Source organism: Faecalibacterium intestinale, from assembly GCF_040096575.1.
GTDB classification, from domain to species: domain Bacteria; phylum Bacillota; class Clostridia; order Oscillospirales; family Ruminococcaceae; genus Faecalibacterium; species Faecalibacterium intestinale.
In genome coordinates this window covers 1-50,479 of sequence record NZ_JBBMEN010000019.1, presented here as the reverse complement: position 1 = coordinate 50,479, position 50,479 = coordinate 1, and the positions used below count along the sequence as shown (strand labels likewise).

Genomic DNA, 50,479 nt, shown 5'->3' with positions numbered 1-50,479 from the left:
TAGTCTGTTACCCAAACTAATGTCTGGCGCGATTGATATCGCAAGTATCCAGCTCTAAGCTGCTAAATTATCGTTTATAAAAGATATGAAGGGATAATATGGAAGATTTTGATAATGCTAAGACAAGAAATCCGAGGGAATGCGTTGTTACAAACCTTAATAGCTACCTGACCTACATTTCTGATATAAAGGAAACCATAAAGAAAGAGGAAGGCGCGGAAGTAAGCGCAAAGCATTATTTCTTCCGTGGACAGGCCAGCAACGAATGGAACGTCATGCCGGGAGTGTTCCGTGGTGGGATGCTGCCACATGAAGCAGAATTGATAAATGCGGCTTACACACGAAATCCCGATGACTTCCGGCAACTGACAACAGATTTTGAAAAACTCGCAAAATTGCAGCACTACGGGTTGCCGACAAGACTGTTGGACGTGACGGAGAATCCGCTAGTAGCACTGTATTTTGCTTGCCAAAAAAATCAAGAGAAAAAGATAACTGACGGGAAAACTACATTATTGCCGCCGACCGATGGAAAAATCTATTATAAGCGTGATTACGGAAAAAGTTATAGCGACATAGAGATCAAAGTGCTGACATATTTAGCAAGCTATGAAATTTCGGGCGATTATACATTAGAAAAGCTGCTTTCGGATTTGAACAAGTACGGGATTTATACGGATAAAGAAGCAGAAGAGTGTAGGGCAAGTGAATATAAAAGCTTGCTTTCAATTATTCAAAGAAATTATTTTGTGATTTCCAACTTAAATAATGAAAGACTGGTACGGCAAAGTGGCTCTTTTCTGATCTGTGGAAAATATAATGTTCAACTCAAAGAAAAAATTGGACAGAGCATCGTTAAACGGGCATATAGTGATGTTCAAGATGAGTTTGAACTTCAAAGTTTCAGAATACCAGCGGGAAGAAAAAGTGCAATTTTAGAAGAACTAAGTTTTTATAATATCAATGAAGGAACACTTTTCCCGGAACTTGAGCACCAGATGGCATATATTAAAAGCAATTATGCGAATATACAAAAGCCTATGGCCGACAAGTTTGTGAAAATAGAAGTTCCGGTAACAAATATTAGAGAAGTATGCGATTCGGATATTTCAGACGATAAAGTGGATGAGATTATTCAGAGGGTACTGCGGGATGAAATAAATCCAGCATTTTTTGATGAGTGCTATATTGCAATTCGGGAAAATCTGATGCCGGATTGGTATCGTAAGGAAATTGGACTCAGTAAAGTTCGATTAGCACTGACGGACACATTGGATAATGGTACGCCGATAGGACGTGCGATGGCAAAAAGAGCGGCACAGTCTATCGTCACAAATATTATAAATGCTATTGCACAAGAATCGGATACAGCAACTTCGGATAATAGTTGAGGAGAAAAAATCATGCTTTCATTTACCGAAGATACCTTTGAACAAGCGGTCATAGAGCTATTTGAAAATATGGGTTACACCCACATTTATGCTCCTGATATGAACCGAACAGATTACAGCCGCCCTCTGCTGGACGATGTTTTGCGGGATTGTCTGGTGCGGCTGAATCGCAGCCTTCCGGCTGTGGCAATTGATGAAGCCATCCTGAAACTGAATGATTTTGATGCAGGAAGCCTGTTGCAGAAGAATATTGTCTTTATGGACTATCTGCAAAACGGTATCACGGTCAAATACGCAGTCAAGGGTGAAGAACGGTCTTCGGTAGTAAAGCTGATTGATTATGCAGATGCAGACAAAAATGATTTCTATGTGGTAAACCAATATACCTTCGTGGAAAATGGAAACAACCGCCGTCCGGATATTATTTTGTTTATCAATGGTTTGCCGTTGGTTTTGATGGAACTGAAAAGTCCTTCTAAGGACGAAGTGGGTGCAGAAAACGCATACAACCAGATTCGGAACTATATGAAGGATATTCCTTCGATGTTCTACTATAATGCAATCTGCGTAATCAGCGACCTTTCGACCAACAAGGCAGGAACAATCACTTCTGGACTTGACCGTTTTATGGAATGGAAAACAAAAGACGGTGATTATGAAAACACCGCGTATGCGCAGTTTGATACCTTCTATGAGGGGATGTTCCAGAAAGCACGGCTACTGGACATTTTGAAAAATTTTATCCTGTTTTCCGGTGATGGGCAGAAGCCGATTAAAATTTTGGCTGGGTACCACCAGTATTTCGCTGTACGAAAAGCCATCGAAAAGGCCAAAATTGCCACCAAAACAGACGGCAAGGGTGGTGTGTTCTGGCATACGCAGGGCAGCGGAAAATCTCTGTCGATGGTATTCTATGCCCATTTGCTGCAAGACGCTCTGGACAGCCCCACCATCGTTGTGATGACGGACCGCATCGACCTCGACGATCAGCTCTACACGCAGTTTGCCAGGTGTGCGCCGTTTTTGCGCCAGACACCTGTACAGGCAACCAGCAAGGACAATCTAAGCAAGCTGCTGGATGGCCGAGAAGCAAACGGCATTATTTTCACCACGATGTTCAAGTTTGAGCGTGGCGAGAAGCCACTGTCCGAACGTAGAAATATTGTGGTAATGGCGGATGAAGCCCACCGTGGACAGTATGGTTTTGATGAAAAAATAGTCATTAAAGAAAATGAACAGGGTGAAAAAGAAGCACATACGGTCATTGGTAATGCCCGTATTATCCACGATGCCCTGCCGAACGCAACCTACATAGGCTTTACGGGAACGCCGATTTCGGCAAAAGATAGAAATACGCGTGAAGTTTTTGGTGATTATATCGATATTTACGATATGACGCAGGCTGTAGAAGATGGCGCAACGCGTCCAGTTTACTATGAGAGTCGCGTTATCAAACTCCACCTTGACCAGAATACACTGGCCTTGATAGATGCGACCTACGATGCACTGGAACAGCAATCGGACGTTGCAACGATTGAAAAAAGCAAAAAGATGTTGGGACAGATGGAGAGTGTGCTGGGGGCAGATTCTACCATTCAATCCCTGTGCGAAGATATTGTCAACCATTACGAAAAGTACCGCGCTAATCTTTTGACGGGCAAGGCGATGATCGTGGCGTATTCGCGCCCGATTGCGATGAAGATTTATCGGAAACTTCTGGAGCTGCGCCCGACATGGAATGAAAAAATCGGCGTAGTTATGACGGGTGGCAACAATGACCCGGAGGATTGGAAAGAAATCATCGGCACAAAATCTCACAAAGAAGAACTTGCCCGGAAATTCAAAGACAACGATGACCCGATGAAGATTGCCATTGTTGTGGATATGTGGCTGACAGGTTTTGATGTGCCTTCACTGGCTACGATGTATGTTTACAAGCCAATGCACGGATACAATCTGATGCAGGCCATCGCGCGTGTCAACCGCGTGTTTAAGGACAAAGAGGGCGGCTTGATTGTAGATTACGTTGGCATTGCATCTGCCCTCAAAGCCGCTATGAAGGAGTATACCAAGCGTGACCAGTCCCGATATGGCGATATGGACATTGCCAGAGTTGCTTATCCAAAGTTTCAGGAAAAGCTTCAGGTGTGCAAAGATTTGTTGCACGGCTTTGATTTCAGCGGATTTATTGGCGGTTCTCCGTTGATGATGGCAAAGCTGGTCACTGGCGGCGTAAACTTTGTTCTGGACGCAAAAGCACCCAAGCGCAAAGATCTGTTCCTGCGAGAAGCTCTGTTGCTGAAACAGTCGCATTCGTTGTGTTCCAGCATGACCACGGAGCAGGAGCGACATGAAGCGGCCTACATGGAAGCAGTCCGTTCTACGGTGGTGAAGATCACCTATGGTGGGAGTGACGGCAAGACACTTTCTTTGAAAGAAATCAATGCTCAAATCAATGAACTGCTGAAAGCAAGTATCCAGAGTCAAGGTGTTATCAGTTTGTTTGACAGTAAGAAGGCAGATGAAAATATCAGCCTGTTTGACCCGGCGGTGTTGGATGAAATTTCAAAAATGAAAGAAAAGAACATTGCCGTAGAAATTTTGAAAAAACTTATGGCAGAGCAAGTTTCACTGTATAAACGGACAAATGTTGTGCAGTCTCAGAAGTTTTCAGAAAAGATTACACAGTTGATGAACTCTTACTACAATGGCTTGATTACAAACGAGGAGGTCATCAAGGAACTTCTGAAAACGGCACAGGAGATTACAGAACTGTATAACAATGGTAAAAAGCTGGGCTTGACGCAGGAAGAACTGGCTTTTTACGATGCTCTGACAAAGCCGGAAAACATAAAGGACTTCTATCAAAATAATGAATTGATTGACTTGACCAGAGAACTTACGGAAATGCTGCGCAAAAATCGGACGATAGACTGGCAGAAAAAAGAAACTGCCCGTGCGAGTATGCGTAAGATGGTGAAGCACTTGCTGAAAAAATATAAGTATCCACCGGAAGATTATGATACGGCAATCAGCACGGTCATTAGCCAGTGTGAGATGTGGACTGACAACATGGTAGTATGAATTGTATGAAATGTCGTTGATTTGTGCTTGACAATCGGATTCCTTTTCTGTAAAATGATTTTAGAAAATACTATTATTGAAAATAAGAAAGGCTGTTTTATGGGAAAGATGATCTTAGATGACCTCCGCAAGCGTCTGGAACGTCTGGATGAAGATGCAGACCTGATGATCGACAATAACGACCGCTATCAGATGGTGATTGTAGGCGGCAGTGCGTTCATTTTGTTGGGCAAGCTGACCCGCGCTACTCATGACATTGATGCCTTGAGTGTTCCGAAAGAACTGTACAGTTTGCTTGGCAAGTACGACATCAACACCGATGTGGAAGCCTACATCGACAATTTCCCGTATAACTTCCAAGACCGGCTTCAGCCGCTATCCTTTGGTGGTACAAAGGTGCAGTTCTATACACCCAGTCTGGAGGATTTGGTGATTGCAAAGCTCTGCTCGTTCCGGGATACTGACAAGGCAGACGTAGAGAGCGAAGCTGTGCGGAACTCTTTGGATTGGGACTTGCTGGAACACCTTGCAACGGATGAAGATGAACTGAAAGCCAGCATCTTGAACGATTGGCGGTATCGGGATTTTTATATCCGTTATCAGGAGTATGTGGAGAGGTGGAGACCATGCGAAAGCTGACATTTGAGGGTTTCTTGAAGCAGTATGTGGCAGAGCTTTCCGGGGTGCAGACGGCTAGTATTCATAAGCTGGCAGATTGTCTGAGCGAGAATCCCCGTCTGAAAGAACCGCTGTTTCTCTATGCTTTGGCCTATGATAAAGTAGAACTGCTGCTCCGCTACACCGCGAACAGCACTGTTGCTGCGGAATATGAGCAGCTTTCCAACCACTATTCACTGGCGCAAATGCTGCTGTTTCTGGAAAACCAGTCGCCGGAATTGCCGGAGGGCTACTGGAAAGTCTGGCGCAGTTATTGTTCAGTACGAGATTCTGCTCTTGCAGACAATGACACAAAAGATCTGATCCATCGCCGGGTATTGGAACTTCAACAGAAAAAGAAACTGACGAATTATCGCCTTTACACAGACTTGAAGTTGAATCCGGGCAATGTGAATGCATGGCTCAAACACAACGATTCCAGCAAAATGAGCCTTGACTGTGCACGGCAGATTTACAAGTATGCAAAAAGCTACCCGTCTGTTCGATAAGAAAAAGGAAGTGAGCCTATGACCGCCGTAATTTACGCCCGCTATTCCAGCGATAACCAGCGCGAAGAATCCATCGAAGGACAGATTCGGGAATGCACGGCCTATGCGGAAAAAAACGGTATCACGGTCATCAAACACTACATTGATCGTGCATTCTCCGCCAAAACAGACAATCGCCCGGAGTTCCAGCAGATGATCAAAGACAGCGGCAAGAAGCTGTTTGATGTTGTTCTCGTCTGGAAATTTGACCGCTTTGCCCGGAATCGTTTTGATAGCGCAAATTACAAGATGATCCTGAAAAAGAACGGTGTCCACCTGATCTCCGTTATGGAACCCATTGCCGAGGGCTCACAGGGCATTCTGGTGGAAACGCTGCTGGAAGGCATGGCAGAATACTATTCGGCAGAGTTATCCGAAAAGGTGATTCGTGGTCAGACCGAGAACGCTTTGAAGGGTAAGTGCACTGGCGGTACGGGAACCATTGGCTATAAAATCGACGAGGACAAGTTTTATCATCTTGACCCGCTGACTGCTCCGCTGGTGCTGGAAGCCTTTCAGCGGTATGACAACGGCGATAAAATGGTGGAGATCGTAAACTTCCTCAACGACAAGGGTGTCCGCAATATGCTGGGCGGCAAAATGACCCACAGCAGCGTGAATACCATGCTGAAGAACCGTCGGTACATTGGCGAACTGTCTTTCCGGGATATCGTTGTGCCGGATGCAATTCCGGTTATTGTTCCGAAAGACCTGTTTGACCGGGTGCAGAAGCGTCTGGATAAGAACAAGCGTGCCCCTGCCTGTGGCAAGGCAGATGAGGAATATCTGCTGACCACCAAGCTGTTCTGCGGCAAGTGTGGAGCGCTGATGTTCGGCGAAAGCGGAACCAGTGCTACCGGGCGCACCTACTATTATTATAAATGCGCCAACGTCAAGCGGCGTAAGGGCTGCAACAAAAAGACCGTGCAGAAAGAATGGCTGGAAGAGCTGGTCGTCCGGGAAACCATGAAGCTGATTCAGGACGATGCGGTGATCGACAAGATCGTTTAATTGGTCATGGATGTCCAGAATCAGGAGAACACAACGATCCCGCTGCTGGAAAAGCAACTGCGAGAGGTCAACAAAAAGCTGGACAACCTGATGAAGGCAATCGAGGACGGCTTGTATACCCGGACAACGAAAGAGCGTCTGGAAGCGCTGGAAATCCAGAAAGATGAGCTGACTGCAAAAATTGCAGACGAAAAGTTGAAGAAGCCCAGCTTCAATGAGGATTTCATCCGATTCTGGCTGATGAAATTTAGAAAGTTCGACATTTCGCAGAAAAAACAGCGGAAAGCGCTGATTGAAATTTTTGTAAATGCCATTTTCCTGTACGATGACCGGATGCTGATCACGTTCAACTACAAGGATGGCACCCAAACTGTCCGGTTTGAGGACACTTTGACCGCCGATGGGGTGGAAGGAAAAAGTTCGGATTTGTCCAGCTCTGCTGGACCATAAATCCAACGATTTCACGTTAGAAATCGTTGGATTTTTTTGTTTATAGGCTGGCCTTATTTGGTTTTGACCACAATTTTGACCACAATGCGGGCGATTTTATCTGGTCGATCGCAGGGGCAAGTGGGCTTTTCTGGACGCAACAGCATCTGCTGCGATATGCGAGCCAGCGTTGATGTCAACGCTTTGAAAAGCTGGCTCGCGATAATTCGTGCCGTTCCGTCCAATTTTCAGGCCGAAAATGCCTCGCTGAACAACTGAATCGCACTCTGCTGAATGGATTCCTGAACATGGAGATAATGCTCAGTCATTTCGGTATCGGCATGGCCTACGATGCTCTGGATGGTCTGAATATCCACGCCCAATGCCTGCATATTGCCTCCTTCCTGATGTCAAGTTGTTTCGGGAATAGCTTCTTGATACTTGTTCATAAGGGACGAGTAGGATTCTTCGCCCTGCTCAAAGGACGGGGCAGCGATTTCCTGTGTGTGGTTCTGGTAAGAACGTGCAGCATTGAAAACAGACCAGTCATACTCATACATTGCCTGAATCACTTCAATGCTCATGCCAGCGTCCTCATACTGCTTGCGCATGATAACCCACTGACGGTCAAAGTTTTTCTTTTCCAAACCATAATTAAAGCCCATGTGTAACCTCTAAATTTTCGATAAAACGTGAAAAGTCAAAAACTTGGAGATGCTACGGATATTTCGCCGCTTGGGGCATGGTGGAGATCGTAAACTTTCTCAACGACAAGGGAGTCCGCAATATGCTGGGCGGAAAAATGACCCACAGCAGCGTGAACACCATGCTGAAGAATCGCCGGTACATTGGCGAACTGTCTTTCCGGGATATCGTTGTGCCAGATGCAATTCCGGTTATTGTTCCGAAAGACCTGTTTGACCGGGGGCAGAAGCGTTTGGTGCCGTGCGACCTTATAATTTATATTGCATAAAATTGCTATTGTGAACAAACCCAAAATTGGAGTACAGCTTTATTCCCATATCGGATGCTGTTATTTGGATAACTCCGCATCCGTATTCTTTTGCATCATTTATCACCCGGGAAAGCAATTCTCTTGCGATGCCTTTTCTTCTATAGCTTGGCGCAGTAAACATACTGGACAGTAACCCTATTTTCCCGCTTGGACATCCGAAATAAGGCGGCTTTTCGACAAATGACATCCCGCTTGTGCCGATAATTTTGTCTCCGTCAAATGCAAGCCAGGAAACAAATGTGCCATCAGCCATATGGTGCGTATAGTATTGCAGCAGGGAAGCGGTCAAATCAATTTCTTCCGTTGCGCCTTCTTCGCGCAGCTGCTTTATTCTCATGCTGATAAAAACGTTCAACTCGTTTTCTGTGAGCCTTCTATACTCTATTTTCATATACGTTCCAGCCCCCGTAAATTGCGTGTTATCAATGTAAAAACGCAGCGTTTTCGCCTGAGTTGTTCTCGCTCGAGTTACAGAATATACTCCATCTGCCGCTCCTTGGTTTTCATGCCCATTTTTTCGTAAAAGTGCTCTGCCGAAGTGTTTCCCGCCCAGACGTTCAGGGTCACCTCGTAGCAGCCCAGTGCTTTTGCCTGCTGCTTTACATAGTCAAACAGACTTTCCCCGATGTGCTGTCCGCGCGTCTGCTTGTCAACGCAAAGGTCATCGATGAACAGCGACTTGAAGGGCACCATGTTGGTGGAAAAAGGCTGCTCCTTCAGCTGACAGAAGGCATAGCCCATGCACACATCCTCCTCGTTCACGGCAACGTAGATGGGCTTATCCTCCTGCTTCAAAAGCGCTGCCAGTTCACAGACGGTGTATTTTGTGGTGCCGGGAATAAAAATATCCGGGCGTATCTCTGCGTGGATCTGCAGCACCTGCCCCAGCAGTGCAAGCAGTCTGGGAATGTCTTTTTCCTCGGCTTTACGAATGTTCATTTGTACTTTATCCCTTCCATTTTCTGGTTTTTGCATTTCCAGTATACCACACCGGGCGGCACTAGAAAAGAGAAAATGCACCTCCCGATAGCAAACAAAAACGCGAGCGACCGTTTCGGCCACTCGCGTTTTTGATGTGCTGTATTATCCGTCCAATTTTTCCTGCGCCCGGTACTGCAGCGCTTCCAGCAGGGAGTCCTCGTCCAGCAGGGTCTTACCGGCAAGGTCGGCCACGGTGCGGGCTACCCGCAAAATGCGGTCGTGCGCCCGGGCAGAAAGCCCCAGTGCATCGTAGGAGCTGCGCAGCAGCTGCTCGGCACCGGGGGTCATGCGGCAGATGCGCCGCACCTGCCCGGCGTTCAGCTGGGCGTTGCAGTGCACCCCCTTAAAGCCCGGCGCGGCGTAGCGCTTGGCCTGAATGGCGCGGGCAGCAAGCACCTGTTTGCGCAGCTCCGCGCTGCTCTCGGAGGGTGCGGCGGCGTGCAGCTCGTCAAAGGCGATGGGGTCCATCTCCACGCACAGGTCGATGCGGTCCAAAAGCGGGCCGGACACCCGGCTGCGGTACTGCCGCACCGCGCTGGGCGAGCAGGTGCAGGCGCGGGTGGGGTGGCCGTAATAGCCGCATTTGCAGGGGTTCATGGCGGCTACCAGCTGGAAGCGGCTGGGGTAGGTGGCGCTTCCGGCGGCGCGGCTCACGGTGATCTGCCCATCCTCCAGCGGCTGGCGCAGCACCTCCAAGCTCTCGCGGGAAAACTCCGGCAGTTCGTCCAAAAACAGCACCCCGCAGTTGGCAAGACTGCACTCGCCCGGGCGGAACTGCGCCCCGCCGCCGGCAAGGGCGGCAGCGCTTGCCGAGTGGTGCGGGCTGCGGAAGGGGCGGGCAGAGATCAGTCCGCGCCCCTGCGGCAGCTGCCCGGCGATGGAGTAGATCTTGGTCGTCTCCACTGCTTCCTCCCGGGTCAGGGGCGGCAGGATGCCCGGCAGGCGCTTTGCCAGCATGGATTTGCCGGTGCCGGGTGCGCCCGTCAAAAGCACGTTGTGCCCGCCTGCGGCTGCAATGACCATGGCGCGCCGCGCCAGCGACTGTCCCATCACGTCCGCAAAATCCGGCACCTGCTGCCATGCGTCCTCCGGGTCAAAGGGGATGGCGGCGGCAGGGGAGAGGGGACGGGTGCCCTTCAGCGCTTCCACCACCTCCCGGGCGGTGTGGGCAGGGTAGACGGTCATGGTGTCGGCGCAGGCTTCGGCTGCTTCGGCGGCGTTCTCTGCCGGGACGTACAGCGCCCGGATGCCGTACTCGGCAGCGGCAAGCGCCATGGGCAGCACGCCGGACACCGGACGCAGACTGCCGTCCAGCGCAAGCTCGCCCAGAAAGGCGGCGTCGGCGGGCACTTCTTCCAGCTGTCCGCTGGCGGTCAGCAGCGCCAAAAGCAGCGGCAGATCGTACACCGGGCCGGTCTTGCGCACATCGGCAGGAGCAAGGTTGATGGTGATGCGCCGGTCGGGAAAGCGGAAGCCAAGGTTTTTGATGGCAGCGCGCACCCGGTCGGCGCTTTCCCGCACGGCAGAGTCCGGCAGGCCGACGATGGAAAACGCGGGCAGCCCGCCGGAAACATCGGCTTCCACCGCAACGGCAAAGCCGCGCAGTCCGTTCAGGCCAAAGCTGTTGGTCACAGAATACATGGTGTCCCTCCCTGCATGGCGCATAGTTTGTCAAAAATGCCAAAAGTGGAAAATAATGGATATATCTACTATGCTTCGACAGTTTTTTCTGTTTGAAATCATTATAGTAAAGCACAGGAAAGTTGTCAATGCAGCAGAAAGGAGAACGAGAGATCATGACAAATGGGGAATGTTGCCGGTATATCCGTACCTATTCAGAGCTGGAGGGGCTGCAGCACGCCTGCACGCTGGTGTACTGTGCCGCTTCCACCCCACAGGGGGTGCTGGCACAGCTGCGCCGGGAGCAGGGCGGCAGGGTGCGCAGCAGCACGGTACTTGCTCCGGCAGACAGCTTTGGCCGGATAATGCGGCTGCTGCGCTACCTGTGCGAAAACGGCGTGGGGCCGGAGCAGTGGCTGGAGGTGCTGGAGGATGTGCACCAGCCCTACCAGCTGCTGGATACATCAAAAAACGCAATGAATATGGCAGAAGAACCGGTTTTTTGTGGTATTTGTCGGTTTTAAGGGCACAAACTTCGGCCATTTTACGCAATTGACATAAGCGGAGCAAGAGTTTATAGTATAAGTAGGTTTATACAAACCGTTTCGATCCGGGGAAAAAGATTTTGAACAAAGGTAAGGTGTACAAGATGTATCTGGATGAATATAAGCGCTGGCTGGCAGCGGATCTGGAGGATGCAGACCTGAAGCCGGAGCTGGCAAAGGTCGAAGGCAATGACGATGAGATCAAGGATCGCTTTGCTGTGGCGCTGAAGTTTGGCACCGCAGGTCTGCGCGGCGTGCTGGGTGCCGGTACCAACCGCATGAACATCTACGTTGTCCGTCAGGCAACGCAGGGTCTGGCAAACTGGGTGCTGACCCAGGGCGGTACCCAGACCGTGGCGATCAGCTACGACAGCCGCCTGAAGAGCGATGTCTTTGCCAAGACCGCCGCTGGCGTTCTGGCAGCCAACGGCATCAAGGTGCGCATCTATGATGCCCTGATGCCTGTGCCCGCTTTGAGCTTTGCTACCCGTTACTATAACTGCAACGCCGGTATCATGGTCACTGCTTCCCACAACCCGGCTAAGTACAATGGCTACAAGGCCTACGGCCCGGACGGCTGCCAGATGACCGATGACGCTGCCGCCATCGTCTACGACGAGATCCAAAAGACCGATGTGCTCACCGGCGCAAAATACGTCTCCTTTGCCGAGGGCGTGGAGAACGGCATGATCCGCTTTGTGGGCGATGACTGCAAAAAGGCTCTGTACGATGCCATTGAGGCACGTCAGGTGCGCCCGGGTCTGTGCAAGACTGCCGGCCTGAAGCTGGTGTACAGCCCGCTGAACGGCTCCGGCCTTGTGCCCGTGACCCGTGTGCTCAACGATATGGGCATCACCGATATCACCATCGTGCCCGAGCAGGAGTACCCCAACGGCTACTTTACCACCTGCTCCTACCCCAACCCCGAGATCTTCGAGGCGCTGAAGCTGGGTCTGGAGCTGGCCACCAAGACCGGTGCCGACCTGATGCTGGCTACCGACCCCGACGCCGACCGCGTGGGCATTGCCATGAAGTGCCCGGACGGCAGCTATGAGCTGGTGTCCGGCAACGAGATGGGCGTTCTGCTGCTGGACTACATCTGCGCAGGCCGCATCGAGAAGGGCACTATGCCCAAGAACCCCGTGGCAGTCAAGTCCATCGTGTCCACCCCGCTGGCAGACGCTGTGGCAAAGCACTACGGCGTGGAGATGCGCAATGTGCTGACCGGCTTCAAGTGGATCGGCGACCAGATCGCCAATCTCGAAGCTGCCGGTGAGGTCGACCGCTTCATCTTCGGCTTTGAGGAGAGCTACGGCTATCTGGCAGGCCCCTACGTCCGCGATAAGGACGCCGTCATCGGCTCCATGCTCATCTGCGAGATGGCTGCTTACTACCGCAGCATCGGCTCCTCCATCAAGCAGCGTCTGGAAGAGATCTACGCTCAGTACGGCCGCTACCTGAACAAGGTGGACAGCTTCGAGTTCCCCGGCCTGACCGGCATGGAGAAGATGGCTTCCATCATGCAGAAGCTGCGTGACCAGCCCCCGGTGGAGCTGGCAGGCCATAAGGTGGTCAAGGTGACCGATTACAAGAAGCCGGAAGAGACCGGCCTGCCCGTTGCCAACGTGCTGATCTACACGCTGGAAAACGGCGCTACCGTGGTGGTGCGTCCCTCCGGCACCGAGCCGAAGATCAAGACCTACTTCACCACGCTGGGCAAGGATCTGGCGGAAGCACAGGCACAGAAGGACGCTCTGGCTGCTGCCATCGAGCCCATCCTGAAGTAAAACTATCCCAAAGCATCTGCGGGGCTGTTGCACGTTTTTGTGCAGCAGCCCTTTTTGCGTTTGTCGGAGCGTTGACCGGAGCAAAAAAAACTTCCCCCAAGGGGCTTTGACGTCCTCAAAGACTTTGCACTTTAGCTGGAAACTGTGCCGTTATGCCAAAGGCTCCCTCCCAGAGGGAGCTGTCAAAACCGTCAGGTTTTGACTGAGGGAGTTAAGTCCAAAGGGAGAGAGCGAAAGTGCACACTCTGGGCGACTGCCCTTTCAGGACAGACCGCAGGACTTTATGCAGCACAGATGCACTTTTGCTGTGTAAAATCGGTTGAAGTTTGCGCTGTGATACGCTATAATAAAACATGGTTTATTATAAGCAGCTGTGGGCGCGCAGCGCGGCACAGCAGCAGGGTAGGTGGAAGAGATGGAAAAAACTGTATCGGCAGTATTGGTAGCGGCGGGCTCCTCGACCCGCATGGGCTTTGATAAGCTCAGTTTTGATCTGGGGGGCGAAACGGTGCTGCACCGCAGCATCCGCGCCTTTGCCCAGTGCCCGCAGGTCACCGAGCTTGTGCTGGTGGCGGGCAAAAACCGGGATTTTGTGGCGCAGCAGGCGGCGGACTGCCCAAAGCCTGTGCAGGTCGTAGCGGGCGGGGCTACCCGCGCCGAGAGCGCAAAAAACGGTGTGCTGGCAGCGCACGGAGAACTGGTGGCGGTGCACGATGCCGCCCGCCCTTTTGTGAGCGCGGCGGTCATTACGGCGACGCTGGAAGCCGCTGCCCGGTGCGGCGCAGCAGCCCCGGCGGTGCCGGTGAAGGATACCATCAAGGCCGCTGCCCGGGGCGATGGCAAGACTGTGCCCCCGGACTGCGCGGTGCAGACGACCCCGGACCGCAGCACCCTGTATGCGGTGCAGACCCCCCAGTGCTTTGACCGTGCAGCGTATCTTGCGGCACTGGCGGAGCTGGACGCCACCCGCGCCCGCCTTGTTACCGATGATTGCAGCCTGTTTGAGCTGACCGGACGCCCGGTGCAGCTGACGCAGGGCGACTATGCAAACCTGAAGATCACCACCCGGGAGGATCTGCCCCGCCCGGCACAAAGAAAGGAAACGGAAATGCGTATTGGACACGGCTATGATGTACATCGTTTGGTAGAGCAGCGCAAGCTGATCCTTGGCGGGGTGGAGATCCCCTTTGAAAAGGGTCTGCTGGGCCATTCGGACGCAGACGTGCTGACCCATGCGGTGATGGATGCCGTGCTGGGCGCAGCGGCGCTGGGGGATATCGGCCAGCATTTCCCGGACAATGACCCGGAGTACGCCGGTGCCGACAGCCTGAAGCTGGCCTGCCGCGTGGCACAGATCCTCAAGGAGCACGGCTGGCGCATTGAAAACATCGACGCCACCCTGCTGTGCCAGCGCCCCAAGCTTGCACCCCATATCCCGGCCATGCGCGCCAATCTGGCGGCGGCTTTCGGCCTGCCGGTGGAAGCGGTAAGCGTAAAGGCCACCACGGAGGAGCATCTGGGCTTTACCGGCGAGGGACTGGGCATTGCCGCCCACGCTGTTGCCCTGATCGAAGCAGTGTAAGGGGGCACACACTCTCATGACACTGAATGCGATCATCGCCAATTTTCAGACCTTTAAAATTGTCGATCTGCTGGATATCATCATCATCGCGTTTCTGATCTACCAGCTGCTGGGCATTATCAACCGCACCCGCGCCGGGCAGCTGGCCAAGGGTGCGCTGCTGGTCATGGTCGTGTATCTGGTGGCAAATACCCTGAATATGCGTACCGTTACATGGCTGCTCAACTCGCTGCTGCAGGTCGGTCTGCTCACCCTTGTGGTGCTGTTCCAGCCGGAGATCCGCCGCGCGCTGGAGCGCATGGGTCAGACCGATCAGTGGGCGTCCAAGCTGTTCAACGTAAAAGGGCGCTACAACGACCCCAGCCTGAAGGGCGCGTGGCGCAGCGCCATCATTGCCATCTGCGATGCCGCCGAGCGCTTTTCCGAGACCAAGACCGGCGCACTTATCGTGCTGGAACGCCATACCAACCTTTCCGAGATCGTGCGCACCGGCACCCCGGTGAACAGCGCGGTCAATCTGGAGGTGCTGGGCACCATCTTCTACGAGGGCACCCCGCTGCATGACGGCGCTGCCATCATCGAAAACGGCCGCATCAAGGCGGCGGGCTGTGTGCTGCCCCTTTCCAACAATCTGGATCTGGGCAAGGATATGGGCACCCGCCACCGCGCCTGCCTTGGCATTGCGGAAAACTCCGACGCCATTGCCATCGTGGTCAGCGAGGAGACCGGCATCATCTCCATGGCAAAAAATGGTGTGCTGATCCGTCATTTTGACCGCCAGAGCCTATATACCCGCCTGATCGACGAGATGATCCCCAAGGAGTCCACGGTGGAAAAGAACACCGCCGACAGCTGGGTGGAACAGGCGAAAAAGCTGTGGAACTGGATCAGCCAGAAGGGGGAGGACGAGCAGCAATGAGCAACCAGCCGAACAAGACGAACGGCGCAAAGCCTGCCGTCCGCAAAAAGAAGAATCTTCTGGATGACCGCCGCATCCGGCTGGCACTGTCCGTGCTGGGTGCCATCGTAGCATGGATGGTGGTCACCATCATCGTCCAGCCCGGCACCACCAACACCATCTATAATGTGCCGGTGGACTACACCTACGATTCCGCTGCCTACACCTCCCGGGGCCTGAGCATCGTCAGCGCCGAGGATAAGACCGTGAACCTGAAGCTCTCCGGCGACGGCTACACCATCGGCGGGCTCAGCGCTTCGGATTTTGTGGTCTACCCGGACTGGTCCAGCGTGCGCGACAGCGGCGAAAAGACCCTGCGGCTGCTGGTGCGCGGTGCAAACGGCCTGCTCAACGGCGTGACCGTGACCATGGAGGGCAGCGACAACACGGTGGACGTGGTGTTTGACGTGGTGGAGGAAAAGACCCTGCCCGTTACCGTTACCACCAACTATCTGCGCATTGCGGATGGCTATATCCTTTACAGCACCGAGGTCTCCAAGGAGACCGTTACCCTGTCCGGCCCCAGCAGCGAGCTGAGCAAGGTGGCTACCTGCACCGCCGAAGCGTCTTACAGCAGCGAGCTGACTGAGTCGGTCACGCTGGACACCCCCCTGCGCTTTTACACCAGCGGCGGCAAGGAGATCAAGTTCCAGTACACCACGCTGGAAGAAAGCAGCGTGGACGTGACGCTGCAGGTGTACAAGATGGCGACCCTGCCGGTGAAGGTGAACTTTATCAACGCGCCGCGCGGGTTTGATAACTCGGTGCTGAGCTACGCCCTCAGCTGCAAGCAGCTCAAGGTGGCAGGCCCGGCAGAAAAGATCGATGCGCTGTCCACCTTGTCCATCGGCACCATCGACCTTTCCACCTTCAGCCTGAACAAGGTGTATGAGATGCCCATTGAGCTGCCGACAGATATCTATCTGCTGGACAATATCTCCACCATCACGGTCAGCTTTGACTGCTCCGGGCTGGAGACCAAGACCATGAACCTGCCCGCCAGCTGCGTGCAGGTGATCAACCTGCCCGCTACCTATCAGCTGACGGTGGAGACCGAGCGGCTGATGAACGTGATCCTCTGCGGCCCCAAGGGTGCTATGGAGACTTTGACCCCCGAGCAGGTGGTCATTGAGATCGACGCCGAGGACTTTGCCGTGGCTACCGGCCAGCAGAACATTGCCTGCCGGCTGTATGTGCCCTCCAACGGCAAGATCTTTGCACTGGGCAGCTATGTGCTGCAGTGCCGCATTGAAAGCAACTAAAGTAAAAGGATAACACAACAAATGATTCTGGTTCGCAACATCCGTCTGCCCCTCTCTGCAGGAGAGCCGCAGGCATTTGAAAAGGCGCTGCACACCCTGCGGGTGCCCCGCAGCAAGGTAGAGCACACCGGCGTGGCAAAGCTTTCGGTGGATGCCCGCCACGGCCTGCCCAAGCTGGTGTATACCGTGGCGGTCACCCTCAGGCAGCCCGGGGAGGAAGCCGCCCTTGCGGCGCGCGGCCCGGACGCCGCCCTGCACCGCCGGGCAGACTTTACCCTGCAACCCGGCACCCAGCCGCTTGCGCACCGCCCTGTGGTGTGCGGACTGGGCCCGGCGGGGCTGTTTGCCGCCCTGCTGCTGGCACGGCAGGGCTACCGCCCCATCGTGCTGGAACGCGGCCCCGCGCTGGATGCCCGTGTGCAGGCGGTGGAGCACTTTTCTGCCACCGGTCAGCTGGACCCCAACGCCAACATCCAGTTCGGCGAGGGCGGCGCGGGCACTTTCTCGGATGGCAAGCTGACCACCCGCATCGGGGATGAACTGTGTGATTTTGTCACCGAGGTGTTTTTGCAGCACGGTGCCCCGGCAGAGATCGCGTGGAAGCAAAAGCCCCATGTGGGCACCGACCTGCTGCGCGGCGTCATCACCTCCATCCGCAAGGAGATCGAGTCTCTGGGCGGCGAGGTGCACTTCAACACCGCCCTTACCGGGCTGGAGCGCAAAAACGGCCGGCTTGTGGGCATCACTACTACAAATGGCAGCTTTGCCTGCGAGACACTGGTGTTTGCAGTGGGACACTCGGCACGGGATACCTTCAGTATGCTGATGGACAGCGGCCTTGTGCTGGAGTGCAAGCCTTTCAGCGTGGGTTTCCGCGCCGAGCACCTGCAAACCGAGATCGAAAAAAGCCTGTACCACGAAGCCGCCGGGCATCCGGCGCTGCCCCGGGGCGAATATCAGCTCTCCCAGCACGTTGGCGACCGGTGCGTGTACACCTTCTGTATGTGCCCCGGCGGTCAGGTGGTGGCTTCCGCCAGTGAGGAAGAGCGCGTTGTGACCAACGGCATGAGCTACCATGCCCGCAGCGGCAAAAACGCCAACGCGGCGGTGGTAGTCAGCGTAGGCGGGGCGAATTTTGCCAACGACCCCCGCCGCGCCATCGCTTTTCAGCGGGAGCTGGAAGCAAAGGCCTACGCCGCCGGTCGTGCCGCCGGGGCTTACGCCGCCCCGGCAGAGAACGTGCAAAGCTTTCTGGAAGGGCGCGGGCAGCTGCGCATCGGCAGCGTGCAGCCCACCTACGACCGCGGCGTGACTGCCGCAGACCTGGGCGCACTGCTGCCCGGGGAATTGGCGGACACCCTGCGGGCGGGTCTGCGCGCCTACGAGCGCAAGATCGCGGGCTACACCGCGCCGGACGCCATCCTGACCGGCCTTGAGACCCGCACCAGCAGCCCGGTGCGGCTCAAGCGGGAAGAAGATCTTGTGTGCACCCAGCTGGCAGGGCTTTACCCCTGCGGCGAGGGTGCGGGATATGCGGGCGGCATTATGAGCGCCGCCGTGGATGGCCTGCGGGTGGCACGCGCCATCATCAGCCGGTATGCACCGGCAGAAGGGTGAGAAAATTTTGATGTACGATCGTGAAAACGATAACCGAAATAACGAAGGCCGGCAGGTACAGCAGGAGCTGGAAGATCAGCTGCGCGCCTTTGGCGACACCATGACCGATGCCTTTGCCCACGGCTTTGAGGGTAAGGGTATGGACATCGGCGACCGGGCGTGGGATGTAGGCAAGGCAGCTGTTCATGCAGCCAACTACGGCATCGGGGAGGCCGCAAAGGCCTTCCGGCAGGGGCGCAGAGGTTATCCCTATGGGGACGCAAAGCAGCCCTTCCGCGAAGGTGCTGCGGATGCCGACCCCGCCGGGATGCCCGGCTGGTTCCAGCAGATATTTGCAAAACCGGAGCCTACCCCGGTGGAAAGTATCCGTATCAGCGCCAAAAAACGGTACAGCGCAGGCCGCACCCTGCTGGCGGTGGGCATCACCTTTGCGGTGATCTTCGGGCTGGGGACGCTGGGCTGCCTCATCGGGCTGGGCACTATTTCGCCGGCTGCTTTGGGTGACGTTGTAGTGTCGGCTACTGAGGGCGGCGGCATCCTGATGACGGGCACGGACTACGTTATGAACACCGCCTACAACGTGCTGGGCATCGTCAGCAGCGTGCTGGGCCTTGCCACGGCGGGCTTTGGCTGGATGACGGCCTGTGGTGCAGCCCGGATGAAGGCGGGCAGACAGATGGGCCAGTTTGCTGACTACGCCGACAGCGTGGACTACCATAAGGGCCTGCCTGTTTCGATGCTGGCCGACCTGACCCACCAGAAACCGAAAAAAGTGCACAAGCGGCTGCAAAAATACATCCGTAAAGGCTGGCTGAACGCATGGCTGGACGATGAGACTGAAACGCTCTACCTGACGGCAGAGGACTACCGCGCCGCCAAGGAGAAAGCCGCCACTGCCGCCGTGCCGCCGCAGCCGGAACAGCCAGAGAGCGGCGATACTCCGCTCAATCTCGATACCGCCCGCCGCTTTGCTGCCGTGCTGGAAAAAGAGCAGCAGCTCATGCAGGACGCGCAGGCACGGGAAGAACTGGCCGCCATGCACAAGACCACTACCGCCATCTGCGACTGGCTGGAAGCACACCCGGAAAGCCAGCCCAAGACCCGCCGTTTTGCGGAATATTATATCCCCACCACCCTCAAGCTGCTGCACACCTATAACGATGTGCAGGGGCAGCAGGGCGAAAACGCCGAGACCATCCGCCGGGATATCGCAGGCATCCTGCATACCTTGAATCAGGCGTATGAGAACCTGTACAATAATCTGCTTTCGGACGTAGCCATGGATATTTCTTCCGAGATCGCCGCTTTGCAGGGAATGCTGGCCAACGACGGCCTGACCGGGAGGGAATTTGAATGACCTACCGTGCTTGGGAACAAAAACCGCTGGATCGCACCGCTGTGCGGGAGCTGACCGCCGCCATTGCCGAACAGGCAGCGGCACAGCTGGAAGAGCAGGCCATGGACGAAGCGCCGTGGTCAGACGAAAAATATAAGGCCGTGCTGGCTGCCCAGCAGAAGGAAAATGCCCTGCTGGCGGGCATCCTTGCCGCCCGTGGCATTACCGACCCTGCCGAAGCGCTGACCTTGCTGGCAGGGGAGGAGGAGCTTTCCGACCCCGCCCTGCTGACCGACATGGACGCCGCTTGTCAGCGCATCTGGCAGGCCATTGACAACGGCGAAACCATCGCGGTTTTTGGCGATTACGATGTGGACGGTGTGACCGCCACCGCCCTGCTGTACCAGCATCTCAAGGGCATGGGTGCGACCGTCAAGTGTATGCTGCCCAGCCGCGAGGGGGACGGCTACGGCCTGTCCAAAAACGCCATCCAGTCCATGCACAACAAAGGCTGCACCCTCATTGTGACGGTGGATAACGGCATCTCTGCCGTGGAAGAGGCCGACTTTGCGGCTTCGCTGGGCATGGATTTGATCATCACTGACCACCATCTGCCGCCGGAGACTTTGCCCAAGGCTGTGGCGGTGGTGGATCCCCGCCGGGAGGACGACCACAGCCCCTTCAAGGGTCTGTGCGGCGCAGGCGTAGCCTTCAAGCTCTGCGCTGCGCTGGACGGCTGTCCGCCGGAGGAGATGCTGGATTACTGCGGCGACCTTGCCGCTGTGGGCACTGTGGCGGATGTGATGCCGCTGGTGGGGGAGAACCGCACCCTTGTCAAGGCCGGGTTGCGGCAGCTGCAACAGACCGACCGCCCCGGCTTTGGGGCACTTTTAGAGGAAGTCGGCCTTGCGGGCAAGCCCATCACCGCCGAGAATATCAGCTACGCCATCGCGCCCCGCATCAACGCGGCAGGCCGCATGGATAACGCCGTCACCGCTTTGCAGCTGGTGCTCTGCGAGGACCCGGACAGAGCCGAGGAGCTGGCGCACAGGCTCAACGAGATCAACGCCCACCGGCAGGAGACCGAGCAGCAGATCTTCAAAGCCGCTGAGGAATTGCTGGAACAGCAGCCCGAGCGTCTGGATGACCGCATCATGCTGCTGTGGGGACGGGACTGGCATCCCGGTGTCATTGGCATCGTAGCCTCCCGGCTGGTGGAGCGCACCGGCCGCCCGGTCATCGTGGTCACCATTGATGAACATGGCGAGGGCAAGGGCAGCGGACGCAGCGTGCAGGGCTTTAACCTGCACGCCTGCATCGGCTCCTGTGCCGACCTTCTGGTGCGCTACGGCGGCCACGCCATGGCGGCGGGACTTTCCGTCCGGGAAGAAAACCTGCCCGAACTGCGCCGCCGCCTGAACGACTGGGCTGCCCGGGAGTGCCCGGTGCTGCACACCCCGCCGCTTACCTGTGATGTGACCATCCATCTGGATCGTATCACGGTGGAATGCGTGCGGCATCTGGATCAGCTGGCACCCTACGGGGCGGAGAACCCCACCCCGGTGTTCCTGCTGCAAAGCGCCGTGGTGGACGGCGTATACCCGGTATCGGAGGGGCGGCACAGCCGCCTGCGGCTGCGGCAGGGCAATAGCTGCCTGTACGCCGTCTGGTTCGGGATGCCCGCCGAGCAGCTGCCCTACGCGCTGGGCGATGTGGTGGACGCAGCGCTGAACCTTTCGGTCTACGAGTCCGCCCGGGGCGCGCAGCTTTCCGGCCGCATCATCGACCTGCACCCGGCAGGGCTGGGCGCAGAGCTGGCACGGCAGGCTGCACTGGTGCAGGCACTGCGCCGGGGCACCCCCCTGACCGATGAACAAAAGAAACAGATCGCCCCCGCACGCACGGATATCATTGCCGTGTACCGGGAATTGCAGTCCCGCCGCTGGCACGCCGAGGATCTGCAGCCCCTGTGCGCAAAGCTGGGCGAGGAGCAGACCGGCAAAACGCTGGTGGCAGTTGCCGCCTTGGAACAGGTGGGGCTGATCACCGCAGCGGAAAAAGGCGGGGCAAAGTTCTGGGAGCTGGTGCCGACAGCAGGCAAAAAGAACCTTGGCGATGCCCCCATCCTGAAATGTCTGGAGGAACTATAAATGCCTGAGGGAAAGAAAAATACTGCCCCGGTCCCGGCTCCGGTACGGGACGAGGACGGCTACTCTGCCAAGACCCATCTGCACCAGCCGGTGCAGGAGACCGCCACCGTAGCTGCTACGGCGCTGCTGGCAGACGCACCGGAGGGGGCGCTGCCCTCTGAGGTGCGCCCGGAGATCGTAACATGGGAAAAGCTGTGCGAGGCCATTCAGGCCAGCGGCAAGGCTTACAATATGGAGATGATCCAAAAGGCCTACGAGCTGGCCAATAACGCCCATAACGGCGTGTGCCGCCGCAGCGGCGAGCCCTATATCTGCCACCCGCTGGCAGTCGCCCGGCTGGTGCTGGATCTGGGCATGGACTCCGAGAGCATTGCCGCCGCCCTGCTGCATGACGTAGTGGAGGATACCCCCACCACGCTGGACGACCTGAAAGCCGCCTTTGGCGAGGAAGTGGCGCTGCTGGTGGACGGCGTGACCAAGCTGACCAAGATCCAGTTCTCCAATATTGAAGAATTGCAGGCCGAGAACCTGCGCAAGATGCTGCTGGCTATGAGCCGGGACGTGCGTGTGATGATCATCAAGCTGTGCGACCGGCTGCACAATATGCGCACCGGCGATGCATGGCCGGAGCAGAAGCGCCGCGATAAGGCTCGCGAAACCATGGAGGTGTACGCCCCCATCGCCAACCGCCTTGGCATTTTGAACGTCAAGGAGGAGCTGGAGGACCGCAGCCTGCATTATCTGGACCCTGTGGGCTATTCCGAGATCAGCCGGATGCTCAGCGAGCGCTCCGGCGAGGAGTTTTTGATCAAGGTGTCCGGCGTCATCGAGCGCCGTCTGGTGGAAAGCGGCATCGAGGGCGCCACCATCAAGCGCCGGGTCAAGAGCATCTACGGCATCTACCGCAAGACCATCATGCAGAACAAGTCCTTTGACGAGATCTACGATATCTACGCGGTACGAGTCATTCTGGATTCTCTGGCTGAGTGCTACAGCACCCTTGGTCTCATCCACGATATGTACCACCCGCTGCCCAACCGCTTTAAAGATTATATCTCCACCCCCAAGCCCAACGGCTACCAGAGCCTGCACACTACCGTCATCGGGCACGAGGGCATCCCCTTTGAGGTGCAGATCCGCACCCGCAAAATGGACGAGCAGGCCGAGTACGGCGTTGCCGCCCACTGGAAGTACAAGGAAGGCCGCGAAGGCCACGATAAGCTGGACGACCGTCTGGCATGGGTCAGCCAGCTGCTGGAGAACCAGCGCCTGAGCGAGGATTCCGGCAATCTGCTCCATGACCTGAAGAGCGACCTTCTGCCGGAGGAGGTGTTCGCCTTTACCCCCAAGGGCGATGTCATCAACCTGCCCACCGGCGCTACCTGCATCGACTTTGCCTACGCCATCCATTCGGCGGTGGGCAACCGCATGGTGGGCTGCAAGGTGAACAACCGCATGGTGCCCATCGACCATGTGGTGGCTACCGGCGAGATCATTGAGGTGCTGCTGGGCCCGGCAGATAAAGGCCCCAGCCGCGACTGGCTCAAGATCGTGCGCACCAGCGAAGCCAAGAGCAAGATCCGCAACTGGTTCAAGAAGATGCGCCGGGAAGAGAATATCCAGCAGGGACGGGACGCCTTGTCCAAGGAACTGCGCAGGGAGATGATCCTCATCCCGGACGACCAGCTGGATGCCTTTATCGACGGCTGCTCCCGCCGGATGCGCCAGAACAACGCCGAGGAGCTGTACGCCGCCATCGGCTACGGCGGCATGACCATTGCCAACTGCCTGCCCAAGCTCAAGGAAGAGTGGCAGAAGCTCAAGGCAGCCGAAGCCGAGGAGAATAAGTCGGTGGAGGATCTGCCCAAGGTAGACCTGAGCCGCGTGCACGCCACCGACGGCGTGGTGGTGGAGGGCTTTGATAACACCCCCATCAAGTTTGCCAAGTGCTGCAGCCCGCTGCCCGGCGACCCCATCGTGGGCTTTATCACCCGTGGCTTTGGTGTTTCCATCCACAAGCAGACCTGTGCCAACGCCGTTGCCAGCATGAAGGATCCATCCAACGCCCCCCGCTGGGTCAAGGCCTACTGGGCAGACAGCGTCAAGGACAGCTACAAGGCCGGGCTGGAGATCATTGCCCTGAACCGCAACGAACTGCTGCAGGACGTGCTCAGCGCACTGGCGGATATCCGGGTGCCCATCTATGCCATGAACGCCCGTCAGGTAGAAAACAACTGCGCCGTGGTCAGCCTGACCATCGGCATCAACAATACCGAGCACCTCAACCGTGTGGTGGCGCGCCTTTCCAAGGTGCGGGACGTGCTCAAGGTGACAAGGAGTTAACGCAATGCGAGCAGTCATTCAGGCCGTATCCTCCGCCAGTGTGCGGGTGGAAGGCGGCGAGCCCCGCGCCATCGGGCCGGGCATCATGATCCTGCTGGGGGTCAGGGACACCGACACGCTGGACATCGTGCCCAAACTTGCCGATAAATGCGCGGGTCTGCGCATTTTCCCGGATGCCGAGGGCAAGCTGAACCTGAGCGCCCGGGATCTGGGCTATTCCGCGCTGGTGGTCAGCCAGTTCACCCTTTACGGCGATACCAGAAAGGGCTACCGTCCCAGCTTTATCAAGGCTGCAAAGCCGCCGCTCTCGGTGGATGCCTACGAGCTGTTCCTTGCCGAGATGGCGAAGCACGGCCTGAAGGACGTGCAGCACGGCGAGTTCGGTGCCCATATGCAGGTGTCGCTGGTGAACGAAGGCCCCTGCACCATCATCATTGATACCGACGAGTGGAAAAAGAAGGAGTAACCATGCAAGGTTTTCACATTCCTGCGGCACCGCCGCTGTATACCAACACCTTTCTGCTCATCTCCGATGCAGGCCATGCCGTGGTCATCGACCCGGCGGCAGAGGTGCACAGCTACGACGAAATTTTAAAGCAGCACAACGCCACCCTTACCACCATCCTGTGCACCCACGGCCACTACGACCATGTGGGCAGCGCCGCCGCCCTGAAAGCAGAGTGGAACGCCGCCCTCTACTGTGAAAAAGCAGACCTTGCCGGAGACAGGATGTACCCGCTTTCCGCTGCGGACTGCGGCTACACGGAAGGGGAGCAGATCGCGGTGGACGAGCTGCGCTTTACCGCGTGGCACACCCCCGGCCACACCCCCGGCAGCGTGGTGCTGCTGTGCGGCGAGCATCTGTTCTGCGGTGATACGCTGTTTGCGGGCAGCATCGGCCGCACCGACCTTGAGGGCGGCAGCAGCGCACAGATGGCAGACAGCCTGCGCAAGCTGGCACAGCTGCCCATCCCCCGCGAAACACAGGTGCTGCCCGGCCACGGCGAGTTTTCCACCTTTGGCGCGGAGCTGGACGACAACTACTATATCCGCAGCGCCCTGCGCGGCGGCAACGACATTTTTTAAAGAGAGAACGACATGAAGATCTATATCACTGGGCTGCCCTCCGGGTACGAGGTGGAACACCTTGCCCGCCTGTTTTACCCCATGGCACCCCTGACCCTGACCCCGCCGGAGCCTGCCGAGGACTGTCTGTGGGCTGAAAAGACCGATACCGGTCTGCGGGTGCTGGTGCGGCAGGGAGAAAAGAGCAAAACGCTGGAAGCCCCGCTGCCGCTGCCGGTGGAGCAGGGCGGCGAAACGCCGGAGTTTGCCCTTGCCAGCCTGACCTATGACCTGCTGCGCCAGTGGACGGGCATCCGCCCGCCTTGGGGCAAGATGACCGGTGTGCGCCCGGTGCGGCTTATCCACGACAAGCGCGCCGCCGGGTGGAGCGCAGAACAGATCGACCGCTTCTTTTTGCAGCGGTTCGATTGCTCGGAGCAAAAATACGAAATGGCGAAGGAAATTGCCGACCTGCAGGAGCCGATCCTGCGGCTGGGCAACGCCCCCAAGACCTACAGCCTGTATATCGGCATCCCGTTCTGCCCCTCCCGGTGCAGCTATTGCAGCTTTGTCAGCTGCAATCTGGACCGCGACCGCAAGCTGGTGCAGCCCTATGTGGACTGCCTGTGCAAAGAGGTTGCAGAGATCCGGGTGCAGGCCGAGCGTGCCGGGCTGACCTTGTGCAGCATCTACATCGGCGGCGGCACGCCCACCAGCCTTTCTGCCGCCCAGCTGCGGCAGCTCATGGGCACCGTGCGGGAGAATTTTGACCTGACCAAGGTCGTAGAATATACTGTGGAAGCCGGCCGCCCGGACTGCACCGACGCCGAAAAGCTGGCGGTCATCAAGGAATACGGCGCTACCCGCATCTCCATCAACCCCCAGACCTTCTCGGACGCGGTGCTGGCAAACATCGGCCGTAAGCACTCGGCACAGGATATTCTGGATTGCTACGCCGATGCCCGCCGCGCCGGGCACGAGGACATCAACATGGACCTCATCGCCGGTCTGCCCGGGGATACGGTGGAGGGCTTTGAGCACAGCCTGCGGCAGGCGATTGCCCTGCAGCCGGAGAACATCACCGTCCACACCCTTACCCTCAAGCGGGCGTCCCGCATCGTCATCGAGGATCAGAAGGAGAACGACTACGCGGACGTAGCCGCCATGCTGGAAAAATGCCATCTGCTGGCAGAAGCGGGCTACCGCCCCTATTACCTCTACCGGCAGAAGAATACGCTGCAGAATCTGGAAAACGTGGGCTGGTGCAAGCCGGGTCACGAAGGTTACTATAATATCTATATCATGGAGGAAGTCCAGACCATCCTCTCGGCGGGTGCAGGCGGCAGCACCAAACTGGTGGCCGATGGGGGCAAACGGATGCAGCGCATCTTCAATTTTAAGTATCCGAACGAGTATATCCAGCGCTTTGCGGAGGTACTGGACCGGAAAAAAGGAGTGGCTGAGTTTTATGATCACGATCTGGGTACCGAAACGACTGGTTGAAGTAGACCTCTATAACGTAGCAGCCCGCAGCCCGCAGGCGCTGGCACAGCTGAGCGAGAACAGCTACGCCCGGCGGGTGCAGTATGCCGCCCAGAAGGTGCGCGGCTCCGGGGCAAAGATCGTTATGCTGACCGGCCCTTCGGCCAGCGGCAAGACCACCAGCGCCCACTGTCTGGCAAAGGCGCTGGTGCAGCAGGGTACCCCGGCACAGGTGGTCAGTCTGGACAACTTTTTTAAAGGTGCTGCCTACTACCCCAAAATGCCGGACGGCACGCTGGACTACGAAAACCTTGAAACGCTGGATCTGCCCCTCATCAAGCAGTGCCTGCGCCAGCTCAGCGAGACCGGCAAGACCGAGCTGCCTATCTACGATTTTGCCACCGAGCAGCGCTCTGCCGAGGTGGAGCCCATCGACCTGCAGGGCGGTGTGTGCATCGTGGAGGGCATCCATGCCCTGAACCCGGAGCTGACTGGGCTTGTGCCGGACGACCAGATCTACCGCATCTACGCCGGTCTGCGGGAGGAATACTGCATCGACGGGCGCCGGGTCATCAATACGCAGGATATCCGCCTGTGCCGCCGCACCCTGCGGGACGCCGCAGCCCGCGGCCGCAGCCCCGCCAAGACCCTTTCCATGTGGGACAGGGTGCTGGACGGCGAAACGCGGTATATCAAGGGCTTCAAGACCACCGCAGACTTTTTGCTGGACACCTCCTTTACCTACGAGCTGGGACTGATCTCCCGGCTGCTGGGCGAGGTGCGCCGTCAGTTCACGCTGGAAGGCCACAACGCCGAGCTATGGGACGAGACCGCCCGCCGCTTTGAGCAGGTAGACCCGCTGCCGCTGGAGCTGCTGCCCGCCGACAGTATGCTGCGCGAGTTCTACGGCAGCCGCACCTAACCGGTGAAAAATGCGTAAAATTTGTTTCCAAACCAGCACCAAACTGTAAAAATTGCGGTGCATTCGTTGCAATTGCCATAACGCTGCGCTATAATGAGGATACGACTCCGGTATGGCGCAGGATGCGCCGCCATCTGCAGAGAATATACTGCCAGAATAAGAGAGGTGTCTATTATGGATTTTAACAAGATCAAAGCAATGGGTTTGGAATATGCCGAAAAGGGCAAGAACGCCGCCATGGATCTGGCTGAAAAGGGCAAGACGCAGGCGCTGCTGGTCAACGAACAGGGCAAGCTGCTCAAGGCACAGCGTCAGCTGGGCGCACTGGTGTACAGCCTTGCCAAGGGCAAGGAAGAAAACCAGCCGCTGGTGGATAAATACATCGAGATGATCGATACCATCGAGCAGGAGATCACCCGCCTGAAGGCTACCCTGACCCCGGCAGAAGCCGCCGAGGTGGACTACGAAGCCCCCGTGGAGGAGGAAGAAGCTGCCCCGGAACAGCCCGCCCAGCCTGCCCGCAAGACCTGCCCGCAGTGCGGCGCGCCCGTCTCGGACGATGCGCTGTTCTGCAATAAGTGCGGCGCACAGCTGTAAGCTGAAAACAGGAAAAAACTGCAACAGGGCGGTATCCCCCGCAGGATGCCGTCCTGTTTTTGTGAAAAGCGCAGAAAACCATGAAAAATGCTGGAAAATTGCGGTTTTTTGCTTGAAAAACCGCAGCAGCTGCGGTACAATTTACAGTATCTTTTCAAAAGGAGATGGAACGTGTGCTGGACTGGACCCCACAGCCGCCCTATACAGCGGAGCAGCTGCTGCAGGTGATCCGCATCCTGCGGGACCCGGAAAACGGCTGTCCGTGGGATAAGGTGCAGACCCATGCTTCCATCCGCAAAAATTTTCTGGAAGAGACCTGCGAAGCGCTGGAAGCCATTGATGCAGACGACGCCGTGCTGCTCCGGGAGGAGCTGGGAGACGTGCTGATGCAGGTGGTGTTCCACGCCGCCATAGAGGAAGAGCGGGGACGCTTTACCTTTGAGGATGTGTGCGGCAATGTCTGCGAAAAGCTGGTGTTCCGGCACCCCAACATCTTTGCATCCTCCGCAGCGGAAAACGCCGGTATAAATGGCTGGGATGCGCTCAAAAATAAGGAAAAGGGGCGCACCACCCTTGCCGACGAGCTGGCCACCGTGCCCGCTACGCTGCCCGCGCTCATGCGGGCGCAAAAGCTGCAAAAGCGTGCCGCCGGGCATGGCCTTGGGCAGCAGGATGCAGCCGCAGCACAGCACCGGCTGGAAGCCGCCGTGCAGGACTTTGCCACGGCAGACGCCGCCGCAAAGCAGGAAGCCGCAGGCCGGCTGCTGTTTGCAGCGGTAAACGCCGCCCGGCTTGCGGGAGTGGATGCAGAGGAAGCGCTGACTTTTGCATCCAAGCGCTTTGCACAGCAGTGTCTGGAACAGGAACAACGCGGTACTCAGGTCGAATGACCTGCTCCGATAGAACGAGAGAATTCAAGACAAAATCAGATGGAGGCAAATAATATGACCAAGACCGACTTGATCGCACAGGTTGCGGCAAACACCGAAATGAGCAAGAAGAGCGCTGAGCAGGCTGTCAACGCCGTTTTTGAAGCACTGGGCAAGGCAATGACCGAGGGCGAAAAGATCAGCATCTCCGGCTTCGGCACCTTTGAGGTGCGCGAGCGCGCCGAGCGTCAGGGCATCAACCCCCGTACCCGCGAGCCCATCACCATCGCTGCTTCCCGCAGCATCGTGTTCAAGCCCGGCAAGTCCCTGAAGGACACCCTGTAATCGGTTCTGTCACGCCGCCGCTGCCTGCACAAGGTGCGGCGGCTTTTTTGCTGAAAAGAAAGGAATAACGCCAATGCGTCTGGATAAATATCTCAAGGTCTCCCGCCTCATCAAGCGCCGCACCGTGGCAAACGAGGTGGCGGATGCAGGCCGCATCCTCATCAACGGCAAGGTGGCCAAGGCCAGTCAGGCCGTCAACGCCGGGGACATCATCGAGGTCACCTTCGGCAACCGTCCCATCAAGGTGCGGGTGCTCTCGGATGAAGAGCCCCGCACCAAGGACGTTGCCCGCGAGATGTACGAGGTGATCGCGGAATAACCGCCCGCCCTGCCCGCATACAATGCTGGCAGAGGGGGACTGCCTATGGAAAAAGCTGCCGCAAAGCCGCCGCTGCCCCATGACCTGATCTTAGAAAGCCGCAGCAGGCTGACTGTTACCGGGGTGCAGCGGGTGCTGCATTGCAGCGCCGAAAGCGCCGCGCTGGAGACCGGCAAGGGCATTCTGCACCTGTCCGGTGCGCAGATCAGTATGCAGACACTGGACTTGGAAGCCGGGGAAGCAAAGCTGACCGGGCGGTTCGATGGGCTGGAGTATACCGCCGCCCGCGCAGCCGGGGGCTTCTGGCACCGGCTGCTGCGCTGATGGTGCAGGTGCTGCTGCCCGCCCGGCTTTTGCAGGAAGCTGCCGCCTGTGCCGTGCTGGGCGCTGCCCTTGGCGCGGCGCGGGCGTTTTTGCCGGTGCGGGGCAGGGCGGCTTTTGCGCCGGACGTGCTGCTTTCCGGTGCGGTGCTGCTGGCGTGCCAGAGCTACGCCGCCGGGTACAGCGCCGCCGGGGGGCTGCGGTGGTACATGGCGGCGGCAGCCTTTGCCGCTGCCCTTTGCGCTGCCGGGGTGCTGGGCGTCCCGCTGCGGGCGCTGGGGCGGGGGATCGGGGCTGTTTTGCGCCGTTTTGCGGTGCAGCCTGTGCGCCGCCGCCGCGCTGCGGCGAAAACTGCCCGCAAATTACGCCGGAACGCGGAAAGAACCGCAAAAAAATCCAAAAAGAACTTGCCAAACCAGCGGGCATTGTTGTATAATTCAAACGTATCAAAGTAAGAGAACAGACGCGGAAGGTCTGCTGTTCAGACAGGAGCGTAAGGCAATGACGAATACGGGACGCAAAAAGCGCAGAAAGAATGCAGTGGTCACCATGGCGTTCCGCCTGTTTTTCGTGCTGCTTTTGCTGAGTATGCTGGCGGCTTATATCTCCAATCAGGTCACCATCAGCTCCAAGCGGGCAGAACTGGAAACACTGAACGAACAGGTGGCGCAGCAACAGACGGAAAATCAGGAACTGCAGCGCGTACTGAGCGGCGATGCCGACCAGATCACTGAATGGGTCGCACGCGACTCTTACAACTACGCCGCACCCAACGAGCGCATCTTTGTGGATGTGACCGGCAACTGACCGCGCGGCAGGTCAAGAGTTTTGGAAAACAAGGAGTATTGAGTTTTGGCAATTGAGGTAGGGAACGTATTCGAAGGCCGCGTGACCGGTGTAAAGCCCTTTGGCGCATTTGTAGCGCTGCCGGAGGGGCGTGTCGGCATGGTCCACATTTCCGAGGTATCCAACGAGTTCGTGCAGGATATCAACACTGTGCTGCACGATGGCGATGAAGTTAAGGTGCAGGTCATCAACATTGCACCGGACGGCAAGATCGCGCTGTCCATCAAGCGGCTGCTGCCCCCGGCGCCGCGTCAGCCCCGGGAAGGCCGCCCCGCAGGCCCCCGTCCGGGCGGTTTCCGCAATGGGCAGGAGGGCGGACGCTCCGGCGGTCGCGGTGCAGGCCGTGCCCCCCGTGAAGGCGGCAGAGGCCCTGCCCGGGAGGCGGCTCCCCGCGTGTGGCAGCCCAAGACACCCGTCCGCTCCGACAACCTGAGCTTTGAGGACATGATGAGCCGCTTCAAGAGCCAGAGCGAGGAGAAAATGGCGGATCTCGACCACGAGACCAACAACCGCCGGGGCGGCGGTTATGCCCCCCGCAGCCGCCGCGGCCGCTGAGCCATCGCATCGGCTGGGATCACAAGGAACACAGGCAGGCCTGTCCCCGGTCGGACAGGTCTGTTTTTTCGGGACTGAACAGAAAGGAACTACCATGCCCGCAAAATTTGAACTGATCGCGCCCTGCTTTTTCGGGTGCGAATCCACCGCTAAATTTGAGCTGACCCGCATCGGCGCAGAGAACATCCGGGTGGAGGATGGCCGTCTGAGCTTCTGCGGCGGGGCAGAGATGATCGCTGCCGCAAACCTCAACCTGCGCACCGTGGAGCGCGTGATGCTGCTGCTGGCACGCTACAAGGCCGCCACCTTCGACGAGCTGTTCGACGGCGTGTATTCCATCCCGTGGGAGGAGTTTCTGCCTGCGGATGCCGCCTTCCCGGTCACCGGCTCTTCCCTGAACAGCCAGCTGACCAGCATCCCCGCCTGCCAGAGCGTCATCAAAAAGGCGGTGGTCAAGCGCCTGATGAAGGGTCACCGCACCACCGTGCTGCCCGAGAGCGGCGTGGAGTACAAGGTGCGCTTTATGCTGCGCAAAAATGTGTGCGAGATCATGCTGGACACCACCGGCGAGGGCTTGCACAAGCGCGGCTACCGCCGCAACGCCATGGAAGCCCCTCTGCGCGAGACGCTGGCGGCGACCATCGCCGACCTTGGCCGTGTGCGCCGCGACAGCCTGGTGGAGGACCCCTTCTGCGGCAGCGGCACCCTGCTGATCGAAGCCGCGCAGAAGGCCATGAACATTGCCCCGGGTCTGAAACGCCGCTTTGCCGCCGAGCGCTACAGCTTTGTGCCCGCTGCCCTGTGGGCAGAGCAGCGCCAGAAGGCACTGGCAGAGTCCAAGCTGGATGTGGGCTTTGAAGCTTACGGCTACGATATCGACCCCGCCGCTGTGGCACAGGCCAACGCCAACGCCAAGCTGGCGGGTGTGGAGAACCGCTGCCACTTTGAGGTGACGGATGTTGCCACCTTTGCCGCAAAGCCGGAGGCCATCGTGCTGACGAACCCTCCCTACGGCGAGCGTCTGGGCACCATTGAGGGCGCTGCCAAGCTGGCGCGCACGCTGGGACAGCAGATGGAAGCCAGCCCCTGCGCCGGGCTGTACGCCATTACCGCCGATATGGACTTTGAACTGCACTACGGCAAGCGCGCCAACAAGCGCCGTAAGATGTACAACGGCATGATCCCCTGCCAGCTGTATATGTACTATAACGCCCCCAAGACCGAAAAGATGGCAAAGCCCATGCCCAAATCCGGCTTTGACGGCAAGCGCACCCATTTTGAAAAGAAGTAAGGTCATTTGACTGCCCGCCCGGCAGACATTGCACTGAAAAAGTGTGTCTTTTTCCGGGAAAATCCGGCACAAACACCCGCAGATCATCTTTTGCTGAAAAGAGACGGTCTGCGGGTATTTTTAATAGAAAAATAGATTTCACAAAATTCGGCATAATGACAAATTACGGCAGTTTTTGCATCCGGCAGTTGCGTTGCCGAACAAAAAGGATTATACTAACCTTATTGACCGCAGGATACAAAAACTGTACAGAAAGGATGGCTGGCTTATATGAAGGGACGGATGCGGCCCTATCTGCCGGAACTGACGATCCGGGATTACAACACCTATATGCGTTATCTCCGCGGGGTGCGGCGGCAGATGTATAAGTCCTACGGCTTCTACGCCTGCCATCTGCTGCGCACCAACGGGGTGCTGTTTGCCATCCTGTCCGACAGTCTGGCGGGGCGTATGCCCACCTGCAAACGGCAGCGGATGCCCGGCACGCCGTTCCGGCGCAGCATGATGTGCCAGACGCTGGGCATCCGGCAGGCGGCGCAGACGGAGATCCTGATGGGCTGGCATAATCTGCAGGACCGCAAGTACAGCGAGCTGCGCCCGGTCAAGCGTTTGCGCCGCGCAGCGGACAAGCTGCTGCTGCGCCGCGCCTACGAGAAAGCGCGGCAGGAGAACCCGGCACTGGAGCGGCTGTTTGCGCAGGAGCGGGAGCAGGCGGTGGTGCAGATGAACCTGAGCGCCAAAAACTACGCCCTTGCGGCTGAACCTATGAGCAACGTCTACGGCGCTTTGTACTCCACGCTGGCTACGGATGACCCCAACCAGCGCAAGAGTATGCGGTATATCGGCAGCTGCATCGGCCGCATCTTCTATCTGCTGGATAAGGCCGAGCGCTTTGAAGCCGACCGCCGCAACGGCCAGTACAACGTGTTCGTGGTCAACGAGCTCAACGGGCAGGCTGCTGCCATAGAGAACGCCCGGCGGCAGGCACTGGCTGCGGTCAACGACCTGATGCGGGCGTACAAGATGCTGGATCTCAAGCTGAATGACACCCTGCTGAACAATATCATGATCTTAGGTCTGCAACACGCGGTCTACCCGCTGGAGCAGGATGTAGATACCGAAAAGTGGGAGATCCCATGAAGAAGCGAAGAAGCAAAAGCTGGGCCATGGCGTACTGCGGCATGGCAGCGGCACTGTGCGTGGCACTGATGCTGCTGGGCACCATCATCCCTATTGCCATGTTCATTGCACCGGCGGTGGCAAGCTTTCTCATTGCAACGGTGTGCATGGAGTGCGGCATCACCATGGCGTGGACGGCGTACGCCGCCGTCAGCCTGCTGGGGCTGCTCTTTGTGCCGGATAAGGAGATCGCCCTGATCTTCACCGTGCTGCTGGGCTATTACCCGCTTGTCAAGCCCAAATTTGACCGCATCCGCCCCCGGGCATTGCAGCTGGTGTGCAAGCTACTGCTGTGCAACGGGGCGGTGCTGGCGATGTACGGCCTGCTGCTGGTGCTGGTGCCGGCGGGCAGCATTTCGCAGGAGCTGCGCACCACCGCACTGGCAATGACTCTGCTCACACTGGGTATGGGCAACGTGGCGTTTGCCCTTTACGACCGCGCCCTGTGCAATCTGCTGCTGCTGTACAAGCTGAAGTGGCAGCCCAAACTGCATAAAATGCTGGGGATGCACTGAGCCCCAAACAACTTTGAAAGAAGGAATGTGTACCGCAAGCTGACGCAAAGCGCCGGGCCACACGGGTGACAGCCGTGAGGGTGACGAGGAGAGGGATCATCGAAAGATTCGGCGGATGTTTCTCCGGCTGAGGGCTATACCAGCCGCAGAACAGGGCAAAAACCGGCAGCAATACCGGAACAGAACCCTGCAAAGAAAGCCATACAAGAACATAGACTTTGATAGAGGAAACTGACTGTGCAGCAGCGCATTTCGGCGCGCCGCAGTCGGTCTGGAGGTATTTTGTATGTGTGGCATTGTAGGTTATGTCGGGATGCGCAGCGCCCAGCAGGTGCTGCTGGACGGTTTGGAAAAGCTGGAGTACCGCGGGTACGATTCTGCCGGTGTGGCGCTTACCCAGCGGGACGGCATCCGCGTGGTCAAAAGCAAGGGGCGGCTCTCCACCCTGCGCAGCAAACTGGAAGAGCTGGCGCTGCCCCAGAGCGGCTGCGGCATCGGTCATACCCGCTGGGCGACCCACGGCGAGCCCAGCGATGTGAACAGCCACCCGCACTCCACGCCCCGGGTCAGCATCGTGCACAACGGCATTATTGAAAACTACGGCGCTTTGAAGGAGCGCCTGATCGCCAAAGGCTACACCTTTACCAGCGAGACCGACACCGAGGTGCTGGTAAAGCTCATCGACAGCTGCTATCAGGGCGAGCCGCTGCAGGCTTTGCAGGCTGCGCTTGCCAAGGTGCGGGGCAGCTACGCGCTGGCGGTGCTGTTCAAGGACTACCCGGACACCATCTTTGCGGTCAAGCGGGAAAGCCCGCTCATCGTGGGCTGGGGCGAGGGCGAAAACTTTGTGGCATCGGATATCCCGGCGCTGCTCAAGTACACCCGCAGCTACAGCGTGCTGGAAGAAGGGGACATGGCGGTGTGCACGGCACAGGGCATCCGCTTCTATAACGAGTTCGGCGAGGCGGTGGAGCGCGAAAAGCTGACCGCAGACTGGGACATGGAAGCAGCCGAAAAGGGCGGCTACCCCCACTTTATGCTCAAGGAGATCAACGAGGAGCCCGCCGCCATCACGGCAACGGTCAGCCCCCGGGTGGAGAACAGTCTGCCGGAGCTGCGCATCCCGGAACTGACGGACGAAAAGCTGCGCAGCATCGGCACAGTGCATCTGGTGGGCTGCGGCACAGCCATGCACGCCGGTATGGTGGGCAAGACCGCCATCGAAGCGCTGGCGCGGGTGCCTGCAGAGGTGGATATCGCCAGCGAGTTCCGCTACCGCGACCCCATCCTGAAGCCGGAGGATCTGGTCATCATCATCAGCCAGTCCGGCGAGACCAGCGATACGCTTGCCGCCCTCAAGCTGGCTAAGAGCCGGGGCGTGCCGGTGCTTGCCATCGTGAACGTGGTGGGCAGCAGCATCGCCCGGGCGGCGGATTACGTCATGTACACCTACGCCGGGCCCGAGATCGCGGTGGCGTCCACCAAGGCCTATATGGTGCAGCTGTGCGTGCTGTACCTGTTTGCCCTGCGCCTGGCCTACGCGCGCGGGCAGCTGACCGAGGAAAAGACCAAATACTACACCGCCCAGCTGCTGCACGCATCCGAGGTCATCAAGCCCCGCCTTGCGGACTGCGAGCAGATCAAGTACCTTGCCAGCCGCTATGTGAACACCCAGAGCTGCTTTTTCATCGGGCGTGGGTTCGACTACGCCCTTTCGCTGGAGGGCAGCCTGAAGCTGAAGGAAATCAGCTATGTGCACTCGGATGCCTACGCCGCAGGCGAGCTGAAGCACGGCACCATCAGCCTGATCACGGACGGCGTGCCGGTCATCGCACTGGCGACCCAGAAAAACGTCTACGAAAAGACCATCTCCAACGCCAAGGAGACCCGCAGCCGCGGCGCACGGGTGCTGCTGTTCACCACCAAGGACGCGGAAGTGCCGGAGGGCGTTGCCACCGAGGTCATCCGCTTGGACGAGTACGACGACATCCTGATGCCGCTGCAGCTCATCGTGCCCTTGCAGCTGTTCGCCTACTACATGGCGGTGCTGCGCGGCTGCGACGTGGATAAGCCCCGCAACCTTGCCAAGAGCGTAACGGTGGAGTAACAGGGAAGAATAGAACACAAAACCGCCCGCTGCACGAAATGGTGTGCAGCGGGCGGCTTGCTATATGCGGGAAGAACAGGGGCGCTTACCAGAACCAGTAGCGCTTCTTGAACGCGATGTAGACCACGGCGATCAGGATCACAACCACGCCGCCGGCGATGAAGAAGGACCAGTTGATATTGCCGAACCGCAGGTTCTGGTTGGTCAGCAGGTAGCGGCCGGCAGTGTCGGCGGTGATCACGCCGTCCTTGTAGCTGTTCAGGTACTGCCACTTGTTGCTGATGGTGTTGTACAGGTACAGGCGGGAGTAGGTGCTCACATCCAGCTCCAGCTGCACCGCGCAGGGAAGGGCACGGCCATTGTCCAGCTCAAACTCCAGCCCCTCTTCACTCTCGGTAAAGGTGATGGCGGTGTCGATCTCGCTGATGGTGCTCTTTACGTTTTTGCCGGAAACGTTCATGGTGTAGCCGTCGCCCACCACGCACAGGGTCTTGCCGGTGGTGCGCAGGGCGTTCAGAATCTCGCCGGTCACGATGGGCACCTCAGACTGGTTGAACACCACCTGATCCTCCGTGCTGTCCTGAATGGTCTGCACCACAGGGTCCAGCGGGATGGAGGCGTTGTCGTCCGGGGTATTGGTGCCGGCATTGCTGTTATCGCTGCCGGAGGAAGCATCTGCCGAGCGGTTCACGATGACCGTGACCATGGCAGTGGCCTTGCCGTTGGAAATGGTAATGGAGGTAGAGCCGGTGCCCACCGCCGTGACCACGCCCGAAGGGCTGACCGTGGCAATGCTGCTGTTGCCGGACTTGAAGGTGAAGGACTGGGATGCACTGGCAGGGGTGGCTTTAGCCGTGATGGTGCGGGTGGCACCGGGCTTGAGCACGATGTAGTTGGTGCTGGGGGTGATCACCTGCCCGCTGTTGCTGGACGTAGTGCCGCTTGTGCCGGTGGAGTCTGTGGGCAGGGCAAGCACCGTAACGGTGGTGGTGGCCACCACCGAACCGCAGGCAGCGGTAATGGTGGCAGTGCCGGGCGCTACGCCGGTCACGCGGCCAAAGCTGTTCACCGTGGCGATCTTCTCGTTAGAGGAGGTCAGGGTGACGGTGGCGTAGTTGGAAGCGGAACTGGGGCGCACCTGCAGCGAAGCCGACACCGAGTTGCCCACATAGATGGTGTTGGAGGAGAGGGAAAGGTCCATCTCGGTCACGATCATGGAGGAGTCCATGGAGACCACGATGGTGTAGGCGCAGATCTGGTTGCCGGCGGCTGCGGTAATGGTGGCAGTGCCAACGCCCACAGCCTGTACCACGCCGCTGCTGCTTACGGTCAGCACGCTGCTGTCATCGGTCAAAAAGACCACAGAGTCGGTGCTGTAACTGGGCTTGACCACGGGGGACAGCTGCTGGGAAGCGCCCAGCAGCATATTGGCAGAGTAGCTGCCGGTGGAAATGCTCTCGGCAGGGACATCCTTGGACCAGGGCAGTGAAACGCCGTTCTGCGCTTCAACAGGCAGGCCGGCGGCGGCAGCGCTCAGGGCGGTGCCGCATACCAGCACACCCAGCATCAGCACACAGGCGGCCAGTTTCTTTGCGGTTCGAATCATGTTGTTTGTACCTCTTTGGGGTGGTGTAAAAGGGGGGGCATCCTGCCGTGCTGTGCAGTCCGCTTTTAGCGGAACAGCACGCCCAGTGCCTCCATGGCATACTCAAAATAGGTGACCTGATCGTATTCCACGCGGGCGGTCACGCTCATACCGTTGGCAAGATCCACCTTGTCGCCGCTGCGGCTCACCACATAGGTGGCATCGGGCTTGATGGTCATCTTGTAGTAGGAGGTGCTGCTGCTGGAGGTCACATCACTGTCAATGGAGGTGACGGTGCCGGTCAGCGTGCCGTAGGAATACTCCGACAGGCCGGTGATGGCGATCTTGCAGGGGTCGCCTACGTGCAGCAGGGGACGGTCGTTCACCGACACCATAGCCACGATCTCCAGATCGTCGTTCTCGCTGGCAATAGTAGCCATTGCAGAGCCGGCGCTCAGCACCATGCCCTCCTTGTAGGGGGTGTCCATGTGGATCACGCCGGAGGTGGGCGCATAGATGAAGTAATCGTTGGCGCCGGTGTTCAAAGAATCCATCTGCGCCTGCAGGTTGTCCACATTGACCTGTGCGCTGTTGATGCTCTGGGAGATGGACTGCATGGTGGAGTAGTATAGGGACTCCAGCTCACTCTGGTTCTGCTCCATCAAAGCCTTGATCTGGGTGTCGGAGTAGCCGGCAGCCTGATAGGTAGAAGCGTCAAAGGTCTTTTGTGCTACCTGACTTTTGTAGGTCTGGTACTGGTAGTAGTAGGGCTGATCCTCAGCGCTGGTCTCGTCGAAGTAGTTGGTGTCGTCCTGAATGCACTTGAGCAGCTTGTTGTACTGATCCAGCTGCTTCTGGTAGATATCCAGCTGGCTCTGCAGGGTGTCCTTCTGCATATCCAGATCCGTGCTCTTCAGCCGGGCGATCAGGTCGCCCTCGTTCACATAGCTGCCCTCCGAGACATACAGCTCGGTAATGGAGCCGGAGTAGCTGGACATGATGTAGGTCTTGTTGGCGGCCTGCACCACACCGCTGTTCTGGCTGACATAGATGCGGTTGGTCTGGGTGCTCCAGATCACCAGAAAGATCATGAACAGCCCGGTCAGAATGACAAAGGCGTACCCGTAAGGGGGCAGCTTTTTGTCCATCATGATCCGGCGGTCCTGCAGATCCGAAAGGTTCTGAATGGTCGTTGTCATAATTATTTGGTCTCCATAAACACGTCGATCACGCCGTCGTCCTCGTCCTGATTGACGTAGATGGTGTAGCTGTTGCCGCTAAGCTTGATATCGTTTTCAAAAGCCAGGACCTGCAGCTTGGCGGTGGCCAGCTGGTTGAAGGCCAGAGGGCCGGTAAAGTGGGCGTACAAGCAGTTCTTTACCCGCAGCACAGCGTCCATGTGGTAGCCGGGCTCCATCTGGGTGATCATCTGGGTGGCCTGCTGCATCATGTACATGACGGGCATATGGTCCGGGCCGGTGCCTTCCACGATAGCCTGCACCAGCGGGCCGATGGGCTGTGCGCCGTTGCTCTTCATAAAGTTCTGCATCTGGGTCAGGATGACCGGCAGGTTTGCCAGCTCCTCGGGCTGCACAACGCGGGAGAGAACATTGGTCAGCTTGAGGGTCTTGTTTTCAGCAACTTTGATCTCGTTCATAGTAAATTACCCCTAATCCTGTTATTTTTTCAATGTAAGCCGGAACAAAAAGGTGCCCGGAAGCGTCTGCCTCCGGGCACACCATAACGAGGCATTCTTCGGTTTCCCGCCGGGCGGGAAAAAAGCTTATGCTGCATCCGGGCAAGGGCTGCGGATGCGGTGCGGTCAGTAGGTGATGGACTCGCCGTCGTCGTCCTCTTCCACCACAGCGGCAACTGCCTGCGGAGCAGGCTCGGCTTTGCGCTTGCGGAAGATGCCCTGCTGCATATTCCACAGCTCGGCATAGCGGCCATCCTTTGCCATCAGTTCCTCATGGTTGCCGCGCTCCACGATCTTGCCGTGATCCATCACAAGGATCAGGTCGCAGTCACGGATGGTGGAAAGGCGGTGCGCCACGATCAGCATGGAGCGGTCTGCCAGCTGCTCGTAGATCATGTTGAAGATCAGCGTCTCGGTGGCAAAGTCCAGATTACTGGTGGACTCGTCCAGAATGTAAAGGTTGGAGTCCTTCAGGAAGGCACGCGCCAGTGCGATGCGCTGCTTCTCACCGCCGGACAGGCCGTTGCCGGCTTCCTCCAGATAGGTGTTGTACTGCAGCGGCAGGTGGCGGATGAACTCGTGCGCGTCAGCCTTCTTGGCAGCTTCCTTCACCTCGTCCAGCGTAGCGTCCATGCGGGAGATGCGAATGTTGTCGTAGATGGTCTTGCTGAACAGCTCAACGTTCTGGGGCACATAGGCGATGGCGCGGCGCACCGAGTGGCTGCTGTACTCCGCCAGATTCACGCCGTTCACATCGATCTCGCCGTCCTCGGGGTCGTAGTACTTCAGCAGCAGCTTGGTAATGGTGGATTTGCCGCTGCCGCTGCTGCCCACCAGCGCCACCTTTTTGCCGGCGGGGATGGTAAAGCTGACATGATCCAGTGCCGGGGCACGGTTGCCGTAGCGGAAGGTGACGTCCTTGAACTCGATGTCGCCCTCCACCTTTTCCATCTCGCTCTGCTCCATACCCTCGGCAGTCTCGTTCTCAGCGGGGTAGTCCATGATCTCGGTCAGACGCTTCATGGAGATGCTGGCTTCCTGGATCTGCATCTGCAGGCCGATCAGGTTGCTCAGGGGGGAGGTAAAGTAGCTGGACAGGGTGCTGAATGCCATAAAGCCGCCCAGCGTCATCTCGCCGTTCAGCACCTGACTGATGCCCACATAGGTGGTCAGCATACTGAAGCCGGTGGAGATGAAGGAGGAGATCAGCCCCTGCGTGGTGCTGATGCGGCTGGAGCGCAGGCTGATCTTCAGGCTCTTCATGTACTCGCGTTCCAGATTATCCAGCTCGGTCTGCTCGTTGGCGTTGCACTTGACGGTCTCGATGCCGCGCAGGCTCTCGATCATCTGGCTGTTCAGCGCTGCAGACTGTGCCATGCTCTCTTCGTTGATCCGCTTATAGGGCTGCTTGTACACCAGCACCAGCAGGATGCTGACCAGTGCCATGAACAGCGAGATGGAGAACAGCATGGCGTTCATGCGGAACAGGATGATGCCGGTGATGACTGCCATGGAGATATCCATCACAAGGCTCAGCGCAATGCTGGTAAAGATGGATTTGATGGTGTCAGCGTCCGAGTAACGGGTGGTGATATCACCGGTCTTGCGGGTGGCAAAGAACTTCATGGGCAGGTTGAAGATGTGCCCGAAGTAGCCCAGCATCAGCGGGATATCGATCTTGATGGACAGATGGATCAGCACCCACTGGCGCACAAAGCCGATCAGCGTGCTGGTGATGCTGACCACGCTGAACACCAGGATCAGGGTGACCAAAAGGTTATTCAGCCCGTAGGGCAGCACCTCGTCCATCAGGATCTTATTGAACATGGAGGACGCGATGCCCAGAATGGTGGTGATCACCGAGCTGAGGATGGCGTAGAAGAACAGCTTTTTCTGGGGCAGAAGCAGGTCGATATACCGCTTCATCATGCCGTACTTGCCGCTCTTGCCGTCCTTACCGTCCTTGCCGTCTTTACCGTCCCTGCTGCCAAGCTTGCCGCCCTTGAACTCGGAGGTGGGGTTCAGCAGCAGCAGCACGCCGGTAAAGTTCTTGTAGAACTCGTCCAGACTGATCTTTTTCAGCTCCGTGCCGGGGTCGCCGATGATGACGTAATCCTTGCACTTATGCTTTTTGCCCTTTTTCTCTTCTTCCTTGCGGGTCTCGGCGTCCTGCAGCATATGCTTGCGGCGCGCGCCTTCGTCCTTGATGGTGGTCTTTTTGAACACCACAACAAAGTGAGCCAGACCCTGATCGGTGATCACCTGTGCAATGCAGGGAAGCGAGAAGTCGCTCAGGAAGTTTTCGCGGTCCACGCGGACTGCGGCGGTGGTAAAGCCAAGTTCATTGGCGGCTTTTTGCAGGCCGACAAGGTTAGTGCCTTTCAGGTCGGTACCCATCATATCCCGCAGGCGGGTGATGGTCACTTCCTTTTTGTAGTGCAGGCACACCATGGCCAGACAGGCAGCCGCACAGTCGGTGGTATCGTGCTGCCGGACGTAGGTATAACGCATAGATGTTTCCTTTTATTCTACAGATTTATTCAAACGACACAAAGCCGCCCTGCCGCCCGTGCTTGCCGCACAGAGCCGCCGGCCTGCCTGCTGATTTGACCAACGAAAAAACTGCGCTCCTGCACGGCAGCTTTCTGACCGGAGGAGCGCCTGTCTGCGGATGCGGGAAAGCCATGCAGCTTTTCTACATCTATAAACTTATAAAAGTATACCACATCCACTAGTGTTCTTCAAGGCGATATTTTTTAAGAACCGTTAAGAATGCGTGAAAAAAAGATACAGAAAAACAAAAAAGCGATGGAAAAACATCCATCGCTTTGCTGGCGCCTCTTGCCTGACTCGAACAGGCGACACCCTGATTAACAGTCAGGTGCTCTAACCGACTGAGCTAAAGAGGCATAACAGTGACTGCGAGAGATATTATACCGCAGTCACCGCGCTTTTGCAAGCCTTTTTTGCAAAAATTCGGAAATCAAATTTTGCAGCCTGCCCCGGAGCGAAAGCCTTCACCCCTTGGGGACAGATTTCCCCCGGCCGGGGGAAAATGTCGCATAGCGACAAAAGGGGGAACGGGTGGCTCGTAGCGCCTGAGGGGGGTACTGGCACGCAAACTCCCTCAGTCACGGCTGCGCCGTGACAGCTCCCTCGGAGAGGGAGCCTCTGGCGCGCCCGGGAACTTTGCACTTTAGCAAGAAACCTTGCCGCCATGCCAAAGGCCCCATCTTAGAGGGGGCTGTCGAGCGCAGCGAGACTGGGGGAGTTCCAGCCGGTTGCCGACAGGCTTTGACTGAGGGGGTAACTGACAAAAAAGCAGCGCAAAAACGCCCGTGGGTGCTTCTGCGCTGCTATTATAAGTTGAAATTACTTCAGCTTGCTCTTGGCCTTCATGCGCTGGTCGTGGTTCAGGATCTGCTTGCGGATGCGCAGATTCTCCGGGGTAACCTCCAGCAGCTCGTCCTGTGCTAGGAACTCCAGGCAGCCCTCCAGGCTCAGCTTGCTGATGGGGATCAGGCGCAGAGCGTCGTCGGAGCCGGAAGAACGGGTGTTGGTCAGGTGCTTGGTCTTGCAGACGTTCACGTCCACATCCTCGCCGGAAGCGGTGTAGCCGATGACCATGCCCTCGTACACCTTCTCGCCGGGGCCCACCAGCAGGGTGCCGCGCTGCTGGGCGTTGAACAGACCGTAGGTGACGGCCTCGCCGGTCTCAAAGCTGACCAGAGAACCGGTGGAGCGGTTGGCGATCATGCCAGCCCAGACGTCGTAGCCGTCAAAGATCTGGTTGATGATGCCCTCGCCGTGGGTATCGGTCAGGAACTGGTTGCGATAGCCGAACAGACCGCGGCTGGGCATACGGAACTCCAGACGGACACGGTCGGTGCCCAGAGACTCGATCTGCTGCAGCAGTGCCTTGCGCTGACCCAGACCGGTCATGACAGCGCCCTGATACTGGGTGGGCACGTCGATGACAACGTGCTCCATGGGCTCGTAGGTCTTGCCGTCGATGACCTTGGTCAGAACGTGCGGGGGAGATACCTGCAGCTCGTAGCCTTCACGGCGCATGGTCTCGATGAGGATGGACAGGTGCATCTCACCACGGCCCATGACACGGAAGGAATCAGTGGTGGCGGAGTCCTCCACCTTCAGGGCCACGTCCTTCAGCAGTTCCTTCTGCAGACGGTCGCGGATCTGACGGCTGGTGACGTACTTGCCCTCGCGGCCAGCCAGCGGGCTGTCGTTGACCGAGAAGGTCATCTCCACGGTGGGGTCGTTGATCTTGACGAAGGGCAGCGGCTCGATCTGAGCGGGGCTGCACAGGGTGTTGCCGATGGTCACGTCCGGCAGACCGGAGAATGCCACGATATCACCTGCGGTGATGTTGTCGCACGGCTGACGGCCGTTGGCCTGGAAGTCGTACAGCTTGGTCAGACGGCCGCGCATCTTCAGGTCGGGGTTGTGCCAGTCACACACGACCACTTCCTCACCCACCTTGGCAACGCCGTTCTGGATACGGCCGATGCCGATGCGGCCCACGAACTCGTTGTAGTCCACAGAGGAGACCAGCATCTGGAAGGGAGCCTCAGGGTCGCCCTCCGGCGGCTTGATGGTGCTCAGCAGGGTGTCGAACAGGGGGATCAGGTCGGTGCCCGGCACATCCGGGTCCAAGCTGGCGGTGCCGTCACGGCCGCAGCAGAACAGCATGGGGCACTCCAGCTGCTCGTCGGTAGCACCCAGATCCATCAGCAGGTACAGCACCTCGTCGATGACTTCCTTGATGCGGGCATCGGGACGGTCGATCTTGTTGATGGCCACCACAAGGCTCAGGTTCTGCTGCAGAGCCTTCTGCAGCACAAAGCGGGTCTGGGGCATACAGCCCTCGGCAGCGTCCACCAGCAGCAGCACGCCGTTGACCATCTTCAGCACGCGCTCTACCTCGCCGCCAAAGTCGGCGTGGCCCGGGGTGTCGACGATGTTGATCTTGACGCCCTTGTAGGTGCAGGAGCAGTTCTTTGCCAGAATGGTGATGCCGCGCTCACGCTCGATATCGCCGCTGTCCATCACGCGCTCGGCCACGGCCTGATTGTCGCGGAAAGCGCCGCTCTGACGCAGCAGGGCATCCACCAGCGTGGTCTTGCCGTGGTCAACGTGAGCGATAATGGCAACGTTGCGCAAATCGTTACGAACCATAAATTTCTACCTCTCTATTTGAAAAGACTCATAAAATACGAACGAACGTCATACAAACCTAAGTTTATAACAGAACAGGGTGGTTTGTCAAGATTGTATAAAAATTTTTTCTGCAATTCAGCATTATGCCCGTAAACTTTCCGCAGATTTGTGCGGCGTGTACCTTAAAAATATGCTATACTAAAGCTATAAAACGAACCGGAGGTGTTCTGCATTGAAGCTTACGTTTTTAGGCGCGAACCACGAGGTGACCGGCAGCTGCACCATGCTGGAAGCGGCAGGGCAGCGATTCCTCATCGACTACGGCATGGAGCAGGGCAAAAATGTGTACGAGAACCAGCCCCTGCCCGTAGCCCCCGGCGAGATCGACTTTGTGCTCATCACCCATGCCCATATCGACCATACCGGCCTTTTGCCGCTGCTGGCGCACAACGGCTTCCGGGGCAGGATCTACGCCACCATCCCCACCGTGGAGCTGTGCGGCATCATGCTGCGGGACTCGGCGCATATTCAGGAGTTTGAAGCCGAGTGGAAAAACCGCAAGGGCAAGCGCTCCGGCGCAGAGCCGGTAGAGCCCATGTACACCGTGCAGGACGCCGAAGCCGCCTGCCGCCTGTTCCGGGGCGTGGAGTACGACAAGCGCATCCAGCTTGCCCCGGGTATCGAAGCACGCTTTGTGGACGTGGGACACCTGTTGGGCTCTGCCAGCATCGAGCTGTGGATCACCGAGGGCAGCACCACCACAAAGCTGGTGTTCTCCGGCGATATCGGCAATTTGGAGCAGCCCATCATCAAAGACCCCACCTATATCCAGCAGGCGGACTATGTGTTCATGGAGTCCACCTACGGCGACCGCAACCATGACCCCCGGCCGGACTATGTGGCAGAGCTGGCAAAAATTTTGCAGCGCACCTTTGACCGGGGCGGCAACGTGGTAGTGCCCAGCTTTGCGGTGGGACGCACGCAGGAGATGCTGTATTTTTTGCGGGAGATCAAGGAAAAAGGACTGGTCAAAGGGCACGGCAACTTCCCGGTCTACATCGACAGCCCGCTGGCCACCGAAGCCACCCGCATCTTCCGGGATACAGACCCCGGCTGCTTTGACGCCCAGACCCGCGCTTTGCTGGAAAAGGGCATCGACCCCATCAACGTGCCGGGGCTGCGCATCAGCGTGACCAGCGAGGACTCCCGCATGATCAACACCGACCGCACGCCCAAGGTCATCCTGTCCGCCAGCGGAATGTGCGAAGCCGGACGCATCCGCCACCACCTCAAGCACAACCTGTGGCGGCCGGAATGCACCATCCTGTTCGTGGGCTTTCAGGCGGTGGGCACCTTGGGACGCACCCTCATTGAAGGAACGGACTTGGTCAAGCTGTTCGGCGAGCCCATCGAGGTGAAGGCAGAGATCTGCCAGCTGACCGGAATGTCCGGCCATGCCGATAAAGACGGCTTGCTGCGCTGGGTGAACGCCTTTACAGAAAAGCCCCGGCGGGTGTTCGTGATCCACGGCGAGGACGAGGTGGAGAACCGCTTTGTGGCTACCCTGACCGAACAGGGCTTTACCGCCTGTGCGCCCTACAACGGTGCGCAGTGGGCGATCGGTGCCGAGGGCGCAGTCTGCCTGCAGGAGGGCACGAAAGTCCGCGTGGAGCAGAGGACAGGCGAGGGTGCAAACCGCGCCGCTACCGTGTTCCAGCGGCTGGTCAGCGCCGGTAAGCGCCTGCTGCGGGTCATCGAGCACAACGAGGGCGGCGCAAATAAGGATCTGGCAAAATTTGCCGACCAGATCAACGCCCTGTGTGACAAATGGGACAGGTAATGCGGCAGTCTTTTGCGGCAGAGCAGCCCCGGGAAAAACGCAGCTGCGTCAAAAGCTTCCGGGTGCGCTGCGCCGCTGAAAAAAGAGAATAGATTTTTGTAAAAAACCGTTGACAAGCGCCCCTCCGGCTGGTATAATAACCCATGTCGTCAGGCAACAGGCCAGACATCTGGGGGTTTAGCTCAGCTGGGAGCCCGGTTGGTATCAAAACACACCCCCAGTCAGATAGTCCTGCGACAATCAAATTCCTAACAAAAAACTCCATCCAAGAGGTTCGCTTCTTGGATTTTATGGGGGATTAGCTCAGCTGGGAGAGCGCTTGCATGGCATGCAAGAGGTCAGCGGTTCGATCCCGCTATTCTCCACCAAAAAAGCACTGTACTTCGTTTGAAGTATGGTGCTTTTCTTTTTGCTTTCTTAGAGGTTGCATCGAGAATCAGCCAAATGCCTGATTTTGCAGGCGCATGGACGGCAACCCCCAATTCTTGCTGTTTGGTTGTTTTTGAAAATACTGGTTCGATGCCCGACTGTTTTGCAGGCGAACGTATCACTCTCCCTCGATGTACGGAGTAAGGTCGAAGTTGAACGAGATGTTGATCTGGTATCCGCGATAAACGTCTACCCTGCGGATGAGCTGGTTGACGATCATCTTCTTCGCTTCAAAATTTGCACTGTCGTACAGGTCAGCATAAGAAATCAGTTCATCATACAGCCGCGACACTTTATCCATCAGCTCTGCCGTTTTCTCCAGTTCTTCACTGGCCGCTTCGCAAAGGTTTTCCAGCTCCGTGAGTTTCTCTTCCTGCGCTGTAATCATTTCGGCAAGGGTTTCTCTCGGTAACACGCTTTCACCTTTGATGCAAGCTAAAACCTCGGTTTTCAGTGCCAACAGGTCTTTTTCTGCCTTGTTCCGCTGTGTCTGAAGGTCTTGCAGATGATTCTTGCGTTCCGCATTCTCTTTTTCATAGCGTTTTGTAACGATCTGCTCTTTGGGGATACCCCTCATCTTGGAGAAAATCTGGCGGACAGCTTTATCAATGATCTCATCCAGAATGTGGACGGTATATCCCGTCTGCCCGGTGCAGTTGGTCTGCTTGCGGAGCTTTCCGTAACAGGTATAGCGAATACGCAGCGTATCGTCTAACGAACCATCTGCCATTTTTCGCCATTTACGGCTGCTGGTCAGTTCCAGCTTTGCACCGCAGTGTCCGCAGTAAGCGTTGCCGGCAAGCAGCGACTTCCCATGGATGTTCAAAGGAAGACGATTTTCGGCTTCCGCAGTTGAGCGCACAGAGCGTTCATTCCGAATGCGCTGTGCGTTTTCAAACTGTTCCTGCGGGACAATCTGCAAATCCGGCATCAATTCTGATCGTGCATCCCCGCAACGGAGAACGCCGGTGTAGGTCAGGTTTTGCACCATCCCCCGAATACTGGATGGGTGCCAGCACTTTCCGGACCTTGCACGATAGCCAGAATTGTTCAGATAGGTAGCAATGTGCTGTGGACCATAGCCCTCATACACATACTTGTCAAAGACAATCCGCACTACGGCAGCTTCCTGCTCGTTGATGTGCAGTTCGTACAGTTCATGCTTGCGCTTGTTGATACGCCCACTCCGTACAAGGTCATAGCCATAAGGCGCATTTCCGCCCTTGAAGTGACCTTCTTCTACAAGCTGGCGCAGACTGGTGCGGGTACGGACGGAAGTCTTTTCGCTTTCTCCGTCCGCCTGCCAGAATCGGATGTAGTTCAGCAGTTTGTCAGTGTGGTTGTCGAAACGCTGCTCACCCTCTTGGGTACTCCATACCCGGATGCCGTTCCGTACAAACCATTCCACAACAAAGGGCGTTTCATCTGCGATACGACCGATACGGTCGAACATGAATACCAGCAGGATATCGAACTTGCCCTTTCGGGCATAGTCCTTGATGATCTGGAGCTTGTCGCGGGCGGCGGCCCGGACTTTGTGGCCGGACACGCCTTCTTCCTGTTCTTCATGGACGATGACCCAGCCCTTCGATTCAGCGAATTTATGGCAAGCCTTTCGCTGCATGGGCAGGTCTGCTTCATGGTTGGAGTTGAAATCCACCTGCTTATCGGTGGAAACGCGGTACAAGCAGCACACGCGATTGTTATTTTTTGTCATTGTAAATTCCTCACTTTCATCATAAAAAGTGGGGATAGGCTTTATTTCGTTGTCAAAGAACGTCCGGCAATGGCTCGGTTTGTAATATCGCCCGTTACCGCACTCAGTATAGCGTTTGATTCTGCATTCGTCCATGATGTCAACCTACCTTCTTCGTATAGCTGGTGGCAAGCAGGATGTTCCGAATGCGTTCAAATGCTTCCGGGTTGGGTTCTTTGGAAAAACTGAAAACAACAGGATAGCCATTGATTACCAGATATTGCCGGTTAGCATCACTGTCAGTCGCAGGAAGATTTCCTGCGACCTGAGAAAACTTGTCGATCATTGTAGTGCCCTTTCCTTTGATTTATCAGAATTTCATCGGCAGGGCATCCTTGCGGCACTTGCCGTTGTAGGCCATATAGATGGGAAAAACGTATTTCTTCCATCCGGGCAGTTTGGCAGGATTGTCCATGCCACTGCGATAAATCTCCATGGGGTGAACGCTGCGCAGCGCACGGATCAGCCGTTCCTCGCTGAACTCACCGTGATACAGTTCCATAAAGTGCATCATGCCCCGCAGGACAGATGCCCGGAACGAATCAGGCTTGCCCTCCCATGCTGCCACGATCAGCCGCATCGTTTCACAGTAGAGCGGTTCGCCCATCTGCTTATAGAGCCGGAAAGCCGTACCAACACAGCCGATGCGGTAATCGGTCAGCTGCTGGCTGTCATAATTGAGGCTCAATCCCACCCGGTTGGTGGCTGCGAGAAACGCCTTGGAAATGGCATCGCCACCCACCACCTTGGCACGGAGCTTGATGCCTGCCGTCAGCGGCGCAGAGAAGCCGTTCTGCTCGGCAAAGAGCAGGGCTTCCTGCTCCACGGTCATGCCCGTGTACACCTTGCAGAGAATCGGCAGATCCTTGCCGCCGTTGCGGAGGATGCGCCCCTCGATGGTGTGCTGCCCATCCGTTACGATGAACTGACCGTTGCGGAAACTGACCTTCGGCTCGTTTGCCACATATTCGTTGAAGTGGGCGGCGATCAGTTCCACACGCTTGCGCTCCACGCCGCGCTGATACAGTTCGCGGGGGTAGACCAGCTTGCTGCTGTGGATGACCATGAGCTGGTACGGCGGGTTGACATGGATGAAGGGATTGTTGTTGTCTTTCAGGCGCATCGCATTTCCTCCTTGATCCTCCAGATGTACGTTTCGGCTTCTTTCAGGATTTCCGCAACCTGCTGCTTACGCTTCGGGATGGTGAGCAGGCTGGGGTTAAACGTGAAGCTGTATTCCAGCCGCTGGATCATTGCGTGTACCGC

The 50,479-nt window shown here is 57.3% G+C and carries 44 protein-coding genes, 2 tRNA genes and 1 pseudogene; 33 read left to right on the top strand and 14 right to left on the bottom strand.

Features of this window, described 5'->3' with window-relative positions; translation table 11 throughout:
- The first annotated feature begins 98 nt into the window (after positions 1 to 98).
- From WMO20_RS11410 to WMO20_RS11390, 5 genes and pseudogenes are all read left to right on the top strand, one after another.
- Positions 99 to 1,391, top strand: coding sequence for an FRG domain-containing protein (locus WMO20_RS11410; protein WP_349186913.1), 1,293 nt, complete (start codon positions 99 to 101; stop codon positions 1,389 to 1,391).
- Positions 1,392 to 1,403: 12 nt separating this feature from the next.
- Positions 1,404 to 4,475, top strand: coding sequence for a type I restriction endonuclease subunit R (locus WMO20_RS11405; RefSeq protein WP_349186912.1), 3,072 nt, complete (start codon positions 1,404 to 1,406; stop codon positions 4,473 to 4,475).
- Positions 4,476 to 4,574: 99 nt separating this feature from the next.
- Positions 4,575 to 5,114 carry a DUF6036 family nucleotidyltransferase gene (locus tag WMO20_RS11400; RefSeq protein WP_349186911.1) on the top strand — a complete coding sequence of 180 codons (540 nt, stop codon included), beginning with the start codon at positions 4,575 to 4,577 and terminating at the stop codon, positions 5,112 to 5,114.
- A 14-nt stretch (positions 5,115 to 5,128) separates the two neighbouring features.
- The gene (locus WMO20_RS11395; protein ID WP_349186910.1) at positions 5,129 to 5,641 is read left to right on the top strand and encodes a transcriptional regulator; all 513 of its coding nucleotides are present in this window, start codon (positions 5,129 to 5,131) and stop codon (positions 5,639 to 5,641) included.
- A gap of 18 nt (positions 5,642 to 5,659) precedes the next feature.
- A pseudogene (locus WMO20_RS11390) lies at positions 5,660 to 7,141 on the top strand (recombinase family protein).
- Positions 7,142 to 7,368: 227 nt separating this feature from the next.
- Here WMO20_RS11390 and WMO20_RS11385 read toward each other — a convergent pair.
- Together WMO20_RS11385 and WMO20_RS11380 are read right to left on the bottom strand one after the other, a co-directional pair.
- Positions 7,369 to 7,512 carry a hypothetical protein gene (locus WMO20_RS11385; protein ID WP_349186909.1) on the bottom strand — a complete coding sequence of 48 codons (144 nt, stop codon included), beginning with the start codon at positions 7,510 to 7,512 and terminating at the stop codon, positions 7,369 to 7,371.
- 18 nt (positions 7,513 to 7,530) lie between these two features.
- Positions 7,531 to 7,785, bottom strand: coding sequence for a hypothetical protein (locus tag WMO20_RS11380; protein ID WP_316540778.1), 255 nt, complete (start codon positions 7,783 to 7,785; stop codon positions 7,531 to 7,533).
- Between the two features lie 20 nt (positions 7,786 to 7,805).
- On the opposite strand from WMO20_RS11380, the gene WMO20_RS11375 reads away from it, so the two are divergent.
- Positions 7,806 to 8,093 carry a recombinase family protein gene (locus tag WMO20_RS11375; protein ID WP_316540822.1) on the top strand — a complete coding sequence of 96 codons (288 nt, stop codon included), beginning with the start codon at positions 7,806 to 7,808 and terminating at the stop codon, positions 8,091 to 8,093.
- On the opposite strand, the gene WMO20_RS11370 is transcribed toward WMO20_RS11375, so the two are convergent.
- From WMO20_RS11370 to WMO20_RS11360, 3 genes are all read right to left on the bottom strand, one after another.
- Complete coding sequence (locus tag WMO20_RS11370; RefSeq protein ID WP_349186908.1) at positions 8,074 to 8,526, bottom strand: GNAT family N-acetyltransferase; 453 nt, start codon at positions 8,524 to 8,526, stop codon at positions 8,074 to 8,076. The two genes, WMO20_RS11375 and WMO20_RS11370, sit on opposite strands and share 20 nt — an antisense overlap.
- A 77-nt stretch (positions 8,527 to 8,603) precedes the next feature.
- Positions 8,604 to 9,074, bottom strand: a complete 471-nt coding sequence (locus tag WMO20_RS11365; RefSeq protein ID WP_112091729.1) for a GNAT family N-acetyltransferase — start codon at positions 9,072 to 9,074, stop codon at positions 8,604 to 8,606.
- 144 nt (positions 9,075 to 9,218) lie between these two features.
- The gene (locus tag WMO20_RS11360) at positions 9,219 to 10,757 is read right to left on the bottom strand and encodes a YifB family Mg chelatase-like AAA ATPase (protein WP_112091728.1); all 1,539 of its coding nucleotides are present in this window, start codon (positions 10,755 to 10,757) and stop codon (positions 9,219 to 9,221) included.
- Positions 10,758 to 10,885: 128 nt separating this feature from the next.
- Between WMO20_RS11360 and WMO20_RS11355 the strand changes: the two genes are divergently transcribed.
- The 25 genes from WMO20_RS11355 (at position 10,886) to glmS (ending at position 36,729) form a co-directional block, all read left to right on the top strand.
- Positions 10,886 to 11,260 (top strand): hypothetical protein, encoded by a 375-nt coding sequence (locus WMO20_RS11355; protein WP_097780013.1) that lies wholly within the window; start codon positions 10,886 to 10,888, stop codon positions 11,258 to 11,260.
- Positions 11,261 to 11,385: 125 nt separating this feature from the next.
- Positions 11,386 to 13,068: a phospho-sugar mutase gene (locus WMO20_RS11350; protein WP_349186914.1), complete on the top strand. Its 1,683-nt coding sequence runs from the start codon at positions 11,386 to 11,388 to the stop codon at positions 13,066 to 13,068.
- A gap of 415 nt (positions 13,069 to 13,483) precedes the next feature.
- On the top strand, positions 13,484 to 14,650 hold the full coding sequence (gene ispF / locus WMO20_RS11345; RefSeq protein ID WP_349186907.1) for a 2-C-methyl-D-erythritol 2,4-cyclodiphosphate synthase: 1,167 nt from the start codon (positions 13,484 to 13,486) through the stop codon (positions 14,648 to 14,650).
- A 16-nt stretch (positions 14,651 to 14,666) separates the two neighbouring features.
- Positions 14,667 to 15,569, top strand: coding sequence for a diadenylate cyclase CdaA (gene cdaA / locus WMO20_RS11340; protein ID WP_005926885.1), 903 nt, complete (start codon positions 14,667 to 14,669; stop codon positions 15,567 to 15,569).
- Entirely contained in the window at positions 15,566 to 16,870 is a 1,305-nt protein-coding gene (locus WMO20_RS11335) for a CdaR family protein (RefSeq protein ID WP_308564425.1), read from the top strand. Before cdaA ends, WMO20_RS11335 begins: the two co-directional genes overlap by 4 nt.
- Positions 16,871 to 16,891: 21 nt before the next feature.
- A complete protein-coding gene (locus tag WMO20_RS11330; RefSeq protein WP_349186903.1) occupies positions 16,892 to 18,487 on the top strand; it encodes an NAD(P)/FAD-dependent oxidoreductase in 1,596 nt (531 codons plus the stop codon).
- Entirely contained in the window at positions 18,468 to 19,844 is a 1,377-nt protein-coding gene (locus tag WMO20_RS11325; RefSeq protein WP_435387768.1) for a 5-bromo-4-chloroindolyl phosphate hydrolysis family protein, read from the top strand. The genes WMO20_RS11330 and WMO20_RS11325 overlap by 20 nt, the downstream gene beginning before the upstream one ends.
- Positions 19,841 to 21,973, top strand: coding sequence for a single-stranded-DNA-specific exonuclease RecJ (recJ, locus tag WMO20_RS11320; protein WP_349186901.1), 2,133 nt, complete (start codon positions 19,841 to 19,843; stop codon positions 21,971 to 21,973). Before WMO20_RS11325 ends, recJ begins: the two co-directional genes overlap by 4 nt.
- Positions 21,974 to 24,316, top strand: coding sequence for a RelA/SpoT family protein (locus WMO20_RS11315; protein WP_015538323.1), 2,343 nt, complete (start codon positions 21,974 to 21,976; stop codon positions 24,314 to 24,316).
- A 4-nt stretch (positions 24,317 to 24,320) separates the two neighbouring features.
- On the top strand, positions 24,321 to 24,782 hold the full coding sequence (dtd, locus tag WMO20_RS11310; RefSeq protein WP_097783793.1) for a D-aminoacyl-tRNA deacylase: 462 nt from the start codon (positions 24,321 to 24,323) through the stop codon (positions 24,780 to 24,782).
- A gap of 2 nt (positions 24,783 to 24,784) precedes the next feature.
- Positions 24,785 to 25,402, top strand: a complete 618-nt coding sequence (locus tag WMO20_RS11305) for an MBL fold metallo-hydrolase (protein WP_112091718.1) — start codon at positions 24,785 to 24,787, stop codon at positions 25,400 to 25,402.
- Positions 25,403 to 25,414: 12 nt separating this feature from the next.
- Positions 25,415 to 26,884 carry a coproporphyrinogen dehydrogenase HemZ gene (gene hemZ / locus WMO20_RS11300; protein WP_349186900.1) on the top strand — a complete coding sequence of 490 codons (1,470 nt, stop codon included), beginning with the start codon at positions 25,415 to 25,417 and terminating at the stop codon, positions 26,882 to 26,884.
- A complete protein-coding gene (locus WMO20_RS11295; RefSeq protein ID WP_113992137.1) occupies positions 26,850 to 27,785 on the top strand; it encodes a uridine kinase family protein in 936 nt (311 codons plus the stop codon). The genes hemZ and WMO20_RS11295 overlap by 35 nt, the downstream gene beginning before the upstream one ends.
- A 174-nt stretch (positions 27,786 to 27,959) precedes the next feature.
- Positions 27,960 to 28,382 carry a zinc ribbon domain-containing protein gene (locus WMO20_RS11290; protein WP_112091716.1) on the top strand — a complete coding sequence of 141 codons (423 nt, stop codon included), beginning with the start codon at positions 27,960 to 27,962 and terminating at the stop codon, positions 28,380 to 28,382.
- 164 nt (positions 28,383 to 28,546) lie between these two features.
- Positions 28,547 to 29,272, top strand: coding sequence for a nucleoside triphosphate pyrophosphohydrolase (gene mazG / locus WMO20_RS11285; RefSeq protein ID WP_349186899.1), 726 nt, complete (start codon positions 28,547 to 28,549; stop codon positions 29,270 to 29,272).
- A 39-nt stretch (positions 29,273 to 29,311) separates the two neighbouring features.
- A complete protein-coding gene (locus WMO20_RS11280; RefSeq protein WP_494337720.1) occupies positions 29,312 to 29,596 on the top strand; it encodes an HU family DNA-binding protein in 285 nt (94 codons plus the stop codon).
- A 73-nt stretch (positions 29,597 to 29,669) separates the two neighbouring features.
- Complete coding sequence (locus WMO20_RS11275) at positions 29,670 to 29,915, top strand: RNA-binding S4 domain-containing protein (RefSeq protein ID WP_112091714.1); 246 nt, start codon at positions 29,670 to 29,672, stop codon at positions 29,913 to 29,915.
- Positions 29,916 to 29,960: 45 nt separating this feature from the next.
- A complete protein-coding gene (locus tag WMO20_RS11270; RefSeq protein WP_055184816.1) occupies positions 29,961 to 30,239 on the top strand; it encodes a YabP/YqfC family sporulation protein in 279 nt (92 codons plus the stop codon).
- Positions 30,239 to 30,691, top strand: coding sequence for a hypothetical protein (locus WMO20_RS11265; RefSeq protein WP_349186898.1), 453 nt, complete (start codon positions 30,239 to 30,241; stop codon positions 30,689 to 30,691). The genes WMO20_RS11270 and WMO20_RS11265 overlap by 1 nt, the downstream gene beginning before the upstream one ends.
- Positions 30,692 to 30,737: 46 nt before the next feature.
- Complete coding sequence (locus tag WMO20_RS11260) at positions 30,738 to 31,043, top strand: septum formation initiator family protein (RefSeq protein ID WP_005926847.1); 306 nt, start codon at positions 30,738 to 30,740, stop codon at positions 31,041 to 31,043.
- 45 nt (positions 31,044 to 31,088) lie between these two features.
- Positions 31,089 to 31,637 carry a S1 RNA-binding domain-containing protein gene (locus tag WMO20_RS11255; protein WP_316540800.1) on the top strand — a complete coding sequence of 183 codons (549 nt, stop codon included), beginning with the start codon at positions 31,089 to 31,091 and terminating at the stop codon, positions 31,635 to 31,637.
- A 94-nt stretch (positions 31,638 to 31,731) separates the two neighbouring features.
- Positions 31,732 to 32,928 (top strand): THUMP domain-containing class I SAM-dependent RNA methyltransferase, encoded by a 1,197-nt coding sequence (locus WMO20_RS11250; RefSeq protein WP_349186897.1) that lies wholly within the window; start codon positions 31,732 to 31,734, stop codon positions 32,926 to 32,928.
- Positions 32,929 to 33,198: 270 nt separating this feature from the next.
- Positions 33,199 to 34,068 (top strand): DUF5685 family protein, encoded by an 870-nt coding sequence (locus tag WMO20_RS11245; RefSeq protein ID WP_316540802.1) that lies wholly within the window; start codon positions 33,199 to 33,201, stop codon positions 34,066 to 34,068.
- Positions 34,065 to 34,622, top strand: a complete 558-nt coding sequence (locus WMO20_RS11240; RefSeq protein ID WP_349186895.1) for a hypothetical protein — start codon at positions 34,065 to 34,067, stop codon at positions 34,620 to 34,622. Before WMO20_RS11245 ends, WMO20_RS11240 begins: the two co-directional genes overlap by 4 nt.
- Positions 34,623 to 34,908: 286 nt before the next feature.
- Positions 34,909 to 36,729 (top strand): glutamine--fructose-6-phosphate transaminase (isomerizing), encoded by a 1,821-nt coding sequence (gene glmS / locus WMO20_RS11235; RefSeq protein ID WP_349186894.1) that lies wholly within the window; start codon positions 34,909 to 34,911, stop codon positions 36,727 to 36,729.
- 85 nt (positions 36,730 to 36,814) lie between these two features.
- On the opposite strand, the gene WMO20_RS11230 is transcribed toward glmS, so the two are convergent.
- From WMO20_RS11230 to typA, 6 genes are all read right to left on the bottom strand, one after another.
- Positions 36,815 to 38,335, bottom strand: a complete 1,521-nt coding sequence (locus WMO20_RS11230) for an Ig-like domain-containing protein (RefSeq protein ID WP_349186893.1) — start codon at positions 38,333 to 38,335, stop codon at positions 36,815 to 36,817.
- A 65-nt stretch (positions 38,336 to 38,400) separates the two neighbouring features.
- Complete coding sequence (locus WMO20_RS11225) at positions 38,401 to 39,513, bottom strand: HlyD family secretion protein (RefSeq protein ID WP_308564402.1); 1,113 nt, start codon at positions 39,511 to 39,513, stop codon at positions 38,401 to 38,403.
- Between the two features lie 2 nt (positions 39,514 to 39,515).
- Positions 39,516 to 39,971 (bottom strand): hypothetical protein, encoded by a 456-nt coding sequence (locus WMO20_RS11220; protein ID WP_112091704.1) that lies wholly within the window; start codon positions 39,969 to 39,971, stop codon positions 39,516 to 39,518.
- Positions 39,972 to 40,136: 165 nt separating this feature from the next.
- On the bottom strand, positions 40,137 to 42,521 hold the full coding sequence (locus WMO20_RS11215) for a peptidase domain-containing ABC transporter (protein ID WP_112091703.1): 2,385 nt from the start codon (positions 42,519 to 42,521) through the stop codon (positions 40,137 to 40,139).
- 321 nt (positions 42,522 to 42,842) lie between these two features.
- Positions 42,843 to 42,919: transfer RNA gene (locus WMO20_RS11210), tRNA-Asn, on the bottom strand.
- 463 nt (positions 42,920 to 43,382) lie between these two features.
- Positions 43,383 to 45,206, bottom strand: coding sequence for a translational GTPase TypA (gene typA / locus WMO20_RS11205; RefSeq protein ID WP_349186892.1), 1,824 nt, complete (start codon positions 45,204 to 45,206; stop codon positions 43,383 to 43,385).
- Positions 45,207 to 45,420: 214 nt separating this feature from the next.
- Between typA and WMO20_RS11200 the strand changes: the two genes are divergently transcribed.
- The gene (locus WMO20_RS11200; protein ID WP_349186891.1) at positions 45,421 to 47,028 is read left to right on the top strand and encodes an MBL fold metallo-hydrolase RNA specificity domain-containing protein; all 1,608 of its coding nucleotides are present in this window, start codon (positions 45,421 to 45,423) and stop codon (positions 47,026 to 47,028) included.
- A 292-nt stretch (positions 47,029 to 47,320) separates the two neighbouring features.
- Positions 47,321 to 47,396 (top strand) — tRNA-Ala (locus WMO20_RS11195).
- Between the two features lie 179 nt (positions 47,397 to 47,575).
- Here the strand turns inward: WMO20_RS11195 and WMO20_RS11190 are convergent.
- From WMO20_RS11190 to WMO20_RS11180, 3 genes are all read right to left on the bottom strand, one after another.
- A complete protein-coding gene (locus tag WMO20_RS11190; RefSeq protein WP_154265486.1) occupies positions 47,576 to 49,174 on the bottom strand; it encodes a recombinase family protein in 1,599 nt (532 codons plus the stop codon).
- A 139-nt stretch (positions 49,175 to 49,313) separates the two neighbouring features.
- A complete protein-coding gene (locus tag WMO20_RS11185; RefSeq protein ID WP_154265485.1) occupies positions 49,314 to 49,499 on the bottom strand; it encodes a hypothetical protein in 186 nt (61 codons plus the stop codon).
- A gap of 24 nt (positions 49,500 to 49,523) precedes the next feature.
- Positions 49,524 to 50,336 (bottom strand): DUF6551 family protein, encoded by an 813-nt coding sequence (locus WMO20_RS11180; RefSeq protein ID WP_349186890.1) that lies wholly within the window; start codon positions 50,334 to 50,336, stop codon positions 49,524 to 49,526.
- Positions 50,337 to 50,479 lie beyond the last annotated feature (143 nt).

What these genes read in the sequence shown, in the direction of transcription:
- WMO20_RS11280 (WP_494337720.1), top strand. Translation starts at nt 29,312, where the DNA reads ATGGAGGCAAATAATATGACCAAGACCGACTTGATCGCACAGGTTGCG.
- WMO20_RS11325 (WP_435387768.1), top strand. Translation starts at nt 18,468, where the DNA reads ATGCACCGGCAGAAGGGTGAGAAAATTTTGATGTACGATCGTGAAAAC.
- WMO20_RS11405 (WP_349186912.1), top strand. Translation starts at nt 1,404, where the DNA reads ATGCTTTCATTTACCGAAGATACCTTTGAACAAGCGGTCATAGAGCTA.
- WMO20_RS11290 (WP_112091716.1), top strand. Translation starts at nt 27,960, where the DNA reads ATGGATTTTAACAAGATCAAAGCAATGGGTTTGGAATATGCCGAAAAG.
- WMO20_RS11215 (WP_112091703.1), bottom strand. Translation starts at nt 42,521, where the DNA reads ATGCGTTATACCTACGTCCGGCAGCACGATACCACCGACTGTGCGGCT.
- WMO20_RS11275 (WP_112091714.1), top strand. Translation starts at nt 29,670, where the DNA reads ATGCGTCTGGATAAATATCTCAAGGTCTCCCGCCTCATCAAGCGCCGC.
- WMO20_RS11330 (WP_349186903.1), top strand. Translation starts at nt 16,892, where the DNA reads ATGATTCTGGTTCGCAACATCCGTCTGCCCCTCTCTGCAGGAGAGCCG.
- WMO20_RS11400 (WP_349186911.1), top strand. Translation starts at nt 4,575, where the DNA reads ATGGGAAAGATGATCTTAGATGACCTCCGCAAGCGTCTGGAACGTCTG.
- WMO20_RS11350 (WP_349186914.1), top strand. Translation starts at nt 11,386, where the DNA reads ATGTATCTGGATGAATATAAGCGCTGGCTGGCAGCGGATCTGGAGGAT.
- WMO20_RS11365 (WP_112091729.1), bottom strand. Translation starts at nt 9,074, where the DNA reads ATGAACATTCGTAAAGCCGAGGAAAAAGACATTCCCAGACTGCTTGCA.
- WMO20_RS11230 (WP_349186893.1), bottom strand. Translation starts at nt 38,335, where the DNA reads ATGATTCGAACCGCAAAGAAACTGGCCGCCTGTGTGCTGATGCTGGGT.
- WMO20_RS11305 (WP_112091718.1), top strand. Translation starts at nt 24,785, where the DNA reads ATGCAAGGTTTTCACATTCCTGCGGCACCGCCGCTGTATACCAACACC.
- WMO20_RS11260 (WP_005926847.1), top strand. Translation starts at nt 30,738, where the DNA reads ATGACGAATACGGGACGCAAAAAGCGCAGAAAGAATGCAGTGGTCACC.
- ispF (WP_349186907.1), top strand. Translation starts at nt 13,484, where the DNA reads ATGGAAAAAACTGTATCGGCAGTATTGGTAGCGGCGGGCTCCTCGACC.
- hemZ (WP_349186900.1), top strand. Translation starts at nt 25,415, where the DNA reads ATGAAGATCTATATCACTGGGCTGCCCTCCGGGTACGAGGTGGAACAC.
- WMO20_RS11245 (WP_316540802.1), top strand. Translation starts at nt 33,199, where the DNA reads ATGAAGGGACGGATGCGGCCCTATCTGCCGGAACTGACGATCCGGGAT.
- WMO20_RS11250 (WP_349186897.1), top strand. Translation starts at nt 31,732, where the DNA reads ATGCCCGCAAAATTTGAACTGATCGCGCCCTGCTTTTTCGGGTGCGAA.
- WMO20_RS11315 (WP_015538323.1), top strand. Translation starts at nt 21,974, where the DNA reads ATGCCTGAGGGAAAGAAAAATACTGCCCCGGTCCCGGCTCCGGTACGG.
- WMO20_RS11335 (WP_308564425.1), top strand. Translation starts at nt 15,566, where the DNA reads ATGAGCAACCAGCCGAACAAGACGAACGGCGCAAAGCCTGCCGTCCGC.
- mazG (WP_349186899.1), top strand. Translation starts at nt 28,547, where the DNA reads ATGGAACGTGTGCTGGACTGGACCCCACAGCCGCCCTATACAGCGGAG.
- WMO20_RS11190 (WP_154265486.1), bottom strand. Translation starts at nt 49,174, where the DNA reads ATGACAAAAAATAACAATCGCGTGTGCTGCTTGTACCGCGTTTCCACC.
- WMO20_RS11225 (WP_308564402.1), bottom strand. Translation starts at nt 39,513, where the DNA reads ATGACAACGACCATTCAGAACCTTTCGGATCTGCAGGACCGCCGGATC.
- WMO20_RS11185 (WP_154265485.1), bottom strand. Translation starts at nt 49,499, where the DNA reads ATGATCGACAAGTTTTCTCAGGTCGCAGGAAATCTTCCTGCGACTGAC.
- WMO20_RS11265 (WP_349186898.1), top strand. Translation starts at nt 30,239, where the DNA reads ATGGTGCAGGTGCTGCTGCCCGCCCGGCTTTTGCAGGAAGCTGCCGCC.
- WMO20_RS11270 (WP_055184816.1), top strand. Translation starts at nt 29,961, where the DNA reads ATGGAAAAAGCTGCCGCAAAGCCGCCGCTGCCCCATGACCTGATCTTA.
- WMO20_RS11355 (WP_097780013.1), top strand. Translation starts at nt 10,886, where the DNA reads ATGCAGCAGAAAGGAGAACGAGAGATCATGACAAATGGGGAATGTTGC.
- glmS (WP_349186894.1), top strand. Translation starts at nt 34,909, where the DNA reads ATGTGTGGCATTGTAGGTTATGTCGGGATGCGCAGCGCCCAGCAGGTG.
- typA (WP_349186892.1), bottom strand. Translation starts at nt 45,206, where the DNA reads ATGGTTCGTAACGATTTGCGCAACGTTGCCATTATCGCTCACGTTGAC.
- WMO20_RS11360 (WP_112091728.1), bottom strand. Translation starts at nt 10,757, where the DNA reads ATGTATTCTGTGACCAACAGCTTTGGCCTGAACGGACTGCGCGGCTTT.
- cdaA (WP_005926885.1), top strand. Translation starts at nt 14,667, where the DNA reads ATGACACTGAATGCGATCATCGCCAATTTTCAGACCTTTAAAATTGTC.
- WMO20_RS11410 (WP_349186913.1), top strand. Translation starts at nt 99, where the DNA reads ATGGAAGATTTTGATAATGCTAAGACAAGAAATCCGAGGGAATGCGTT.
- WMO20_RS11295 (WP_113992137.1), top strand. Translation starts at nt 26,850, where the DNA reads ATGATCACGATCTGGGTACCGAAACGACTGGTTGAAGTAGACCTCTAT.
- WMO20_RS11180 (WP_349186890.1), bottom strand. Translation starts at nt 50,336, where the DNA reads ATGCGCCTGAAAGACAACAACAATCCCTTCATCCATGTCAACCCGCCG.
- dtd (WP_097783793.1), top strand. Translation starts at nt 24,321, where the DNA reads ATGCGAGCAGTCATTCAGGCCGTATCCTCCGCCAGTGTGCGGGTGGAA.
- WMO20_RS11380 (WP_316540778.1), bottom strand. Translation starts at nt 7,785, where the DNA reads ATGGGCTTTAATTATGGTTTGGAAAAGAAAAACTTTGACCGTCAGTGG.
- WMO20_RS11240 (WP_349186895.1), top strand. Translation starts at nt 34,065, where the DNA reads ATGAAGAAGCGAAGAAGCAAAAGCTGGGCCATGGCGTACTGCGGCATG.
- recJ (WP_349186901.1), top strand. Translation starts at nt 19,841, where the DNA reads ATGACCTACCGTGCTTGGGAACAAAAACCGCTGGATCGCACCGCTGTG.
- WMO20_RS11370 (WP_349186908.1), bottom strand. Translation starts at nt 8,526, where the DNA reads ATGAAAATAGAGTATAGAAGGCTCACAGAAAACGAGTTGAACGTTTTT.
- WMO20_RS11220 (WP_112091704.1), bottom strand. Translation starts at nt 39,971, where the DNA reads ATGAACGAGATCAAAGTTGCTGAAAACAAGACCCTCAAGCTGACCAAT.
- WMO20_RS11385 (WP_349186909.1), bottom strand. Translation starts at nt 7,512, where the DNA reads ATGCAGGCATTGGGCGTGGATATTCAGACCATCCAGAGCATCGTAGGC.